This window comes from Azospirillum brasilense, from assembly GCF_003349955.1.
Lineage (GTDB): Bacteria > Pseudomonadota > Alphaproteobacteria > Azospirillales > Azospirillaceae > Azospirillum > Azospirillum brasilense_B.
This window is the reverse complement of the sequence record NZ_QLKQ01000010.1, coordinates 1-56,750: the sequence shown is the minus strand read 5'-3', so window position 1 is coordinate 56,750 and position 56,750 is coordinate 1. Positions and strand designations below refer to the sequence as shown.

Below are 56,750 nucleotides of genomic sequence, written 5' to 3'. Positions count from 1 at the left end.
GCGCAGGTCGGTCCCCTCGAACAGGATCTCGCCGCCGTCGATGCGCCCGGCCTCGCCCAGCAGGTCGAGGATGGCCATGGCGACGGTGCTCTTGCCCGAGCCGGACTCGCCGACCAGCCCCATGACCTCGCCCGGCCGGATCGCGAAGCTGACGTCGCTGGCGGCGCGCAGCGTGCCGCGCGGGCTGGCGTAGTTGATGGTGAGGTTGCGCACCTCCAGCAGGGCGGACATGGCGGCGGTCGCGGGGGTCGGATCGGGGGACGCGGCGGCGGAAAGGGGCACGAGAGCGGTCATGGAGTCAGTGTCCTCCCGTGTTGCGGGGGTCCAGCACGGCGCGCAGTCCATCGCCCAGCAGGTTGATGCCGATCACGGTGATGCCCATGGCGAGGCCGGGGCACAGCGCGATCCACGGCGCCTGCTCGACGAAGGGCCGGGCCTCGCTGATCATCAGGCCCCAGTCGGAGGAGGGCGGCTGGGCGCCCATGCCGATGAAGCTGAGGGCGGCGCCCAGCAGGATGGCGAAGACGACGCGCAGGCTGGACTCGACCGCCAGCGGCGGCCAGATGTTCGGCAGGATCTCGTGGAACAGGATGTAGGCGGTGCTCTCGCCGCGCAGCCGGGCGGCGGTGATGAACTCCTCCTGCATCAGCTCCAGGGTGATGGCGCGGGTCAGGCGGACCACCTGCGGCACGTAGACGATGCCGATGGCGACGACCGCCTTCCACAGGGCCGGCGGCGTGACCGCCAGGACGAGGATGCCCAGCAGGATGGGCGGGAAGGACATCAGCACGTCCATGCAGCGCATGATGATCTCGTCGGTCCGGCCCCGGCCGTAGCCGGCGACCAGCCCCAGCGGCACGCCGACGAGCAGGCTGATGGCGGTGGCGGCGACGCCCATGACCAGCGAGTTGGTCGTGCCGACGAGGGTGCGGCTGAACACGTCGCGGCCGTACTCGTCGGTGCCGAACCAGAAGTCCGGCCCCGGCGGCTGCAGCCGGCTCATGATGTTCATCTCGTCGTAGGGGTAGGGGGCCAGCCAGGGGCCGGCCACGGCGACCACCAGCAGCGGCGCCAGCAGGGCGATCCCGAGGACGAGCGAGGTGGGCCAGCGCTTCGGCGCGGAGCGGGAGGACGCTGCGCGGGTTGGGCTCGCGGCGGTCATGTCAGGCGTTCCCCATGCCATGGCGGATCTTCGGGTTGACGAACGCGTAGAGCAGGTCGGCCGCCAGGTTCGCCAGGCAGTAGGCCGTCGAGATGATCAGGATGGTCGCCTGGATCAGCGGCAGGTCGTGGCGCTGGATGGCGAACAGCAGCAGCCGGCCCATGCCGGGGAAGGAGAAGACCGTCTCGATCACCACGACGCCGCCGAGGATCAGGCCGAAGTCGATGGCGAGCACGGTGATGGTCGGCAGCAGCGCGTTGCGCAGGGCGTGGCGGACGATCACCACCTTCTCCGGCAGGCCCTTGGCGCGGGCGTACTTCACGTAGTTGGTCTGCAGGACGTCGATCATGCTGGAGCGGGTCAGCCGCGCGATGCGGGCGATCAGCATCAGCACCAGCGTGACGACCGGCAGGACCAGATGCGACGCCCAGGGCACGAAGCCGTCGGCGAGCGGCGCGTAGCCGCCGGTCGGCAGCCATTTCAGGTAGCTGCCGAAGATCAGAACCAGGACAATGGCCCAGAAGAAGTCGGGAACGGCGATGCCGAGATAGGACACGCCCGAGACCATTTGGTCGGCCATCCGCCCGCGGCGCACCGCGGCCAGGACGCCGGCGCCGATGCCGATCACCGTCACCACCGCCAGGGCGACCACCGCCAGGACCAGGGACCGGCTCAGCGCCTCCATCAGGATGGGTGCCACCGGCTGCTCCAGCACCAGCGAGCGGCCGAGATCGCCCTGCAGGATGCCGGCGGCCCAGCGGCCGTACTGCACGATCAGGGGCTGGTCGAGGCCGAGCTTGACCGTGATGGCGTCGATCACCTCCTTCGAGGCGAACTGTCCGGCGATCATCGACGCGACGTCGCCCGGCATCGCCTGCGTCACCAGGAAGACGAGGATCGACATGACGACCAGCACCATCGCCAGGTAGGCCAGCCGGGTGAGTGTGTAGAGGAGCATGGAGAGAGCTTCCCTTGGCCCGGGGTCGTCGGGAGCGCGGCGGGCGCTCCCGACGCCGTCGACGGCGCTACTGGCCGACCGAAACGTTGCGCAGGTCGAGGAACATCATCGGGTGGGAGGTGAAGCCCTGCACCCGCGCGCTCACGCCGTTGACGTGGTTGATGACGTAGGGGATGACGCCGGGGGCGTCCTGGACGGCCAGCGCCTGCACCTCGCCATAGAGCTTCTTGGCCTCCTCCTCGCTGGACGCCTGACGGGCGCCGTCGAGCAGCTTGTCCATCGCCGGGTTGCTGTAGTTCCACAGCGCGGCGTTCCACGACCCGCGCGAGTGGTACCAGGGGTAGACCGAGGTATCGATCGTCGGGCGGCTGAAGAAGCCGTCGATGTAGAAGCCCGCCTTGCCCTCGATGTCCTTCAGGAAGACGTCGAAGGGCACGCGCTGCACGTTGACGGTGATGCCCGCCGGCTTCAGCAGCTCGCGGACCGCCAGCCCCAGACGCTCGCGGGTGGCGCGGCCGGCCGGGGTGTAGAGGGTGACCTCGAAGCCGTTGGGATAGCCGGCCTCGGCCAGCATCTTCTTCGCGGCGGCCGGGTCGCCCTTGGCGATCGGCAGATCCTTATTGAAGTAGGGATGGCTCGGCGGGATCGGCGAATGGGTCGGCGTGCCGTAGCCGAACAGGGCGATCTGGGTGATCGCCTGCTTGTCCAGCGCGGTCGCCACGGCGCGGCGGACGCGCACGTCGTCGAACGGCTTGGTCGTGCCGTTCATGATCACGCCGTCCCAGGTTGAGGTCGGCACGGCTTCGGCCTTCAGGTTGGACGTCGCCTTGACCTTGTCCACCGCCTCCGGCGGCAGGTTCCAGGCGAGGTCCAGCTCACCCGTGGTCAGCGCCGCCACCTGGCTGGCCGTCTCGGGCAGGATGCGGATCACCACCTCGTCCAGCTTCGGCAGGCCGGCCTCGAAATAGGTCGGGTTGCGCTTCACCACCATGCGGTCGCCGGGCGCGAAGGAGACGAACTGGAAGGGGCCGGTGCCGACCGGGTTGGAGGCCAGCGTGTCGAGGGCGTCGCGCGGCACGATGCGGGCCTGACGCTCGCCGAACAGCTCCGCGAAGCCGGAGTAGGGGGACTTCAGCGTGAATTCCACCGTGTGGGAATCCACCGCCTTCATCGACTCCACGATCTCGAAGTTCACGCGGGCGGTGGAGCCGGTCGCCTTGTCCTGGATGCGGGTGATGGTGGCGAGAACGTCCTCGGCGTCCATCTCGCGGCCGCTGTGGAACTTCACGCCCTTCTTCAGGAAGAAGGTCCAGGTCTTGAGGTCGGCGCTGTGCTCCCAGCGCTCGGCGAGGTCCGGCTTCAGCGTCATGTCGGCGGCGATCGCCGTCAGGCCGTTGAAGAGGAGGTAGGCGGCCACATACTCCTGGCCGCCCTTCATCTTGGCGGGGTCGAGGGTGTTCAGGTTCGAATCCACCGCCACCTTGAGCGTGCCGGCGGCCTGCGCGGCCAGCGCCGTGCCGGAGAGGAGGAAAGCCGAGAGCACAGCCCGTGCCACCAACCGTTTCACCATGATGAAGCCTCTCTGCTTGCGGGGTCCGTTGTGGACCTTGGTTCCTGTCGCCTCGACGCTCTCACAGACGTGTCATGAACGGAACGACCGAGGACGCGCCGTCCGGTGGGTCATGGTGTGCCTAAAAAATACTCATTTTTGCGGATGCGAGCGGGATGCCCGATTTTCGACCACAGACAAAGTCCGGATTTCTTCGTCGGGATTTGGTTCGTCCCACCGATAATCATGCCTAAAAATTAGGCTCATTCATCGGCCCCTGTCCCGTACCATGAATGTTTTTTGTCGGCACCATGAACGCATTCGTATGATATCGGAGCGCGGATCAGTCCGCGCCGCCGTCCAGCAACCCATCCAGGCCGGGCAGGGCGTCGATCGCCGACAGCCGCCGGTGGAGCCGTTGCGCCGCCGTGGGGCCGATGGCGCGGCCGGCGCAGGCAAGGAACTTCGTGGTGTGGGCCTCCATCGACAGGGGGCGGGCGACGGTGCCGCGCGCCGAGGCGCAGAAGCGGCGGACGCTCTGCCCCGTGCGGGTCTCCACCGTCACGTCAGCGCCCTCCGGAGCCAGCCGCGCCCGGTCGGGATCGGCGTTCCAGCCGGGATCGGACCGCAGGCTCACACGCTCCATGGCCGCGCGCAGGCGGGGGTCGGACAGCGTCGGTCCGCTCAGATGATCCAGCGTCAGGTCGCCATGCAGCATCACGCAGGCCACCGCGAAGGGCAGGCTGAAGCGGGCTTCGCCGGGAGTGGCGGGGCGGTCGTAGGTGAGGTTGGCGGCCACCACCGGGGGCACGACGCAGCGCACCGCCACGATGTCCGACGGGTCCAGCCGGTGCTCCGCCATCAGGTCGCGCACCGCGTCGGCCGCGGCGTGCGAGGACAGGCAGACCGGATAGGCCTTGGTGTCGATGCCGGGGTCGAGCAGGTGCCACCGCCGGCCCAGGGCGTCCAGCGCCGTGATGTCGAACCGGCCCTGCGCCACCAGCCGGGCGAAGCCGCGCGGGTCCTCGACCACGCCGTGCGGCACCGCCCCGCCGCGCATCGCCAGCCGCGCCGCGCGCAGCCCGTTCGCGGCGGCCTGGGCGGCCAGCAGCGGCTTGGCGCTTGTGCCGAAGCAGGCCCGCAGGCCGCCGGCCCCGCAAAGCGCGAATGCGATGGTGTCGGCGGCCCGGTCGCCGTCCAGCCGGAGGGCTTTGGCCGCGGCCGCCGCGGCTCCGACGGTGCCGAACAGCGCGGTGGTCCACCAGCCGGCTTCGTACACGCCGTTGCCGAGCGCGATGGCCAGCGCGTATTCCGCCTCCGACCCGGCCACCACCGCGGTCAGCAGATCGGCCCCCGTCCCGCCGGCGGCCTCCACCGCGGCCAGGGCGGTCGGCACCACCACGGCGGAACCGTGGACGAAGCCGGCGTAGCAATTGTCGTCGAAATCCAGCGCGTGGGCGGCGGCGGTGTTCGCGAAGGCGGCCCCCTCGGCGCACAGCCGCCCGCCCCCCAGCAGGGTGCACGGACCGGGGGCGTAAATGTCCAGCGCCTCCTCCCGCGCCATGCGGGCGGCGTCGGCACCGGCCAGCGCCACGCCCAGCGTGTCTATGATGCAGCCCCGGCCGACCGTGGCGACCTCCTCGGGAATGCCGCCCCGGTCCAGACCGGCCAGCCAATGGCCGATGAGCCGGGCGGCGGGTGGGGAGGAAGGAGGTGCGGCGGGAGAGGCGGTCATGGCGGAACCTCGCGCGAACGGTGGCGGACGATCCGGCGAGGCTGCCAGCGACCCTCGTCCTCCGTCAGGCCAAGAAAGAACTTTCATGATCGGGATGAATTGGATTCATAATGCGGCGCCCCTCGCGCACCACCGCGCCTACCGACCGACGGAACCCACCACCCCCATGCGCCACCGCGACTTCGACCTGGATTCCCTGGAGGTGTTCGTGACGGTGGCGGAGCTGGGCAACATGACCCGCGCGGCGGGCCAGCTGGGGCTGACCCAGTCGGCCGTGTCGCACGTGGTGCGTCAACTGGAAACCGCCTTCGCCACCCAGCTGTTCGACCGGAGCATCCGGCCGATGGCGCTGACCGCCTCCGGCCACCGGCTGTGGCACTGGAGCAAACGGATCCTCGGCGACGCCCGTCAGTTGCCGGCGGTGATCGGCGGCAAGGACACGCTCTTCGTGCCGGAACTGCGGCTCGGCTGCATCGACACGCTGGCCGCCCCCTTCATGCCGCGGCTGCTCCAGCAACTGCGCGACAGCGTGCCGTCCTTCAGCATCGCGGCGGGGCTCAGCCGCCAGCTGCGGGAGCAGTTCATGGCCCGGCGCCTGGACGTCATCTTCACCAACGAATCCTTCGACGACCTGGATCAGGTGGACAGCTTCCGGCTGCTCAGCGAGCCCTTCGTGCTTCTGGTGCCCCGCAGTGCGCCGGACGTCGCCGACGAGGCCGGGCTGCGCGCGCTCTCGCAGGCTTTGCCGCTGATCCGCAACACGGTGGACAGCAGCCTGGGCCGGATGGTGGACCAGCACCTGCGCCGGCTGGGCATGGAGATCCCGCGCAGCTTCGCCTTCGACGCCGTCGACACCATGATGGCCATGGTGGCTGAAGAGATGGGGTGGAGCCTGCTGCCGCCGACCGCGCTGGTGAAAAGCCGCCAGCATCTGGGGCGCCTGAAGGTGCTGCCTTTCCCGGCGGCCAGCTTCCGCCGGTCCGTTTTCGTGGTCGCCCGCAAGGGCGAACTGGGGTCGCTGCCGGCACGCATCAACAAGGCCGGCCGCGCCATCCTCACCCAGGGCTATTTCACGGACGTGTTCGCCTCGTCGCCCTGGCTGAAGCCGATGATCAGCCGCTGACGACGGGCGTCCCCATGGTCCGAGCGACCGTGGAGCGCCACGGATCGGCGGGGTCGTCGGCAGGGCCATCTATTGCACCGAAACACCGTCCACGCGCCGCAGCTTGTCGGGGTTCCTGGTGATGTAGAGCGCGACGATCCTTCCCTGCTCGATCTGCAGGGCGGTGGTCTGCACGATCCCGCCGCCTTCGATGGAAATGAAGCCGGCGAGCCCGTCGATGACGGCGTAGCGGATGAGAAGCGATGGCGCCTGCTTGAACTCCTGCGCGAGCTGAAGGTGTCGCGCCATCACCTCGCCTATTCCGATCAGCGGACGCTGCGAGGCCGGCACCTTGCCGCCGCCGTCCGCGCTGGCGGTCACGTCATCGGCGAGAAGCCGGCGCAGCCGCTCCATGTCGCCTTCGCGCGACGCGGTGAAGAAGGCGGCGGCGATCTCCAGCCCTTGTTCCTTCGTCACCGTGAAGCGTGGGCGGGCCGCCTGAATGTGGTCACGCGCCCGGCTGGCCAGTTTGCGGCAGGCCGCCGTTTCACGGCCGATGGCGGTGGCGACATCGTCGAACCCCATGCCGAACACGTCGTGGAGCAGAAAGGCGGCCCGCTCCAACGGGGACAGACGCTCCAGCGCGATCATCAAGGGAAGCGTGATGTCGTCGATGGCGTCGGTTTCCCCGGCGTCAACGATCGGTTCCGGCAGCCATGGTCCGATGTAGGTTTCGCGCCGGCGCCGTGCCGATTTCAGTTCGTTCAGGCAGAGGCGCGTGACGATGGTGTGCAGCAAGGCCGCCGGTTGCCGGACCGTCTCACGGTCGGTCGCCAGCCAGCGGAGATAGGCGTCCTGAACGACGTCCTCGGCATCGGCCACCGACCCGAGCATCCGGTAGGCGAGGCGGATGAGGCGGGGGCGGATGTCGGCGAATGAAGGGTCGGTCGGCGTGTCGTTCATGACCCTGCGGCCTCATCATGCCATCATCATGCCATCGTCATGCTTTCCTCAGGCCGCGTGAACGGCGCTGACCGTATAAAGGCTGGGCGCGACCGATTTTGCGAGACCCGCGAACATCTTCAGTTGCTCCTGCGTCTCGGGCTTCCTCATGAAACCCTCGAAATGCTCCCTGGAGGCCCACTGGGCGTAGTTGACGACCGTCTTGCCGTCGAGGCTGCTGTGGATGCAGACCGACAGGAAGCCGGGCTGGTGGCGGATGGTGCTCTCGGTCGCCTCCGACAGCGCCTTCGCCAGGTCGGCCTGCGTCTCCGGCTCGACCCCATAAACGTTTATCAGCGTCAGGCACGGGGACCGGGAATCAATCGTCGCTGTGTGCTTGGCCATCGTCGTCTCCCTTGAAAATGCAGCCACGGGGGAAATGACAACGCCCACCCCCGGACTGTGACATGCGGGGCGAAAAAACAAAAACGCGGGGCGTTTATCGGCTCATGGCTTGAGAGCGACGGTTTCTCCGGTCGCGTCAGGGTGTTTCCAATGACGGAAGCGGGCTGGTTTCAGGTCAGCCATTGCGTCATGCCGACGTTGCTGGACACCACCGCGTCGATGCTGTCGCGCAGCTTGGCGAGACTGATCGGCTTCACCAGATAGCCGTTGACGTTGTGCTCCTTGGCGAAGCGCACGGTGCTGAGGTCGGCGTCGCCGGTCAGGAAGATCACCGGGGTCTTGTCCACGTCCTTCACCTTGATCCCGCGCACGCCCTGGAGGAACTGCTTGCCGTTCATCGGCGCCATGTGGATGTCGCAGAAGACGATGTCCGGGCGTGTGCGCACCACCTCCATCAGCCCGTCCTTGCCGTTCGAGGATTCCAGGATCGAGCGGACCCCGATCTCCTTCAGCACCTTGCGGATCAGGCCGCGGGTGAAGTTGTCGTCTTCGACGACCAGGATGCTCAGCTTCGCGTAATCTACCGCCATAATGGGCTACCCTTGTTCAAAGCGTCGGTGCGGGACTGTGCGACGCCCGCATCGCGGCGGTCGCGGTGATCAACTCGTCCAGGGTGGCGTCCAGCATGCTGGCGAGAAGCGCGGCGGTCTCCGCGTCCCCGGCGTCCAGCAAGTCCTGGGTGTCGTCGGCCAGCCGGCCCAGCCGGGCCGCGCCGATCGACAGGGCCGCCCCCTTCAGCGTGTGGACCGCGTCGCGGGCCTCGCCAGCGGCTCCGGCCTCCAGCGCGGTCACGGCGGCCTGGATCAGCCCCGGCGCCATGGCCAGGAAATCGCCGAGGAAGACCATGGCGTCCGGGTCGTCGCGGCCGAAATTCTGGCTGAGCTGTCCCAGGTCGAAGATCTGCGGGTCGATGTCGGCGTCCGCCCAGCTCGGCGCGGGGGACGCTTCGGCGACGGCCGCCGGCTCCGGCTTGGCGGGCGTCCGGCGGGCCGGCAGGCGCAGCGAGCGGGCCTGCGGCAGGAAGCGGTCCAGCGTTTCGGCCAGCAGCCGGGATTCGATGGGCTTCGTCAGATAGCCGTCCATCCCCGCCTCCAGGCAGCGCTGCTGCGTGCCCGGCAGGGCATCGGCGGTCAGGGCGACGATGGGCAGCCGGGGCACCGCACCGGCGCCCGCCCCCGTCCCGCTCAACGCCTCCGCCAGCTCCCGCTCGCGGGCCCGGATGGCGTGGGTCAGGCCGAAGCCGTCCATCTCCGGCATGTGGAAGTCGGTCAGCAGCAGGCCATGGCGCCCCGGCTGCAGCATCTCCAGGGCGCGGGCGCCGTTGTCGGCCATTTCGATGGCGTAGCCGCGCTTGTTCAGCATGCGGCGGATCACCGTCTGGTTGATCGGGTTGTCCTCCGCCACCAGGATCAGCGCCCCGGCCGCAATGGCGGTCTCGATGGGCGGCGGTTCCCAGCCGGCGGCGTCGTGCTCCCGCGGTTCCGACCGCCGTTCCAGGCTGGCCCGGCCCAGCGCCGCCGCGATGGTCAGCCAGACCCGCCGCCGCCGCAGAGGCAGATTGACGGCGCACAGCAGCCCGATGCGGTCGGCTTCCGACATGGTGGAGGCCAGCGCCCGCGGCACGGCCAGGATGACCGCGGGGACCGGGCCGTCGGCGAAGGCGGGGGACTGCACGATGGCGCGGCAGCAGGCGATGGCGGCTTCGGATTGCACGCCGCCGTTGACCAGCACCACCAGCCGCTCCGGACCGGCCTGGGTGCCGGTCACCGCCTCAAGGCCCCCGGTCAGATCGTACCAGCCCAGCGGGGCGATGCCGGCGGCGGCCAGGATGCCTTGCAGCGCTTGGCGGCCGGCGCCGTCGAAGCCGACGGCCACCACGCGGGCGTCGTCCACCGCGACCGCCGGTGCCGCCGGCGTTTGCGGCTGCGGGCAGTCGGCGGTCGGGGCGGCCACCGCGAAGGGCAGCTCGAACCAGAAGGTGGAGCCCTCGCCGAACACCGAGTCCACCCCGATGCCGCCCCCCATCATGGTGCACAGCTTGTGGCAGATCGTCAGCCCCAGCCCGGTGCCGCCGAAGCGGCGCGAGGTGGAGCTGTCGGCCTGCTGGAAGGGCTGGAACAGCTTGTCCCGCTGCTCCGCGGTCAGGCCGATCCCGCTGTCGGTCACGGCGAAGCGCAGCATCACCCCGCCGTTCCCCTCCGGGAGCGGTTCGGCGGTCACCGTCACGGCGACGCTGCCCTTCTCGGTGAACTTGACGGCGTTGCCCATCAGGTTGATGAGGATCTGCCGCACGCGCGTCGGGTCGCCGGTCAGCCGGTCGGGAACGCCCGGCCCGACGTCGACGGACAGCTGAAGCCCCTTTTCCTCGATGCGCCCGGCCACCAGCTCCGCCGACTCCTCGACCACCTCCAGGGGGGAGAAGGGCACGGATTCGATCTCCATCTTCCCCGCCTCGATCTTGGAGAAGTCGAGGATGTCGTTGATGATGATGAGAAGCGCCTGGGCCGACGACCGGATGACCCCCAGCATGCCGTGCTGTTCCTCGGTCAGGTCGGTCTGGTCGAGCATCTCGGCCATCGCCGTCACGCCGTTCATCGGCGTGCGGATCTCGTGGCTCATCACCGCCAGGAACGAGGACTTCGCCCGCGTCGCCTCCTCCGCCTGGTTCTTGGCCTCGTGCAGGGCGGTTTCCCGCTGGGCGATCTCGGTGACGAAATGCTGCACCGAGCGGGCCATGGCCCCCACCTCGTCCCGGCGTCCGGTGTCCACGATGGCGCCGGTCAGCGGATTCCCGGCGAGATGGACCATCTGCCTCTGCAGGCGGTCCAGCGGGCGGGTGATCGAGCGGGCGGCGAAGAAGGCCCCGGCGATGGCCAGCAGCAGGCCGGCGGTGGCCCCGAGCACGAGGGCGGACCGCAGGAAGGCGCCGATGGTTTCGGCGTTGCTGCGGAAGGTGTCGTTCAGCGCGCTGGCGCCCGACGCCATCTCCTTCGCGTCCGCGTCCATCTGGGCGATCATCAGGTCCTGGACGCTCAGCCCCTCGCGCACCTTGTCCAGGCTGTCCCGCCAGCCGGCCACGGCGGACATCATGCCGCCGCGCACCAGCGGGGGCAGGGCGATCCGCTCGATCTGCTCCTCCACCGCCGCTCCGTCCGCGATCAGCGTGATGGTCGCGCCGATGTCCCGGTGGCTCACCGCGTCGGCGGTGGCGTGCGCCAGCTTCAGCACGGCGATGGTCACGCCCTGCGCCTGCTGTTCGGTCTCGTTGGCCGACACGGCGTGGGCGGTGAGTTCTGTGACCTCGTTCAGGGTGGCGGCGTAGGCCGTGCCGTAGACGTTCAGAATCTGGTCGATGCGCTTTTCCAGCTCCTGCGCGCTGTCCCGGATGTCGCCGCCGTCCATCAAGGCGCTGGACACCTGCGCGACCGCCGCGACGATGCGCTTCTGCCCCCGCCCGCTGCGCCCTTCCGCGGCGGCGGCCCGCTCCAGCGCCTCCTCCAGCGCCTCCGCGCTGTTGTTCAGGCGCAGCATCAGCACGCCGGTGTCGTGGGCGCCGGAACTGCCGGGTGCCGCGCCGCCGCCTTGGGCCCGGCCGTGTTCCCGGGACAGCCGGGCCGCCTCATGCCGCCACAGTCCGGCCAGCGCGGCGTAGATGCTGCGGGCGTTGTCCAGAACGTCGCGGTGCAGGGTCAGGCGGCGGTCGGAGTCCGCCACCGTCTCGGCATAGCCGAGGTTGGCGAGGTTCTGGCGCTGGCGGGCGGCGTCGGTGATGTCGATCAGCCGGGCCGCCTGCTGGGCCATGGCGCCGATCAGCGCGTCGTTCCGCTCGGTGACCGCCTTCAGCTCCTCCATCTGCGTGGCGTAGCGGTCCAGAATCCGCCGCGTCTCATTGACGGCGCTTTCCAGCGCGTCGTCCTCGGTGGCGGCGGCCAGGGCGTCCAGATGGCGGCGCGCCTCGCCGGTGTGGGCGTCGAAACGGACGGCCTGCGCCGCCCGCCGGCTGGCCGCGGTGTTCAGATAGTCGGAGCGCGCCGCCTCCGCCCCCAGCAATTCGCGGTAGATCGTGCCGGCGGTGACCACCGAGCCATTGGCACGGTCGGACTGCTGCAGCAGGAACCACGCGACGATGGCGATGGCCGCCGCCACCAGCACCGGCATGCCGCCGACCGCGGCGATCCGCTGGGCGATGTTGGTGCGGGTCATCACCGCGCGCCACCGCTCATAGCGCCGCTCATACCGCCGCTCACTGGGCGAGGTCGACGCGGTGGAACAGGTGCAGGCCGAAGGGATTCATTTGATACCCCTTCACCTCCTCGCGCAGCACCATGAACACCATGGAATGGGCCAGCGGCAGCCAGGGCGCCTGATCCTTGAAGATCTCCTGCGCCCGGTGGTACAGGGCGGTGCGCTTGGCGACATCGGTGGTCTGCTTGGCCTCGATGATGACGTCGTCGAAGCTGCGGTCGCACCATTTGCCCATGTTGCCGCCGCCCTTGCGGGCTCCCTCGCAGCTCAGCAGCGTGTAGAGGAAATTGTCCGGGTCGCTGTTGTCGCCGGTCCAGCCGATCATGCCCAGCTGGTGGTCGCCGTTCATCAGCCGCTTCATGTAGACCGACCAGTCGTCGGTCACCAGGGTGGCCTTGACGCCGACCTGGGCCAGATCGTTGGCCATCATTTCCGCCGCCCGCTTGCCGGCGGGCATGTAGGGCCGGGCCACCGGCATGTGCCACAGCTCGATCTCGAAACCGTTGGCGTAGCCGGCCTCGGCCAGGAGCTGGCTCGCGCCCTTGGGGTCGTAGGGGATGTCGGCGATGGCGTCGTTGTAGCCCCAGCTCGTCGGCGGCAACGGATTCTTCGCCGTGCGCCCGGTGTCGCCGTAGAGCGCGTCCACCAGCGTCTCCTTGTCGATGGCCATGCTGAGCGCCCGGCGCACCCGCACGTCGTCCAGCGGCTTCCGCTCCACGTTGAAGGTGAGGAAGGCGACGTTGTAGCCCTCCTGCCGCAGCAGGGTCAGCGACGGGCTGTTGCGGATCTTCGGCAGGTCGGTCAGGTTGGGGTAGGGCATGACGTGGCATTCGCCGGCCTGCAGCCGGTTCAGCCGGACCGTGGCGTTGGGGGTGATGGCGAAGACCAGATTGTCCAGCGGCGGCCGCCCGGCCCAATGCCCCTCGAACGCCTTGTACTGAAGCAGGTTGTCCTTCTGGTAGGAGAGGAGCTGGAAGGCGCCGGTCCCCACCGGCTCCCGGTCGAACAGCTCCGGCGTGCCGCGCTTGGTCATGGTGTCGGCGTATTCCGCCGAGGTGATGGCGGCGAAGACCATCGACAGGTTGGCCAGGAAGGGGGCCTGCGGCCGGTTGAGGGTGAAGCGCACCGTCAGGTCGTCCACCGCCTCGATCGACTTCAGGATCGAGCCCATGGAGAGGTCGTTGAAGTAGTTGTAGGCCCCGTTTCCGACCGAATGGTACAGGTGGTCCTTGTGCCATTGCCGGAAGAAGCTGAACAGCACGTCGGCGGAGGTCAGCGGGCGCGTCGGCGTGTAGCCGGGCGTGTCGTGGAAGCGCACGCCGGGCCGCAGCTTGAAGGTGTAGACGGTGCCGTCCGGCGAGATGGTCCAGGACTCCGCCAGCGCGGGCACGATGCTCTTCGATTCCGCATCGAATCGCACCAGCGTGTCGTAGGCGTGCAGGATCGCGTCGAAGCTGGTGTTGGTGCGGGCCAGCGCCGGGGCCAGATTGTCCGGGTTGCCTTCCGAACAGAAGACCAGCGTCGACGCCGCCTCGGCCTTCTGCAGAGCTCCGGCGCCCGCCAGAGCCGCGACCGCGATCAGGGCCGCGGTCGGCAACACCCTGCCCAGCCGGACCAACCCACTCTTCACCATACCTGCCGTCATTGCGCCGCTCCCCTTCGACCGATCACCTGTTCGGCCCCCAATCGGTTCGCGGAGATTAAAACCAAAATACGCTTACTTGCAATTGATGATATCTTTCATAAGACAATCTTTAAGTTTCCTCGGAGAAACAATGCTTCCTCGTGGAAATGTTCCTGTAACGATCCGGGGCCGTTGCGGGAGGGTGGCGGGGCGAACCTTCGCGGCGGCGCTCATTCCACCGAGCGTTGCTGCAAGGATTCGCGCCGGGTTTCGCGAAAACGGCTTTCAGACCACTTTCGACGGTCTCCACAGCAGGCGGGCTCCGGTAGCCGGGCGCGGTGTCGATTCGCTTTTGAGAATCATTATCAATTGAGTTAGGCTGCCCGCCACTGGCTGGGGAACCGGGAAGGCAGGGTATGGGGGACAGGGAAAAGCCCGGTCTGGTTGCGGGGTTCCAGGAGCATTACGGGGATTTGCTGCGCTTCCTGATCTGGCGGACCGGCGATGCCGACCACGCCGCCGACGTGGCGCAGGACACCTATTTCCGGCTTGCGGCGATCCAGGAATCTGAAAAGCCGATCGGCAACCTCCGTGCCTATATCCTGAGGGTCGCCCGCAACCTGTCGATCGACCGGCTGCGCCGGGACAAATGGCTGGTCTCGACCGAGACGGTCGCGACCGAGGTCGCGGCGGTGGCCGACGACGCCGTTTCGCCGGACGAGGCGGTGCTGTCCAAGGAGCGGCTGCGCCTGCTCGACGAGGCCTTGCAGGCCTTGCCGGCCAAACCGCGCGAGGCCCTGCTGCTGCACCGGCTCGGCGGCCTGTCCCAGGCCGAGATCGCCGTCCGCCTCGGGGTTTCGGAAAGCATGGTCACGAAATACGTGGCCCAGGCCATGCAGCATTGCCGGACGTGGCGCCAGCGGCTGGACAGCGAAAGATCGTAGGGAAAATCGTGATGCCGCTCCTGTCGCTGTCGCCGCCGGAAAACGTCCTATGGTAGAGACGCCCCGTCCTTCCGCCACAGGCTGTCCGCCGATGTCCGATCCGAATGCCTCCATCCTCGATGAGGAAGCGCTTGATTGGCTGGTCCGCGTCGGCTTCGGCACGGCCGGTCCGGACGAGTTCGTGGCATGGCGCGCCCGCAGCCCGGCCCACGAGCAGGCCGCCCGCTCGGCCGAGGCGCTGTGGCACGACATCGGTCACACCGCGACGGCGGCTGAGTTCTCCCGGCGCGAAACCCTGCGCAGCCGGCCGCAGTTCCTGCCGGCGGGCGGGATGCTCCGCGGTCCGGACCGGCGGCCGGGACACCTGGGGCGCCGTGCCGTGATGACTGGCGCCATGGCGGCGTCGGCTGCCGCGCTGGTGGCGGCCTCCGGACTGTTCGGCCCGCTGGCCGGGCTGACCGCCGACCACGCCACCCGGCCGGGAGAGCGTCGCGAGGTCTCCCTGCCCGACGGCTCGGTGGTGGTGCTCAACACCTCGACCGCCCTCTCGGTCCGCTTCACCGCGGCGGAACGGCGCATCGTCCTGACCACCGGCGAAGCCTTCTTCGCGGTGGCGAAGGATCCTGACCGGCCCTTCGTGGTGGCGGCGCGCGGCGGCGAGACGCGAGCCATCGGCACCGCCTTCGCCGTCCGCAGCGACGGCGACGAGGTGCGTGTCACCGTCAGCGAGGGCATCGTCGAGGTGACCGCCGCCGCCGGCGGGCCGGTGCGCCTGCTTGCCGGACAGGGGGCGGGTTATGGCGGGGCCGGCGGCGAGCCGGTGCCGCAACGGGTGAACGAGGCGGTGGCGACGGCGTGGCGGCGCGGCAAGCTGATCTTCAACCAGCGTCCGCTGGTCGAGGTCGCGGCCGAGATAAGCCGTTACCGCTCCGGCCGCGTCGTCGTCGTCAACCCGGAACTGGAGCGCCTGCCGGTGACCGGGGTCTTCGAGTTGGACGACCAGGACGCCATGCTGCGCGCCATCGAGCAGGCCCTGCCGGTCAGGGTGCTGCAGCTGCCGTTGCTGACCGTTCTGCGGTAGAGGCTGCGGCAGGGGGGCAGGGGCGGCGTCGGGAACCGCCCCGAAGTTTTTTGCGAAATCGCCGAAAATCTCATCCAGGCCGCTGTCACTTGGCCATTCGCCATCCGTCCTTTGGTGGGACGCGAATGATTTGCATTCGCTGATCGGGGGCGTCCCGCTTTGTGAACGACTGCCACCAAGGGGATTGCAATGGCCGTTCGGGCTGTTCGCATTGTCGGGCGAGGATTTCGCCGGTTTCTTCTGCTGTCCACCGCTTGCGCGGCTCTCGCCGCCCTGCCGGTGTCCCATGCCGCCGCCGCTGTTGCCACCACCGTCGCCCAGGCCGGTGCGGAGCCGGCGATGCATTTCAGCGTTCCCGCCCAATCGCTCGACACCGCGCTGACCGCCTTTGCCGATCAGGCCGGGCTCCGCCTGCTCTTCTCGGCCCCGGCGGTGCAGGGGCTGTCCAGCCCGGGCCTGGACGTCACCGCCACACCGGTCGACGCGCTCAACCAGCTGCTGGCCGGCAGTGGCTTCACCTGGCGTTTCACCGGCCCCAAGACCGTCACGCTGGAGAAGGTCGCCGCCGCCGGCGCTGTCCTGCTCGATCCGGTGACGGTGCTGGGCGGCGGGGCAGGGCGCGAGAGCGCCTATGGCCCGGTGCCGGGCTATGTGGCGACCCGTTCCGCCGGCGCCACCAAGACCGACACCCCGCTGGTCGAGACGCCGCAGAGCATCAGCGTCGTCGGTGCGGAGGAGCTGGAGGCGCGCAATGTCCAGACCCTGGAGGATGCCGTCAAATACACGCCGGGCGTCGTGCTGTCCTACGGCTCGGTCGGCGATTCGCGCAGCTCCTGGTACAAGATGCGCGGCTTCCCGGTCACCACCACCTATTACCGCGACGGGCTGAAGGTCGCCGGTCAGAGCTGGCAGCGGATGGATTCCTTCCTGATGGAGCGGGTCGAGATTCTGCGCGGTCCGGCTTCCGTCATGTACGGCCAGAGCGTTCCCGGCGGCCTCATCAACATGGTCAGCAAGCGGCCGCAGGACGTCCAGTCGGCCGAGGTCGCGGTGGAATACGGCTCCAACGACTGGAAGCGCATCGAAGGCGACATCACCGGCCCGCTGAACCAGGACAAGGAGTTGCTCTACCGCATCACCACCGCTGTCCAGGACAGCAACGGCCTGAACGGAATCGAGCATGACCGGGCCGACCGCAAGATGATCGCGCCTTCGCTGACCTGGAGACCGCAGCAGGGAACCAGCGTCACGCTGTCCGCCGTCTATCAGACGGACGACAGCCGGGGCTGGACGCCGCGCCGCCGCTACACCACGGCGGCCGGCACGACCAACCCGAAGACCTACATGGGCGAGCCGGACCACGACCGCTTTCAGCAGGAACAGACCCAGCTGACCCTGCTGGCCGAGCATGCGGTCAATGACAGTCTGAAATTCTCCTTCGGCGGCCGCTATGCGAAATACGATCTGGATTACCGGCAGATCTGGCCCGGCAGTTTCCAGGCCAACGGCCGGATGATGAACCGCGCCCAGTATGTCTACGCCCAGGATGCCGAGACCTATGCGTTCGACGCCCGTGCCGAGGGGAAATTCTCCGTCCTTTCCACCGACCACACGCTGTTGGGTGGAGTGGATTATTCCTATCTGACCATGAAGGACGGTTACGGTTCGCGGTCGGCCGAGACCTCCCTCAACCTGTTCAACCCGGTCTACGGGCGTTACGGATCGGAACCGGCGGTCTCGATCGATGACGTGGACAGCCGCATGCTCGGCGTCTATGTCCAGGACCAGATCTCGGTTGGCGAGAACTGGGTCTTCCTGCTGGGCGGCCGCCGCGATTTCCCCGGCGTCTCCAGTGGCCTCGCTTACCAGAACGCCTACACCGGCCGCATGGGCGTCGCCTACAAGACCGGTTTCGGTCTGGTCCCCTACGCCAGCTACGCCGAATCCTTTGAGCCGCAATCGGGCACCGCCTGGGGCGGCTCCCGCTTCCAGCCCACCACCGGCCGTCAGTACGAGATCGGCGTGAAGTACGAGCCGCAGGGCACCAACCTGCTGGCGACCATCGCCCTGTTCGACCTGCGCAAGCAGAATGTGCTGACAACCGATCCCGACCCGACCCACCTGTGCAACGGCAGCCGGTGCAGCGTGCAGACCGGCGAGGTGAAGTCGCAGGGCGTCGAGCTGGGGCTGACCATGGGGCTGGCCCAGGGGCTGAACGCCGTCGCCGCCTACACCTACAACCCGATCGAGGTGACCAAGAGCAACATCGCCAGCGAGATCGGCCGCCAGCAGTCCGACCAGCCGATCCACACCGCGTCGCTGTGGCTGGATTACGGCGTGCAGGACGGGCCGCTGGAAGGCTTCGGGCTGGGCGGCGGCCTGCGCTTCGTCGGCAAGACCACCAACACTTCCAGCAACGTCACCACCGCCGGCTATGTGATGGACGAGATGATGGTGCGCTACACCACCGAGGCGTGGCGCCTGTCGGTCAATGTCCGCAACCTCCTGGACCGCGAAGTCGAGTATTCCTGCACCAGGAACGCGACGCAGTCGATGTGCTACCTCAACGAACCGCTGACCGTCACCGCCCGTGTCTCGCGAAAGTTCTGAAACGGCAGCGGCAGAGGCCTCAGTCATCGGGCTGCACCGGGATGCCGTGCTTGCGCAGCTTCTCACGTTGTCGCCGGCGGTGATAAGCCACCATCGGGGCAAGCCCTGGGCGCATCTGGCCGGGCGGTCGATGCAAGGCGGGTCGGGGCACGGCGGGTCGGGGCAGACGTGGCGTGCGCTGTACCGGCTCGGCCTGCTGTGCGCCAATGATAAATTGACTGAGCGCGGCCATTATCAGGCTGCGGCGCGGGTGTCGCGAAAGGGCGGGGCGATCGCCGCCCGCCGTCAATTTTTGCAATGGAACCCTGCGGCGGCGATCAAGCCGTCGCAGTTTTTGCAGCAGAACATTTCCGGGCAAGATCAATGAATGCTTTGAACGCGGCAGACGGGTGCCGCCGGCTGGGATAGTAGAGGCAAAGCTGCTCCAGTGGCGGGGTCCAGTCTTCGAGAATGCGAACGAGGCGGCCGGCGGCAAGGTCGCCTTGAACGTCGGACTCCATGAAGAAACCGATCCCCATATCCTCCAGCACCGCCATGCGGGCGAGGCTGGCCTCGTCCAGGGTGATCGGGCCGTCCACGTCGATCTGGATCGGCTGTCCCCCCTTCTCGAACTGCCACCGATAAAGCGCTCCATTGGGCAGCCTGACACGGATGCACGGATGGGACAGCAGGTCGGAGGGCGACTTTGGCCGGTCGCTTGGCCGGTCGCGGGTCCGGAAATAGCCCGGTGATGCAACCACCGCATAGCGGCGGCGCGGACCGAGCGGCACCGCGATCATGTCGCTGGGGACGAGGTCCGCGGTGCGGATGCCGAGATCGAAGCCGTCCGCGACGATGTCGACGAGCCGGCCTTCGGTGACGAGATCGACATGGACCTGCGGATGGAGCCGCAGGAACTGGAGCAGGAGGGGAAGGATCTCACGCGCGGCCGCGGCAAAGCTGTTGATCCGCAAGGTGCCCGATGGCGTATCCTGCTGCGACTGGGCGTTTTCCATCGCCTCGTGGATGTCCTGGAGCGCGGGACCGATTTTGTCCACGAACTGCCGCCCGGCGTCGGTCAGGGAGACGCTCCGGGTCGTGCGATTGAACAGTCGGACGCCGAGTTGGCGCTCCAGCTTCCCGATGACGTTGCTCAGCGCGGTGGTCGACAGGCCAAGTTCCAGCGCCGCTGCCCGGAACGATCCACGCCGCGCAATGGCGAGAACAGCGTCAAACTCGATCAGACCGTGTTTCGACATTGTCCCGCTTTTCGCGATGCCGAATGTCAATTTACCCCGATTATCGTGATGGATGTTTGGCTCTAAATCAACCTTGCAACGTCACGGAGCCGAGCGATGTCGATCGAACTGCCCAAACCCATAGCCGACTATGTCGAGGCCAATGCACAACTCGATGTGGACGGCATGCTGAAGCCATTTGCCGCCGACGCGGTCCTCTTGGACAATGGAAAACCTCACAAGGGCCACGCCGAGCTGCGAGCCTTGTTTGAAGACGAGGTGATCGCGGTCAAGGCCATCTTCACGCCGGACACTGTTCGCGACGAGAACGGCCAAGTCGTGGCCGAAGGCCCTGCCCATGGCGACTTCAAGGGCAGCCCCATCCGCTTCACCTATCGCTTCACGCTCGAACATGACGCGATCAAAGCCTTGGAGATCACGCTATGAACATCAAGGCTGACCCAACTGAGTTCGCGGGAAAACGAGTGCTCGTCAGCGGCGGCACCAAGGGCTTGGGCCGCGCTACCGTCGATCGCTTCCTGGCCGGCGGCGCCCGGGTGATCACCGCCGCCCGCGGAACTCCACAGCCGATCGATGGCGTCGAGTTCGTCCAGGCGGACCTGACGACAGCCGAGGGCGGGGCAACCCTGGCGGAGGCGGCGCTTGAGCGTATGGGCGGCATCGACATCCTCGCTCATGTGATCGGCGGCTCGGCCTCGCCTGGCGGCGGCTTTCTTGCCCTGACGGACGAACATTGGCTCGCCGAGCTGAACCTCAACCTTCTGGCCACGGTCCGCCTTGATCGCCTTCTGGCGCCGCAGATGATGGAGCGGGGTGCCGGCGTGATTGTGCATATCACGTCGATCCAATCGATCCTGCCGCTACCCGAATCGACCACGGGCTACGCCGCCGCAAAGGCCGCGCTCAGGACTTACAGCAAGTCGATCTCCAAGGAGCTGGGACCGAAGGGCGTGCGGGTCAACGCCGTCTCCCCCGGCTGGATCATGACGGAGTCGTCCGTCGACTTTCTGAAGCGTCTGCAGGCCGCCAATGGCGGAACGATCGAGGAGGCGCGGCACGCGGTTCTTGATGCTCTGGGTGGGATCCCGATCGGGCGTGCGGCCGAGCCTCATGAGGTTGCCGATCTGATTGCCTATCTGGCCTCGGATCGCGCTGCCGCGATCCACGGCGCCGAGTTCATCATCGACGGCGGCACCGTTCGGACTGTCTGAGGTCATCGCCCCGACGCTCCCGGCCAGCAGCTCTGTCCGCGCCTGCCTTGTCCTGGGCGGATCGGTTGCCCCAAACAATCGCCTGGATCGACGACAGGATCGGTTGGGGGCGCACCAACCTCGCACGGCACTCCGCTCATCCCTGTGCGTCGAGTGAGGTCCAGCCGCCGATATGCGCGTAAACGGCGTCGCGCAGTTGTGCAATCTCGCGGTTGAGCTTTCCCAAAGCGTCGGGTGACTGCCCGGAGGCGCGGAGCAATGCATCGCCCAGGCAACCGGACCTGGAGCGCAGGGCCAGTCCCTGGTCCGTCAGCGACACGATCACCTGCCTCTCGTTGGCCGGGTTGCGCGTGCGATGGATCAGCTCCGCAGCCTCGAGGCGTTTAAGCAGAGGCGTCAGCGTGCTGGATTCAAGAGCGAGCTGCTGGGCGATGCTTCCCACCGTCTGTCCGTCCTCCCGCCACAGGATGTTGAGGACGAGATATTGCGGGTAGGTGAGACCAAGGGCGTCCAGCAGCGGCTTGTAGGCCCGCTGGATGGCGATACCGGCCGAGTAGATCGCGAAGCAGAGCTGCTCCTCCAGCGGCACCGGCGGGTTGTTGTCATCCGACATAGGCAGGCTCCCTTCGCAGCGCATCGTCCCCTGACATATATCGCGATAAATTTCCCTGGACAAGAGCGCGAGCCAGAGATACACATAGTTATCGCGATAACAATTATCGCAGTTTTATGGAGGCAAGCATGAGGAACACGTTTCAGGCCCTGATCCTGGCCGCTTCGGTCGTCACCCTGCCGCTGTCGGTTTCGCAGGCGCAGCCGACCAGCCATTCCGTCGATCCGGCGGCCGTTAAGAATGTTGTCCTCGTCCACGGCGCCTTCGCCGATGGATCGGGATGGCGGAAGGTTTACGAGGACCTGACCGCCCGTGGTTACCGGGTCACGATCGTCCAGAACCCGCTCACCTCCTTCGACGACGATGTGGCGGCCACGCGGCGCGCGCTCGACAGGCAGGATGGTCCCGCCGTTCTGGTCGGCCACAGCTGGGGCGGCACCGTCATCACCGAAGCCGGCGTCCATCCCAAGGTGCGCGGGCTGGTCTATGTGTCCGCCCTGTCGCCCGACGCCGGCGAGACCACGGCGCAGCAGTATGACGGCTATACGACACCGCCCGAGTTCGTCATCGAGACGAGCGGGGACGGCTTCGGCTTCATCAAGCCCGACAATTTCGCCGCCGGCTTCGCGGCGGATGCGACGAAGGCCGACGTCGATTTCCTGAAGGCGTCGCAGGTTCCGATCAATATGGCGAGCTTCGGCGTGAAGCTCCGGCAGGCCGCCTGGCGGACCAAGCCCAGCTGGGCGGTGATCGCGACGGAGGACAAGGCGTTCGATCAGCGGATGCTCCAGGGCATGGCGAAACGCATCGGTGCGAAGGTCACGAACGTTCCAGCCAGCCACGCCGTCTACTTCACGCAATCGGCCGTCGTCGCGACGGTGATCGACGAAGCGGCCCAACAGTCGGGCGCGGCTTCGCGCTAGGCACCGGCCTCGTCGGACCATTCTCTCCGCTTACCAAAAGGCCCGTGACATGAACCAATCCGTCTCCGGCGGCTCCGAGGAGTTCAACCGACGTGCCCGTGACAATCAGACGCAAAGACGTGCCGACCTCAAGCCTGCCTATGACTTCATCGTCTGCGGTGCCGGCGCATCCGGGTCGGTGATCGCGCGCCGCCTGGCTGAAAACGCCGACTGCTCTGTGCTCCTCATCGAAGCGGGGGGCAGCGACGAGGATGAGGCGGTGCTGAATCCGGCATTGTGGCCCACGAATCTCGGCAGTCGGCGCGACTGGGGGTTCCAGGCCGAGCCGAACCCGCATCTGGACGGCCGCGCGCTTCCCATGTCCATGGGCAAGGGGCTCGGCGGTGGGTCGAGCATCAATGTCATGGTGTGGGCAAGGGGCCATCGCGCCGACTGGGATCATTTCGCGGAACAATCCGGCGATGCCGGCTGGAGCTATGAGGCGGTTCTCGGCATCTACCGCCGCATCGAGAACTGGCAGGGCGCGCCGGACCCGCATTACCGCGGCAGTTCCGGACCGGTGTGGGTGCAGCCCGCCCAAAACCCGAGCCCGATCGCCGACGCCCTGCTCAGCGCGGCCGGGTCCCTCGGCATCCCGCGCTACGACAGCCCCAATGGCAGGATGATGGAAACCGCGGGAGGCGTGGCCTATGCCGACATGCTCGTGCGGGACGGACGGCGCAACTCACTCTACCGCGCCTATGTCCACCCTGTGGCCGACCGGCCCAACCTCACGATCCTGACCGATGCGCTTGTGCGCCGCGTGCTCCTCGACGGGGCGACGGCGACCGGCGTCGAGGTCGAACGAGGCGGCGCGATTCTGTCTTTCACGGCAGGCTCGGAGGTCATCCTGTCCACCGGCGCCATCAACACGCCCAAGCTGCTTATGCTGTCGGGGATCGGCGACCGGAGCCAACTTGACCGGCTCGGCATTCCGCTCGTGCGTCACCTGCCCGGCGTCGGCCGCGGCCTGCAGGATCATGTGTCGTTCGGCTGCACCTGGGAGTATCGGCAGCCGATGGCTCCACGCGCCAGCGGGAGCGAGGCGACCCTTTACTGGAAAAGCAGTCCCGAACTGGAGGCGCCGGACCTTCTGTTCTGCCAAGTCGAGTTCCCCGTTCCCAGCGAGCGCACGGCGGCGCGCGGCGCGCCCGATCACGGGTGGACGATGTTCGCCGGGTTGGCGCAGCCTTACAGCCGTGGCGAGGTGCGGCTGCGGTCGGCGGACCCGGTCGCGGCGCCTCTGGTCGATCCCAATATGCTGTCCGATCCGCGGGACCTGGAGACGGCACACGCCTGCGTGCGGCTGTGCCGCGAGATCGGGAACGATGCGGCTTTCACGCCCCATGTCCGGCGCGAGGCCATCCCTGGGGTGGGAGCGGCGATCGACGATCAGTTCCTCCGCGACGCGGCGGTGACCTATTGGCACCAATGTGGGACGGCTCGGATGGGCATGGATGACCTGTCGGTCGTCGACGCATCGCTGGCGGTTCACGGCATCGACCGGCTGCGCGTCGCGGACGGCTCTATCCTCCCGAGGGTGACGACGGGCAACACGCAAGCGCCGTGCGCGATCGTGGGCGAGCGCGCGGCTGAAATCTTGCAGCGGCGGCATGAGCTGTAGACGCCTTTTGTCAACCCACGGGCTATGCGTTGCATGTTGGGCGTCCGACCGGCCGAGGGTTGTTGGGCATACCGTAGACCAGTTTTGGGCGTCCGCTTCAGGGCAAAAGCTGCTCAAGCTGCAGCCGGAATAGGGGTGGGCTCGCCCGCCCTGGTGCTGTCGCGAAATGGCGGGCAAGTTCACCTTGCCGGCATGCCGACGGTGATCTGGATCCAGTTCAGGCTGGCCAGCACCGGTCCGGCCGGCTCCTCGATCTCCCCCGCGGCCGTCAGCTCGTCGACATCGAGGCCCGGCGATCAGCAGCAGGATGACCAGCACCGCGCCCGCACGGGAGTCGAGCGCCAGGTGCCCGCCGGACGGACGCGCCAAGCGGGGCGAGCTGGTTCATTCAACCTCGTCCTGCTTGCCGCGCGCTTTCCACTCCGCCGCCCTGTCGATGAGTCTTTTGACTTCTTCAATCATCCGAGCTTCGACCTCCATGTCGCCATCCTTAAACCGCATCCTGTCTTCACGTCCGCGCGACTGCGGTTTTTCGAGGTGTCCCGTCGACAAGACCGGCCCGGCGTGACCGCCCCATGCCTGAAACCGCCCCGCCCGTCCCGGCCTGCAACGGCGAGACGGGATGGCGGGGCGCTCCACGGACAGAGCCGGCTGCCGCTTACGGCAGCGTGACCGCAGCTGTGGTGGCGAAGCCAACTTGGCCCAGCTGCGCGTCGAAGAAGTAGTTGTAGGCCAGCAGCGGGTTGATTCCCGTGTTGACGAAGGCGATGTCAGCGTCCGGCAAGACCGGCTCCAGCGACGCCGGGGCCGCCGCGGTGGACAGCGTGGTGTCGATGCCGAAGATGCCCTTGACCGGGGCTGCGCTGGACATGGCGAAGCTGTAGGTCATCACCGGTTCCGCGTCGGGGCTGGACCCGTTCGGCACGGCGACGGTGATCTCCGCCCCGCCGAGATTGGCCGTCCAGGCCTTCGCCTGGGGAACGCTCATCATCGCCCCGGTGACCCCGCTGTCGAGCAGCAGGGTGGCCTTGAGCGGCCGCGCGTCGTTGACCGTGCTGATGGTGATGGTCGCCGGGCCGGTCAGCCAATAGGGCTGGGTCGGCGCCGCCGGCCAGGGCGTGCCCGACGCCGGGGCGCAGTTGCAGCCGTTGGTGACGTTGGCGGTGACCGGCGGTTTGGCCGAGGTCAGCGCGACGGTCTGGCCGTTGAAGGGGCTGGCCGTGAACGCCGCGGTCGTCACGCCCAGCGTGATGTAGCCGCTCGCCCCGCTCCCCGCCGAGGACAGCAGATAGGACGGGTAGATCGGCTGGCCGTTCACCGACGCCGACAGGAACGGATTGCTCAGCGTGTAGACGACCTGATCGGACTGGCCGGCGTTCGCGGTGTAGCTCAGCGCCGGACGGCCGAAGCCGACGCCCATCATGCCCATGCCCGGATCGACCGGGTTCTGGACATCGGGCGTGGCGGTGTTGCCGGCATACTGCGCGCCGAAGACCACCAGCGGCCCGGCCTCGCAGACCGAGACGACCTGCTTCGAGTCGTTCAGCGACGCGCCGATCGCCAGGCTGGGCACGAGATAGAGGCAACCGGCCAGGGTGTTGCCCGACGGGTGATAGGTGATCTGCGCCGGCCCGAGCGATACCACCCCCGCGACCAGCCCCTTCGACGTGTCGCCGTCGACCATCAGCAGCGTTGCGGGAATGACGACGCCGGTCGAACCGGTGTCCACCTGCACCTCATGCAGAAGACCGCTCGGCGTGCCGATGGTGACGTTGAGGGAGTTGCTGTAGCCCTCCAGGCCGAAGGGCTGCCGGGCCACCGGAACATCGACCGGCGCGGCGTAGGTGACGGGGGTATCGGACATGGACCTCTCCCAAAGAAAATTGGATGAGACGGCAGATTTCCTCAGGAAAAAAGAATATTCAAACGTCTTGTTCATCCACATGCATTGGCATGTCTGTAAAGATATCCTGGAGATGACAGCGAAATTTCCGTCTTTATTTTTCACTAAACACAGCAATGCGCCGTCCCTCGACTCATTGCCCGAAGGGACGAAGCGGGTCGGGCGCCCGCAGCCCGGCCGGACCGTTCCGCCGCATGGACAACCGCGACCGCATACGGCATTATCGACAACCACCTGGGGATGCAGTTCGAAGCCCCTTCCATCGGAAAGCGGGGGAAAGCGCGCATGTCGGTCACCGACGTCACCAGCGGAACGTCCGCCACCTTCGGCATGGCCGCCAAGTCTGCCCCGGCCAAAGGCCCCGACGCCCCCGCTTCGGGAACCGCCGCCCCAACGATCGGCCGCAACGGCACGGTGGACACGGTCAGCCTGTCCCCCGACGCGGTCCGGGCCATGAAGGCCGGGGTCATCTCCTTCACGGTCCCAAAGGCCGATGAGACGTCGCCGAAGGACCCGGTGGCGGCGGGCATGGACGCCGTGCTCGCGCGTCGCGATTACGACCTCAAGCAGGCCGATTACATGCGGGAGGCGATGGGCATGCTGCGCCAGACGCTCAACCTGCCCGAGGACCAGCCGATCTTCCTGGGTGGCGCTGCGCATGGCCTGCTGGACAAGCTGGCGGCGAAGAACGGCCTCAGCAAACCCGAGATGCCGGACGCGATGCGCGCCGCCGGAGTGAAGGACCCGTTTGCGGAGGATGCCGACGCCGAGGCCGGCGTGATCGGAATCGGCATGCCCAACAGCGGCAAGGAATTGCAGGTCGCCTTCGACCGGCTCGGCCTCACCAGCCGGTCAAAGAGCACGGACGATCCGCTGCGCATGATCGCGTTGCAGGACGCGAGCGACCGCGGCAGCCCGCTGCTCGGGGCCATCAAGGGGGGAGCGCTGGGACGCCTCACCGACACCCGGCCCGGCCAGGGCGCCAGCCTGTGGGCGGTCACCGACGGTGGCGAGGGGCCGAACGCCCGCGTCCTCGCCTCCGTCCGCTCGGTCGGCATGGACGACACCGCCACCGACATGGCTGCCGGCCTGCTGAAGGGGTTGAAGGGGCTGTTCGCCGGGACCTGAGGCCCGCCGCCGTCCCTCCCCGCACACGCCCCCGCTCATGGTGGCATTCCATGCGTGGCCCTACTATATTTGGCGCATGCCGATCCGTATGCTGCCCGACACGCTCGTCAACCGAATCGCCGCCGGCGAGGTGATCGAGCGGCCCGCCGCCGCCGTCAAGGAACTGGTGGAGAACGCCATCGACGCCGGGGCCACCCGCATCGACGTGGTGGTGCGCGACGGCGGGAAATCGCTCATCACCATCACCGACGACGGCTGCGGCATGGGGCCGGACGAGTTGGCGCTCGCCGTGGAGCGCCATGCCACCTCCAAGCTGCCGTCGGACGACCTGCTGGACATCCGCTCGCTGGGCTTCCGGGGAGAGGCGCTGCCCTCCATCGGGGCGGTCAGCCGCCTGACCCTGACCAGCCGCCCGCGCGGCGCCGACAGCGCCTGGGCGCTGACCGTGGACGCCGGCCTGAAGGGCGCGCCGCAGCCCGCCGCGCTGGCCCAGGGCACCCGTGTCGAGGTGCGCGACCTGTTCGCCGCCGTGCCCGCCCGCCTGAAGTTCCTCAAGGCCGCGCGGACCGAGTTCGACCACATCGGCGACTGCATCGAACGGCTGGCCATGGCCCATCCCGGCGTGGCCTTCACGCTGGACGGCGAAGGGCGTTCGACGCTGCGTCTGTCGGCGGCGCAGGGCGACCTGCTCGACGCCCGGCTGACCCGGCTGGGCGCCCTGATGGGCCGCGACTTCCAGGACAACGCCGTGCCGGTGCAGGCGGCGCGCGAGGGGGTGACGCTCGCCGGCTGGATCGGCCTGCCCACCCTGCACCGCCCCACGGCCCGCCACCAGCATCTGTTCGTCAACGGCCGACCGGTGCGGGACAAGCTGATGGTCGGCGCGGTGCGGGCGGCCTACGCCGACTTCCTGCCGCGCGACCGCCACCCCATGCTCGCCCTGTTCCTCGACCTCGACCCGCAGGAGGTGGACGTGAACGTCCACCCCGCCAAGGCGGAGGTGCGTTTCCGCGACCAGGGGCTGGTGCGCGGGCTGATCGTCGGGGCGCTCAAGCACGCGCTGGCCGAGGCCGGGCACCGCGCGTCGACCACCGTGGGGCTGGCGACGCTGGGGGCGCTGCGCCCGGAGAGCAGCGCGGTGGACGCGGACGGAACCATGCCGTCGCCCTCTCCTCTGCCCTACGGCGGCCCGGGGCACCAGCCGGCGCAGTCGTGGGGCGGCGGCTACGGCTCCGTCGTGCCGCGCGGGCTGGCCGACCGGGCGACCGCCTTCCAGGCGCCCCATCAGCCGCCGCTGCCGCCCTTGCAGGGCCGCCTCGCCGGCTGGCAGGCCGCGCCCGCCGCCCGCCCGCCGGAATACACGGCGCAGGCCGCCGCCGCGCCGCCGCTGGACAGTCACCCGCTGGGGGCCGCCCGCGCCCAGGTCCACAACACCTACATCGTCGCCCAGACCAGCGAAGGCATCGTCATCGTCGACCAGCACGCCGCCCACGAGCGGCTGGTCTACGAACGCATGAAGACCGCCCTCCTGGAGGGCGGGGTGAAGCGGCAGGCCCTGCTGATCCCGGAATTGGTGGAATTGGACGAGCCGTCCGCAAACCGTCTGCTGGGCCGCGCCGCGGAACTGGCGGAGTTGGGGCTGGCGGTGGAAGGCTTCGGTCCCGGCTGCATCCTGGTGCGCGAAGTCCCGGCGCTGCTGGGCCAGAGCGACGTCAAAAGCCTCATCCGCGACCTTGCCGAGGAGTTGGCCGAGTTGGGCGACGCGCTGTCGCTGAAGGAGCGGCTGGAGGACGTGTGCGGGACCATGGCTTGCCACGGCTCCGTCCGCGCCGGGCGATCGCTCGGGATCGAGGAGATGAACGCCCTGCTGCGCCAGATGGAGGCGACTCCGCACAGCGGTCAGTGCAACCACGGTCGCCCGACCTATGTCGAACTGAAGCTGTCCGACATCGAACGACTGTTCGGGCGCCGTTAGCCTGTCGGACCACAGATAGACTGCCCCTGAACCACACACGAATTTACCCTGAAACCACAATAAGACTGACCCGGAGACGGCCCGCTTCGGCGTCGCGCCAGCACTCATTGGATGACCGCTGACCGGCCTCCTCTCGCCGCAGATCGCGATGAAACGGGCGGCGCGACGAAGGGAGCAAGCCATCATGAGAATGATCGGCGAGTGCCCCGCCAACGGGCCGATAGGCAAAGGGATTTATCTGCAACGGCCAGCCTGCTGGCTGGAATGACGGGGAAGCGCCAACCAAATCGAGCGGCGGCAACAGATCGTCATGCGTGATTGAGCCCTTCCCTGTGAGCAACCGCACTGCCCGGTGCAGAAGCGGGCTTCACACACGATTTCATCTGCCAATCTCGAGTTAACCCCAAAACGGAATTCTTTGCACGTCAGCGCTGTCAATGGAATGCCTCGAAACACTGTGGTGTGTTCGGCGTTCTGGTGATTCCCTTGTTCTGAAGGCGGGGGGCGGGAGCATGGCCGGTCAAGCTGGGCTGTTCGATCTTCAGGATCGCTACACGGAACTGAGCAAGAGTGGTGATCCGCTGGAACCCTGTCGTCGGTGGTGGACTTCGAGGTTTTCCGTCCGACGCTGGACGCGGCCTTGGGGCGCACGGATCGCTCCTGGGGTGGTCGGCCGCCACTGGACGCGGTGATGATGCTCAAGATCCTGGTGCTCCAGGCGCTGTACGGACTGTCGGACGAGCAGGCGGAGTATCAGGTTCGCGACCGGCTGTCGTTCATGCGGTTCCTCGGGCTGGGATTGGGCGACCGGGTTCAGGATCGGACGACGATCCGGCTGTTCCGCGAGGCGCTGGTCACGGCGGGAGCGATGGAGGGGCTGTTCGCCCGCTTCGACGCGGACTTGAAGGAGCGTGGATGCTTCGCGCTGGGCGGCCGGATCATCGACGCCCCATCGTGGAAGCGCCCCGGCAGCGGCTGACCCGGGAGGAGAAGCGCCAGATCCGTGACGGTGAAGACCCGCCCTGGCCACCGGCCAAGGCGCGCCAGAAGGGCACGCAGGCGCGCTGGACGGTGAAAGGGGCGGGGTCGCACCAGCACGCCAACCGTACCCGCTCGGCGGTGCACTCGGCCGTCGCGCATGTGTTCGCCGACCAGAAGATGCGCATGGGGCTGTTCATCCGCACCATCGGCCTGGGTCGCGCGACGGTGAAGATCGGCCTCGCCAACCTAGCCGACAATTTCCGACGCCTGATCAGGCTTGAGGGGCGAACTGCGCCCGTACAGCGCCAAAGCCGCCGCATACTTCCGCCTTCTCGCATCAAAATCGGGATCAAGTCCCAAAATTTGCCGGCATCTCACCGGGTCAACCCCGTTCCGTGGCCAAACCGCCCAGAAAGGCCGGTTTATCGAGGTGCTCGACGGGGTGGCCGTCTTCCGGCGCTTCCGGCTCGCTGGGGGTGGCCGGGCAGCTGGCGCGAGACGGGCCGGTGACGACGTCGAAATCGAAATCGGACATGATGGGACCTCCGGTTGGTAAGGGAGGCCGCCGCGACCGTCAGGGGGATTTTGCGTGCACCGCGTGCTGAAAACACAAAAGCCGCCTCGGATCGGGCGGCTTTGGGTGCATCGTGGGTGTGCGATACCTATGCCGCCGGAATGTACCAGCGGTACCAAAATCGCCCCAGGAGGGCGGGAGAGGTGAGGCGCACGGGGTTCATGGCCTGCACCCTACGCCCGATCGCCGCGCCGCACAAGGGCTTCCTGCGGGAGCGCCCCGCTGCGCTGACTCAGCCGCCGTTCCGCTGCATGATCTCGGCCCTATCCGACGCCTGTTGCTGCACCATGTCCGCCACGTTGTCCTCGGCCATGCCGCGGGCGGCGTCCGTGAGGCTGGACAAGGAAACCCCGGCCTCCTTCAGCTTGTTGCTTGCCGCTTCCTCCTCACCGTTGCGGATGAAAAAAGGATCGCCCAACTTCATGTAATAGGGCGAAAAGAGCCGGGTCTGGCGCAAATGGGCGGTCGCCCGGCTGTTGCCGTGGGGTTCCGCGCTGGGTTGATCGGCGCCCGCGCCGGGCTCCACTCCGGAAAGAGCGCGCAGGATCTCGCTGTAGTCGGCGGAGCCACCCTGGCCGTTCTTGTCCAATTCTCCCAGCCGCGCAACCAATTCCTTGCGCCGGGCCAGCGTGTCGTCCGTCGCCTTCCGCATCTCATCCGCAGTGACGGTGGCGGCGCGGGCGAAGAGGCCGCGATTCTGGGATTCGAACATCCGGCCTCCATTCATGAAGGCCGTGGACCGAGCCATTTTCAGGCTGCCCATCAGCGCGTTGTTCACATCGTCGCCAGTGATCTTGCCGCTGTCCACGAGGCCGCTGAGCAGGGTGCGCTCGTTCTGCTTCAGTTTGTTGAACAGGTCCAGCGACGGTCCCTTCAGGCTTGCCGCCAGGGGGCTCAGGGATAGCGTGTCATTGGCACCCGCGCTGGCTGTGGCGGTCGTTGCCGACCCGGCAGGACTGCCTGCGGTGCCCTGGGCCGTCGACGTGGTTTTCGTCGCGGCGACGGCCGGGGCGCCAGCCAAGGGAGATAAAACATCCATCGAATCATCTCTCACGGTGGAGAAATTCCACGATCACGATTTTATGGTTGTTTTTCCCATTTGGCAATAAAACCTTAAGGCGGTGTCCTGCCGCTCAGCGGTGCTTGCGGTACCAGCCGATCAGCCCGTTGGTCGAGCTGTCGTGCCCCAGCGCGGCGGTCGGGCCGTTCTGGAGTTCGGGCAGGATCTTGCCGGCCAGCTGCTTGCCCAACTCCACGCCCCATTGGTCGAAGCTGTTGATGGCCCACACGATGCCCTGGACGAACACCTTGTGCTCGTACAGCGCGATCAGGGCGCCCAGCGTGCGCGGGTCCAGCTTCTTGAACAGGATGCTGTTGGACGGCTTGTTGCCTTCGAACACGCGGTGGGGGACCAGCGGCTCGATGGCCTCGGCCGGCTTGCCGGACTTGGCCATCTCGGCGCGCACCTCTTCGGCGGTCTTGCCGCGCATCAGGGCCTCCGGCTGGGCGAAGAAGTTCGACAGCAGGATGCGGTGGTGGTCGCCGATGGGGTTGTGGGTCTCCGCCGGGGCCAGGAAGTCGGCGGGCACCAGCTCCGTCCCCTGGTGGATCAGCTGGTAGAAGGCGTGCTGGCCGTTGGTGCCCGGCTCGCCGAAGACCACCGGGCCGGTGGCGTAATCCACCCGCGCCCCCTGCCGGTCCACCGTCTTGCCGTTGCTCTCCATGTCCAACTGCTGGAGATAGGCGGGGAAGCGGTGCATGTACTGGTCGTAGGGCAGCACGGCGTGGGACTTGGCGCCCCAGAAATTGACGTGCCAGACGCCGAGCATCGCCATCAGCACCGGCATGTTGCGCTCCGGCGGCGCGGTGCGGAAATGCTCGTCCATGGCGTGGGCGCCGTCCAGCAACTCGTAGAAGCGGTCCATGCCGATGCCGAGCGCGATGGACAACCCGATCGCCGACCACAGGGAATAGCGCCCGCCGACCCAGTCCCAGAAGCCGAACATGTTGGCTGGGTCGATGCCGAACTTGCGCACCTCGGCCTCGTTGGTGGAGACGGCGACGAAATGCTTGGCGACATGGGCGGGGTCGCCGGCGCTCTCCAGGAACCAGCGCCGCGCGGTGTGGGCGTTGGTCAGCGTCTCCTGGGTGGTGAAGGTCTTGGACGCGATGACGAACAGCGTCGTCTCCGGGTCCAGCCATTCCAGCGTCTCGCTGATGTGGGTGCCGTCGACGTTGGAGACGAAATGCACGCCGATCTGCGGGTGCAGGTAGGGGGTCAGCGCCTCCGTCACCATCACCGGGCCGAGGTCGGACCCGCCGATGCCGATGTTGACGATGTCGGTGATCGGGTGGCCGGTGTAGCCGGTCCAGGCGCCGTCGCGGACCTGCCGGACGAAGCGCTCCATCCGGTGGAGGACGGCGTTCACCTCCGGCATCACGTCCTGGCCGTCCACCATGACCGGGCGGTTGGAGCGGTTGCGCAGCGCGGTGTGCAGGACGGCGCGGTCCTCGGTGATGTTGATCCGCTCCCCGGCGAACATGCGGTCGCGCCAACCTTCCACGTCCTGCTGGCGGGCGAGGTCGAGCAGAAGGGTCCGAGTCTCCTCGGTGATGCGATTCTTCGAATAATCGAACAGCAGGCCGCAGGCTTCCAGGGAGAAGCGGTCGAAGCGGTCGGCGTCGGCGGCGAACAGGTCGCGCATGTGGAGGGCCGAAACGTCCTGGCGGTGACGGGCCAGGGCTTCCCAGGCGGGCGAACGGGTGAGCGCTGACATTGGGATTTTGCCTCCTTCTCGCGTGCGCGGAGCCTAGCACCGTTCGGTGCGCGGCGGGTACGCGCCAAAGCGGCGCATCCAACGTGCACAAAAGTCTAGGTGATGCGGACTATGCGGGACGGTGGATGAAACCGGCAACCGCCGCCCTGTGTTCTTTCAGGGTGTTCTTTTCGGGACAGGAGGTGACGATGAGCGATCCGAACAAACCCGAGCAGAATCCGCCGGTTCCAGAAGAGGAGGAACGCCGCGAGGACGAGCGGCCCGATCAGGTGGGGATCATCCCCGGCAAGGTGCCGGGTCGCCCCATCGATCCCGGCGATCCGCGCTTTCCGGGGAGCCAGCCGGACTTGGCGTGATGGAGGGGGCGTGGTGGCCCCCACCCAACCCTCCCCCGCTCTCGCGGGGGAGGGCTTAACTCCTCCCCCTGCGAAGCGGGGGGAGGTCGGGAGGGGGCCCCGCCGCTACAACGTTCCTCAGCTCCCCCCGTCGATCGTCCGCGTCGCGGTCACGCCTTCCGGACGGCCGACCAGCACGGTCAGCAGCCGGCTGGGGTCGAGCAGCCGCTTCGCCACCCGCTGCACGTCGGCCTGGGTGACGCCGTTGATGAAGGCGTCGCGGCGGTCGAGATAGTCGATGCCCAGCTGGTCGCGCTTGACCTGGAGCAGGATGCGCGCGATGGCCTGGGTGCTGCCGAGCTGCAGCGGGAAGCTGCCGGTGAGGTAGGTCTTGGCGTCGGCCAGCTCCTCCTCCGTCACGCCCTCGTCGGCCATGCGCTTCCATTCCTGGCGCATGATGTCCAGGGCCTGACCGGCCTTGGCGTTCACCGTGTTGCCGCCGGCCATGACCAGCGCGGAATGGTCCATCGGGATCAGGTAGCTGTAGACGCCGTAGCTGAGGCCGCGCTTTTCCCGAACCTCCTCCATCAGGCGGGAGCCGAAGCCGCCGCCGCCCAGGACGTAGTTCATCACGGTCGCCGCGTACCAGTCGGGATCGGCGCGCTTGAGCCCGGTCTGGCCCATCAGCATGACGGTCTGCGCGGTCGGCCGGGTGGCGACCAGCGTTTCGCCCAGCCCCTTCGGCTCGACGTCGGGGATGGCGGCGTTGGCGGAGGTGGCGGGCAGGCCGCCGAACACATGGTCGAGCGCGCGGCCGAGATCCTCCGGGCTGATGTCGCCCGCCGCGGCGACGACCAACCGGTCGCGGCCGAAGCTGTTTTTCACGAAGCCGCGCAGATCGTCCGGGGTAATCGTCGGCAGCGACTCCAGCGTGCCGCGGATCTCGTCGCCGTAGGGATGGCCGGGGTAGGCGGTGGAATAGAACAGCCGCCGCCCGACGTAGTTGGGGTCGGCCTGGTCGCGGCGCAGGCTGGACAGCACGGCGGCGCGCATGCGCTCCACCGCCTCCGCGTCGAAGCGCGGCTCGGCCAGCGACAGGCGGGTCAGCTCGAACGCCTCGTCGCGGCGGTCGCTCAGCGTCCGCAGGCTGCCGCCGAAGCCATCGCGCCCGGCGTCATAGCCCAGCGCGATGGCGTTGTCCTGAAGCCGCGCGGCGAAGGCCTGGCTGTCATAGGGGCCGGCGCCCTCGTCCAGCGTGCGGGCGGCGAGGTTGGCGAGGCCGTCCTTGCCCTTGGGGTCGGACGCCCCGGCTCCTTCGAAGGCCCATTCCAGGGCGATGATGGGGACCTTGTGGTCCTCGACCAGCCACGCCTCGATCCCGCCGGGGCTGACCACCCGCTTGATCTCGATGGCCCATGCGGATGTGGCGGCGGGGGTGACGACGGCGAAGGCGGTCAGGAGCAGGGTGAGGATGGTGACGATGGCCCCCTCCCTAACCCTCCCCCTCTTCGAGGTGGAGGGGACCGGTTCGGCGCTCAGGCCCTCCACCGCGGAGCGGGGGAGGGAGGGACCCGCGGAGCGGGAGGGAGGGGGCACGATGCGTGCGGTCATCTCAGCTTCCCTTGTCCTGGAGCGGCAGCAGAAGGCCGGTGACGTGGTTGGTCTGGCCCAGAACAGCGCGGGCGGCGGCGTTGACCTGATCGGCGGTCACCGCGTCGATGCGCACCGGCCAGTTCTCCACGTCGTCGATGCTCTGGCCGGTGGCGATGGCCGCACCCAGCGTCTGGGCCGGGCCGGTCAGGCTGTCTCGGGCGTAGGCGGCCTCGGCCAGCATGCGCTTCCTGGCGGTGGCCACCTCCTCCTCCGTCACGCCCTTCTCGACGAGCGTCCGGATGTCGGCCTCCAGCGCCGCCTCCAGCTTCTCCATGGTCACGCCGGGGGCCGGCGAGGCGCCCGCCGCCAGCGAGGTCATGTCCCAGGACGACGGGCTGTAGCCCAGCCAGGCCGAGGTGGCGATGCGCTGCTCGACGACGAGGCTGCGGTAGAGACGGGAGGTCGGGCCGCCGCTCATGATCTCCGACAGCACCTGGAGCGGGTAGGCGTAGCCCTCCTTGTCGGTGCGGTAGGAGGGGGCGAGCCAATTGCGGCGGATCGAGGGCTGGCGCACCTCGTCGTCGCGCAGGATGACCCGGCGGGCGGCGCTGATCGGCGGCTCCTGCACGCGGACGCGCTCCGGCACCGGGCGGGCGGCGATGCTGCCGTAGTATTTCTCGGCGAGCGGCTTCAGCTCCGCCGCCGTCACGTCGCCGGACACCACCAGCACGGCGTTGTTGGGGGCGTACCAGCTCTTGTAGAAGGACTCCGCCTCCTCCCGCGTCAGGGCGGCCATCTCCTGCGGCCAGCCGATGATCGGCGTGCCGTAGGGGTGGTGGACGTAGAGGGTGGCGTTGATCTGCTCGCCGATGCGGTCGGCGGGCTCGTTCTCGATGCGCTGGCGGCGCTCCTCGATGATGACGTCCCGCTCCGGATAGACGACCTGATCGGTGAGCCGGAGGTTCGACATGCGGTCGGCCTCCATCTTCATGACCAGCTCCAGCCGGTCGCGCGCCACGTTCTGGAAATAGGCCGTGTAGTCCCAGGAGGTGAAGGCGTTGTCGCGCCCGCCGTTCTTGGCGACGATGCGGGAGAAGGCGCCGGGCGGAACCTCCTCCGTTCCCTTGAACATCAGATGTTCCAGGAAATGGGCGATGCCCGACACGCCGCGCGGCTCGTCCGCCGCGCCCACCTTGTACCAGACCATGTGGGTGACCACCGGCACGCGCTGGTTGGTCACCAGCACGACCTGCATGCCGTTGGACAGGGTGAAGGTCTCCGGGAAGAAGACGCCCTTCTCGGCGGCAAAGGCGGGGGAGGCGGTGGGGATGGCGACGGCCAGGGCGAACGCCAGGACGCCGGCGGCGGCGAGCCGGCGCCAGGGCCGTTTCCAGGGTGGGGGAGCGGTGGGGCCGTTGGGGAGCATGGGCCTCTCGTTGGCAGCGGATGGAACGGAAATGCAAAAGGGGGCGTCCCCGTCCGGGAACGCCCCCTAGATACTGGTGCGGCGAGCCGCCCGGAACAATGCCCCGAAGGCGGCTTAGAACAGCCCTTCCAGCGGCGCCTTGCGCTTGCGCTCGATGGTCGGAACGCTGCCGTCGTTCAGCGCCTTGCCGGTGGCCTGGGCCTCGCGCAGACGCTGGTTCTCCTTCTTCGGATCGACGATCTCGTAGGGCTGCTCCTGCGTCTGCCAGAACAGCAGGGAGTCGATCCAGCTCTTGTCGGCGACGACGAGCTGGGTCGTCTCCTGATCGACCTTGTTGCGGATGCCCGGCTCGATGCCGCCCTTGGCACCGGCCTGGGCGATCAGGGCCGACTCGCCCGCCGTGTGGCCGGCGGTGGCGGCCGTGCGCGAGGAGCCGCCGAAGACCGAGGCGGCGGCCACCGCCGCCGACGTGGCGTCCTGCGGCCGCGCCGCGCCGGGGCGCGGTTCCGGCAGGCGGGCGAGGCTCGGCGGCATGGTCAGCGGGGCGCGGGACACGACCGTGAACTCGTCCGGGCTCTGGCGGTCGAGGCCGATGGAACGGCGTACGTCGGAGCATCCGGTGAGCGCCAGCGCGACGAGCGCCAAGCCCAGCAGCGGACCCCGCCCCAGGGCCCGCCCGAGGGAGCGAGTGGAGCGCCGGGCGATGGAGGAGGCGAAGGAAAGCATGGTCACGTTCGAGTCCCGTCGTCTTGTCGTCAGGCCGCTTGTCGTCGGGCCGCGTCCCTTATAGCGGCTCCGTCGCGTGAACTATTACGACTTTTCGCGGCCGGCGAACAGCCCATCCAGCACGAGAAGCGCCACGCCGACGCTGATTCCGCTGTCCGCCACGTTGAAGGCCCAGAAATGCCACCCCCCGATGTGGAAATCGAGGAAATCGGCGACGGCCCCGTAGAGGAAGCGGTCGATCACGTTTCCGATGGCCCCGCCGATAACCATCCCCAGGGCGAGGGCGAGGTAGCGCCGGTCGGCCTGCCGCAGCCAGAGCAGCAGCGCCACCACGATGGCGAAGGCCACCGCGGCCAGCACGTAGGGCATCCAGGCGTGGGAGCTGCCGAAGGTGCCGAAGCTGACCCCGGTGTTCCAGGCCAGAACGAGGTTGAAGAAGGGCGTGACCTCGATGACCCGTGGGTAGGGCTGCATGACCACGTCGAGGATCCACCATTTGGTGAGCTGGTCGAGGACCACCACCAGCGCGGCGACGGACAGGCCGAAGACCGTGTAACCGCGGCTTCCGGACGTGGAGAGGCTGCTCATGAAGTGCTCCTGCTCCCTCTCCCCACAAAAAAATATATAGAGCGGAGAGGGTTGGGGTGAGGGGGGTGCGCGTTTGCCGGACGCGTCGAGGAGGCGGAACCCCCTCACCCTAACCCTCTCCCCAGAGGGGAGAGGGGATAAGGCGCAGGCTCCGGCAACGCGTATTAGAACGCCGGTTCCGCGTCCACGGCTTCGGCGCAACGGAGGCACAGCGTCGGGTGTGCGGCGTTCGTGCCGACCTCCGGAAGGATCTTCCAGCAGCGCTCGCACTTGCCCCCTTCGGCGAGGCCGGGCACCACCGCGATGCCGGCCACGTCGGGCAGGACGAATGCGCCCTCGGGGGCCGTGCCCTCCACCACGGTGATCTGCGAGGTGATGCAGATCTCGGCGAAGTCCACGCCGTCGAGCAGCGCCTTGGTCGCCGCGTCCACGAAGACGGTCGGGTTCGCCTGCAGGGACGAGCCGATCCTCTTGTTGGCCCGCTCCAGCTCCAGCGCGCCGGTGACGGTGCGGCGGACGGTGCGGATGGACTCCCACCTGGCGGCGAGATCGTCGTTGCGCCACTCCGCCGGGATGGCCGGGAAGACGCGCAGATGGACGCTCTCCTCGCTCCAGCCCTCGACGCCTGTCAGCCCCTCGGGACGGGCCAGCCACGCCTCCTCCGCGGTGAAGCAGAGGATCGGGGCCAGCCACGCGGTCAGGGTGGAGAGCAGATGCTCCATCACCGTGCGCACCGAACGGCGGCGGACCGAGCCCGGCGCGTCGCAGTAGAGGCTGTCCTTGCGGACGTCGAAGTAGAAGGCCGACAGTTCCACGGCGCAGAAATTGTGGATCGCCACCGACAGGTCGTGGAAGTCGTAGGCCTCGATCTTCGCGCGGATCAGCGCGTCCAACTCCGACAGGCGGTGCAGGACCCAGCGCTCCAGCTCCGGCATCTCGGCGACGGCGATGCGCTCCGCCGGGGTGTAGTCGGCCAGCGCGCCGAGGATGTAGCGCAGCGTGTTGCGCAGGCGGCGGTAATGGTCGGCCTGGTACTTGATGATCTCAGGCCCGATGCGCTGGTCCTCGGTGTAGTCGGTGCTGACCACCCAGAGGCGCAGGATGTCGGCGCCGTACTTGTCGCAAACCTCCTGCGGGGCGACCACGTTGCCCAGCGACTTGGACATCTTGCGGCCCTGCTCGTCGAGCGTGAAGCCGTGCGTCAGCACCGCGTCGTAGGGCGCCCGGCCGCGCGTGCCGCAGCTCTCCAGCAGCGAGGAGTGGAACCAGCCGCGGTGCTGGTCGGAGCCTTCGAGGTACAGCGAGGCCGGCCACTTCAGCTCCGGCCGCTGCTCCAGGACGAAGGCGTGGGTCGAGCCGGACTCGAACCACACGTCGACGATGTCCCTGACCTGCTCGTAATCGTCGGCGCGGTAGGCGTTGCCGAGGAAGTCCTGCGCCGGGCGGGCGAACCACGCGTCGGAGCCTTCCTTCTCGAAGATGTCGGCGATGCGGTTGAACACCTCGGCGTCGCGCAGGATGGCGCCGTTGTCCTTGCGGACGAACAGGGCGATCGGCACGCCCCAGGCGCGCTGGCGGCTGATGCACCAGTCCGGGCGCTGCTCGATCATCGCGCGGATGCGGTTCTCGCCCTGGGCCGGGAACCACGTCGTGTCGGAGATCGCCTGCAGCGCCGTCTTGCGCAGGTCGTTCGTCTCCATGGAGATGAACCACTGCGGCGTGGTGCGGAAGATCAGCGGAGCCTTGGACCGCCAGGAATGCGGGTAGCTGTGCTTGATCCGGCCCTTGGCGAGCAGCGCCCCGACCTCCTGGAAGGCCTTCAGCACGGCGCCGTTGGCCTCGCCCGGCTTGCCTTCGGCGGTGTAGACGCGCAGGCCGGCGAACAGCGGGACGTGGTCGTAGTAGCGCCCGTCCTCGCCGACCGTCTGCGGCACCTCGATGCCGTTGGCCTGACCGAGATGGAAGTCGTCCTCGCCGTGGCCGGGGGCGATGTGGACGAAGCCGGTGCCGGCGTCGGTGGTGACGAAGTCGCCGGCCAGCAGCGGCACCTTGAAGTCGTAGCCGCTGCGGGTCAGCGGGTGGTGACAGTAGCCGCCGGCCAGACGCGAGCCGGGGAAGCGGTGCAGCAGCCGCGCGTCGGTGATCTTGGTTTCCTTGAAGACGCTCTCGGCCAGCGCGGTGGCGACGACCAGCCGCTCACCGACCTCGGCGAGGCTGCCCTCCTCGACCGCCAGCACCTTGTAGGTCGCGTATTCGATCTCGTCGCCGAAGGCGATGGCGCGGTTGCCCGGCAGGGTCCAGGGGGTGGTCGTCCAGATGACGATGTTGGCGTCGTCGACCTCCGGCGCCGGCGAGCCCCAGATGGCGAAGCGCGCGAAGACGGTGGTCGAGGTGTGGTCGTGGTACTCGATCTCCGCCTCGGCCAGCGCGGTCTTCTCCACCACCGACCACATGACCGGCTTGGCGCCCTTGTAGAGGCCGCCGTTCATGGCGAACTTGTGGATCTCGCGGACGATCTGCGCCTCGGCGGGCAGCGTCATGGTCAGGTACGGGTCGGCCCAGTTGCCTTCCACACCCAGGCGGCGGAACTCGCCGGCCTGCACGTCCACCCACTTCTGGGCGAACTGGCGGCATTCGGCGCGGAACTGGTTGAGCGGGACCTCGTCCTTGTCCTTGCCCTCGGCGCGGTACTTCTCCTCGATCTTCCACTCGATGGGCAGGCCGTGGCAGTCCCAGCCGGGCACGTAGTTGGAGTCGAAGCCCTGCATCTGGCGCGAGCGGACGATGACGTCCTTCAGCACCTTGTTGACGGCGTGGCCGATGTGGATGTTGCCGTTGGCGTAGGGCGGGCCGTCGTGCAGGACGAACTTCTCGCGGCCCTTCGCCGTCTCGCGCAGCCGCTGGAAGAGGCCCATGTCCTCCCAGCGCTTCAGCAGCTCCGGCTCCTTGGTGGGCAGGCCGCCGCGCATGGGGAAGTCGGTGCGGGGCAGGAAGACGGTGGACTTGTAGTCGCGGGTCATGTCGGGGATATCCTGAACCTGAAGCAGAACCGTCGGGCGGCAGCGGTCAGGCCCCCGACGCACGCACAAACGAGGCGGTCCCGGCCCCCCTCAGGAGGCCGGGTTGGTAATTCGCGCCATACGCGCCATGACCCACGCCGGATGCAGCATCGCGCGGGATATTAGCGGTGTGGGCGGTGCGGTCAAGGCGCGGCGCCTCCGGGTGCGTCAGTCGAAGCTGGCCTTGCCGCCGTGGGCGGCGGACCAGGTGACCGGGTCGTTCAGGAACTTCTCGACCTCCGACAGGGTGTTCTCGTCGAAGTACTGGTTCTCGCGGGCGACCTTCAGCACGTCCCACCAAGTGCACAGCTCGTGCAGGCGGACGCCGATGCGGTCCATGTTGGTCTTCGACTGCGGGAAGATGCCGTAATGGAAGATCACGAAGCTGTCGGTCACCGTGGCGCCGCCGTTGCGCAGCGCGGTGACGAAGTTCTCCTTGCTCTTGCCGTCGGTGGCGAGGTCCTCGACCAGGATGACCCGCTGCCCCTCGGTCAGCACGCCCTCGATCTGGGCGTTGCGCCCGAAGCCCTTCGGCTTCTTGCGGACATATTGCATGGGCAGTTCCAGCCGCTCGGCGATCCAGGCGGCGAAGGGGATGCCCGCCGTCTCGCCGCCGGCCACCGCGTCGATGCTCTCGTAGCCGATCTCGCGCTCGATGGTCTGGACGGCGAAGTCCATCAGAGCCTTGCGGGCGCGCGGGAAGGACACGATGCGCCGGCAATCGGTGTAGACCGGGCTCGCCCAGCCGGAGGTGAAGATGAAGGGCGTCTCGGCGTTGAAATGCAGCGCCTTGATTTCCAGCAGGATCTTCGCGGCGGTGGCGGCAATCGTGGCCCGGTCACCATTGGTCGGGGCGGGCAGGGCGGCGGCGGTGGTCATGGCCTAACGGCTCCCAGGGAGGCTCAAACTGCCCCGTGTGTAGCCCCCCGGCGTGCGAATCGCAATGGCCGGACCTTGCCGGTCAGCCCAGCCCGTGCCGGTTGGGTGGGATGAAGTCGTCGTCCAGAATCTGGGCGAGGCTGTAGGGGCAATCGGTGGGAAGGGCGTCGGGCGCCACGCCGTCGAACAGCTCCAGAGCCTTGACCGCCAGCCGGTGTCCTTGCTTCCACGCCTTCGGGAGAAGATCGGGCGCCTTGCGCGCCAGGGTGCCGCTGTCCTCCAGCGCGTAGACCGCCCGGCCGCGCTGCTCCACGACGCTGAGCATCCATTTGTTGCGGGGCGCCGGGGCGGGCGAGTGCTCCAGCTTCAACAGATGTTCGATGACGTGGGTGAGGGCGCTGACCAGCGCGCTTTCCTGGCTGCGGCCCAAGCTCTCGACCTCCTCCGCCAGATTCTCCAGATCCAACTCGGAGTTGACGTGCGTCTCCGCCATGCGACGAAGCGCGGCGGCCTGCTCCAAGGTCCAGGCGTACCAGTCGGTGTCGTAGAGGCGGCCGTCGGGCATGGGACCCTCCCGGTGGAATCCGTCTGTCAGGTTACCCGGAACGCCGTGGGCGGTCCATGGGGCTCACTTCCCCGGCAACGCCAACGCGATGCAGCGGGTCAGCACCGGGTTGCCGGTCATCTCGCGGTAGGCCTGGACGATGGCGGGCTCGGCGGCCTTGCACTGCTCCATCGTCTGGAACTCGATGGTGGTCGGGCCGCCTTGGTTCAGAATGAAGAGAAGAAGGATCACGCGGTCCATCGCTCAACCCTCCGACCGCGGTTCCTTGGCCAGCACGGCGCGGGCGGCGGCGGCGTCCTGGACGATCTGGTCCTTCAGCTCGGTGAAGCTGCCGAACTTGCGCTCCGGCCGCAGGAACTCGATGAGCTGCACGCGCAGATGCTGGCCGTAGAGGTCGCCGTCGAAGTCGAGGATGTGGGTTTCCAGCCGCTCCACCGTTCCGCCCACGGTCGGGCGGCGGCCCAGGTTGGCGACGCCGTCGCGCCACACCGTGCCCGCCCCCTGGTCCACGCCGGTGCGCACCGCGTAGACGCCGAAGGCGGGGCGCAGATAGTCGGCCAGCTCGACGTTGGCGGTGGGGAAGCCGATGGTGCGGCCCTTGTGGTCGCCATGCTCCACGCGCCCCTCGATCTCCCAGGGGGAACCGAGCAGCCGGGCCGCCTCGCGCGGGTTGCCGGCGACCAGCGCGTCGCGCACGCGGGTGGAGGAGTAGACGCTCTCCGCATCGTCCGACACCGGCCCGACCTCGGTCACGCCGAAGCCGTGCGCCGCGCCGGCCTGCCGCAGCAGGGCAGGGTCGCCGCCGCGGCCGTGCCCGAACAGGAAGTCGTAGCCGCAGACGACGTGCCGCGCGCCCAGCCCGGCCACCAGATCCTCCTGGATGAAGGCGTCGGCGGTCTTGTGCAGGAAGCTCTCGTCGAAATGGCAGACGAACAGCAGGTCGACGCCCAGCGCCTCGATGTGGCGGGCCTTGACGCGGAAGGGCGACAGGCGGAAGGGGGCGTCGTCGGGGCGGAAGACCGAGCGGGGGTGCGGCTCGAAGGTCATCACCGCCGAGGGCGCGCCGAGATCGCGGGCGATCCGCTGGGCGGTGGCGATCACCGCCTGATGGCCGCGGTGCACCCCGTCGAAGTTGCCCAGGGCGACGACGGCCCCACGGGCGTCCTCCGGCAGGTCGGCGGTGTGTCGGAACAATCGCATGCGTCACGCCCTGATGGTCTGCGGGCCGCGCACGGCCCCCGGAAACGATGGCGGCCCGCCGGGGCGGGCCATGCCATGGGCGTCTTATATAGACCGGTGCCGGCGCGTGGTCTACGCACCGGCGACCGGCAGGTCATTTCGATCGTTGAGGGCTCGCCTGCGGGATCAGCCGCGCGAGGGGACCATCAGCAGGGCCTCACCCTCGATCACCACTGTTTCGCCGACGGTGCAGACCGTGCGGACAACGGCGCGGCGCTTCTCCGGGATGATCTCGGTGACGGTGGCGCGGGCGGTCACCGTGTCGCCGGCGCGCACCGGCGCCTTGAAGCGCACGGTCTGGCTCATGTAGATGGCGCCCGGCCCCGGCAGCTTGGTGCCGAGAACGGCCGAGATGAAGCTGACGCTCAGCATGCCGTGGGCGATGCGGCCCTGGAACATGGTGCCGCTGGCGTATTCCTGGTTCAGATGGACCGGGTTGGTGTCGCCGGAGATGCCGGCGAACAGCACGATGTCCGCCTCGGTAACCGTCTTCGCGAAGGACGCCGTCATGCCGACGGTCAAATCCTCGATGCAGTGGCCCTCGTTGTCCTTCAGGACTTGGCGAACATCATCCATACCGCGGTTCCTTTTCATCAAGCACCGGCCGGAAGCACCGGCCGTGCGGTGCGACAACACGTATGGTGCAATGCGATATATGCACTGCAACCACGTGATGGCAACACGACTCGCCTGAAAAAGTGAAAAAACCGCTAACCTCTTTCGAAAGAGGAGGCAGTCGACGCGCTCTGCCTATTTCCCACCTATTTCCTGGGTCTCGGCGATTTCAGTTCCGTGACAGTAAAAGTGCGGAGGGGCGTCAGTTGATATGTGTACTGACAATTCGTCCTGCTGCACCGCGGAATGTGCGGCGACTCGGGGGCGGATGGCTTGACTTCGCGCCGCTGCGGCCAACCGTCACCTTTCATCTCCCGAACCGCGATGGAATCCGACCCATGCCCCACCGCTTCGCGCTGGTCACCGGCGGCACCTCCGGCATTGGCGCCGGCTTCGCCCACGCCCTGTCCCCCGACACCGGCCTTCTGCTGGCCGCCCGCAACGCCGAGGCCCTCAACACCGCCAAGACGGAGCTGGAGTCCGCTGGTCGCCGGGTGGAGGTGCTGGCCTCCGACCTGACCACCGACGCGGGGCGGAACGCCCTGATCCAGAAGGCGCAGACGCTGGAGATCGACCTGCTCATCAACAACGCCGGGTCCGGCGCCTTCGGGCCGGTGCTCGACAACAGCCCGGAGGCGGAGCGGGCAACGGTGGAACTGAACGTGGTGGCGACGACGGTGCTGACCCGTGCGCTGCTGCCCGGCATGATCGAACGCGCGGCCCGCGACGGCCGGCGGGCCGGGCTGATCCTGCTGTCGAGCACCGCGGCCTTCCAGCCGATCCCGTTCCTCGGGACCTATTGCGCCAGCAAGAGCTTCGTCCTGGCCTATGGCGAGGCGCTGGCGACGGAGCTGAAGCGCAAGCCGGTGGATGTGCTGGTGCTGTGCCCCGGCGCCACCCGCACCGCCTTCGGCAAGCGGGCCGGATTCGCCTTGAACGCCCTGCCGGGGGCGGCCGATCCGCTGGACGTGGCGCGGGAAGGGTTGCAGGCTTTGGGGCGCCGTACGGTGCATGTGCATGGCTTCGGCACCCGCAACATGCTGCGTCCCTTCCTATGGTCGCGCCACGCGGCGTCGGACGGGCTGGGCGCGCTGCTGGCCGCCTTCGACCGGGGGCAGCGCGCCGGCCGGTCCGTCCGCCCACCGCGAGAGGGGGCTTAGCGGTCGGACCCCGAACCGCTCTGCCGGTCGGCGGCGGACGAACCCGACAGGGCGGCGCCGCCCTTTTTCTGGGAGCCGGGCTGCTCCGCCACCTGGGTCTGGTCGGCCTTCTCGGCCTTGGCCTCGATCTTCTCCTTCACGGCCTCGGTCGGCTGTTCGGACGGCTTGGCCTCGACGCGCACCGGGGCCACGCCGTCCTCGATCATGTCGAGCTTCTTGGCGGCCTTCTTCGACAGGTCGATGACCCGGCCGTCCACATAGGGGCCGCGGTCGTTGACGATGACCTCGACGCTCTTGCCGTTGTCCTGGTTGGTCACGGTGACCTTGCTGCCCAGCGGCAGCTCGCGCGAGGCGGCGGTCGGCTTGTTCTGGTCGAAACGCTCGCCGCTCGCCGTCTTCTTCCCATGGAACGAGCCGCCGTAAAAGGACGCCTCGCCCTCATGGACGATGACCGGCTCGCCCTCGTCCGTGCGCTCCACGGCGATCGGCGGCACCGACGCGTCCTTGGGGCTTTGCGCTTTTGAGGAAGGCTGGGCCTGGGCGGCGGCCATGGGGGACAGGGTCAGGGACAGGGCGCAAAGCGCCAGGGACAGTGTACGCGCCATGTGCATTCGAATGTACCTCCCAATGGACCTCGACAACACCTGGGAGAGGACGGGGGTTCCACTGGATGGCCGGCGGACGGCCGCCGGACGCTGGACCCGCGCCGTGCGTTGATGCTTCAATCGTCCCGTCAATGAAGGAGCGCGCAGGAATGGCCGTGAGCGTGGCGGATCTGGGTGTGGGGCCACGGTTCGGCTGGGTGACGATGGAGGATGGGACCCGGCTGCGCACCGCCCATTGGACGGCCACGACCATCCCGCCGCGTGGCACCGCGCTGCTGCTGACCGGCCGGGCGGAGTTCATTGAGAAATACGCCGAGACGGCGGGTGAGATGCTTGCCCGCGGCTTCGAGGTCTTCGCCTTCGACTGGCGCAACCAGGGCCTGTCCGACCGTCCCCTGCCCAACCCCCAGATCCATCACCTGGACAGCTTCGACACCCTGGCCGGCGACCTGCGGGAGGTGGTGGAGCGGGTGGTGAGGCCGCGGCAGCGCGGGCCGCTGCTGCTGGTCGCCCACAGCATGGGCGGGCTGGTCGCCCTGATGGCCCTGCTGCGCGACCCGGCGCCGCCCGACCCGGCCCTCTGCGACGCGGCGGTGCTGACGGCGCCGATGTTCGACATCTTCACCGGCCCGGTGCCGCGCCGCATGGCGGTCTGGCTGGCCGAACGCCTCTGCGCCCGCGGGCGGGCCGCCGAATACGCCTTCGGCCAGCACGATTACGACCCGGTGGAGGGGCTGTTCACCCCGGTCAACCCGATCACCTCCGACCCCCGCCGCTACGCCACCTATCACGACGCCTTCCGCGACCGGCCCGAACTGCGGGTGGGCGGGGTCAGCTTCGGTTGGGTGCGGGCGGCCCTGCGCGCCTCCGACCACATCCGCTTCACGGCGCCGCTGGAGCGGGTGACGACCCCCATCCTGCTGCTGAGCGCCCCCGCCGACGCCGTCGTCCGCTCGGAGTCGCACCGGTTGGCCGCCGCCCGGCTGGGCAACGCCGTGCTCAAGGAGCATCCCGACTCCAAGCACGAGCTGCTGATGGAGCGCGACGACGTCCGCGACCGGGTGTGGGCGGATATCGACGCCTTCCTGGCCGCCCATCATCTGTAAGTCGGGCCTCCGTAAGCCGGGCTGTGCTAGGTCCTTGGTATGGGCGCCCGCGCGCCCACATGAGGGACGCTTTGCGACCGCTTTTCTGTTCAAGGGTCTGCCTTCCATGTCCGATTTCTGGAAAGAGTCCGGTTTCCATCTGCTGACGCGCGACGCCGACGGCTGGCTGGCGGTCACGCCGGACTTCCTGCGCGCCTATCTGATGCGGCCGGAGATGCGCCCGCCCGAGGACGCCTGCGAGACCGAACACACGCTGTTCGCCGGTCTGCTCGACGATCCCACCCGCCCCGTCCCGCCGGGCATGGTGGAGGCGCTGGCCGACGCGGACGCGCGGGAGAACTGGGCGGTCTGGCTGGGCTTCCGCGACCGGCTGCTCGCCGCCGGCACGGTCGAGGGCTGCTATCTCCGCCTGTTCCGCGAGGGCGCGCGGGGCGTGCCGGGGCTGTTCATCGACCAACTGGCCCATGTCATGCTGCGCAACATCCTGGACGGCACGCCGTCGGGCCTGCGGGCGCGGGCGGGGGAGCTGTTCTTCCGGCCCCAGACCGTGTCGGTGGACGACGGGCGGGTCCGGCTGGCCGACAGCGAGACGGTGGAAATGCTGGCCGCGACCGGCGGCTTCGGCAGCCTGGGCCGGCTGGTGGTCGAGGCCGGCACCGCCCCGCGCTCCGTCGATCTCGACATCCTCGACGAGACCAACCATTCCCGCTATTGGGAACGCGATTCGCGGCACGACACCGTGCTGGACGTGACCTTCGCCGCCGCCGGTCTCGACGCGCTGTGCCGCGTCCTGGAAGGCTGGGTGCGGCATTTCCTGGGGGTGGCGGTGTCGATCCATCCCGTGCAGCGGATCAGCGACGAGCGATGGGTCTGGCATGTCGGGCTGGACGGCGAGGCCACGGCGATCCTCAACGACCTCTACAACGGGGCCGAAGTAGGGGAGGACCGGCTGGCCCGCATCCTGTCGCTGTTCCGGCTGGAGTTCGCCGATCCGGCGGCGATGCGTGCCGACATCGCCGGGCGGCCTGTCTATCTGGCCCTGGCGATGACCGCCGACCGCAAGCTGCGCCTCAAGCCGCAGAACCTGCTGGTCAACCTGCCCTTGGCGCCGATGAACTGACGGGCGGCCCATAACCATAAAGAAAGTGTGACTATCTGCCGCTCCCGGCGGCGGGCGGGCGGCGGCTTATAAGGATGTTTCCTGAAGGGGGAAACGTCATGCAATTAAACAACATCCAACCGAAGACGATGAAGCCGAACCTTGCCGACCCGCGCTGGCAGACGATGGCGTGGCAGGACGGTTTCGGAGTCGGCAACGCCGTGATCGACGCCGACCACAAACGCCTGTTCGAACTGTTCAACGAGTTCGTCACCGCGGTGAACGAGTTCCGCGCCGACAGCGAGATCCAGGACGTGCTGAGGGACCTGCTCGACTACACCGACACGCATTTCGACCGGGAAGAGACGCTGATGCGCGAGCACGGCTATCCCGACTACACCGCCCACAAGGCGCTGCACGACGGCTTCGTCCGCCAGCTTCACGACGTGAACAGCGCGCTGGACGCGGGCGGGGAGAAGGGGGCCTTCGTTCTCGGCTTCCTCGCCAAATGGCTGTCCGGCCACATCCTGGGCGTGGACACGAAGCTGGGCGCCTACCTGCGCGAGCGCGGGGTGGAGGCGTAGAGCCTAATAGCCCTCTCCCCTCTGGGGAGAGGGTGGCCCGAAGGGCCGGTGAGGGGGACGTGCATTTGCCGGACGTACCGCCACGCGCAACCCCCTCACCCTAACCCTCTCCCCAGAGGGGAGAGGGGAAATATTGATGTTCAGCGCGTCACTGCTTGTTCGACTCGCCGCTGTGCTTCGGGCCGCGGTTCAGCGACGTCATGCTGTCGCTGTACTGGAACTCGGGCATGTCGCGCACGCTCGCCTGGGTGACGTCGCGCAGCGTGATCGGGCCGTTGCCCGGCAGCACGTCGGCCAGCGCGATGTCCGCCGCGATCTCCTTGCCGCCGATGCCGAGGAAGCCGCCGCTCTGGATCACCAGGAGCTGCGCGTTGCCGTCCGGTCCGAGGATCACGTCGGACACCTTGCCGACCTTTTCGCCGTCGGCGCCGATCACCGTGCGACTCATCAGATGCTCGACGCTGGCGCCGCTGGTGGCGCCGCTGGTGGCGCCGCTGGTGGCGCCGCTGTTCGCGGAGCCGGCCGGCCGGGCGCTTTGCCCCTGGTCCATGATGACCGAGTTGGGGGCCTGGGAACCCGGGGCCTGGGTGGAGCCGCCGGTGCCGGTCTGGGCCGCGGCGGCGCCGGTCATCAGCGCCAGGGCGGACAGGGTCGCGATCACCGTCTTGTGCATGGAAGCTCTCCTCGTTGCACGAAACCGACCCTTCCAACCGGAGGGAGCGGGAAAGGTCACGGGAGGGGCCTTGTGACATCGCGGGGGCGACTCGGGGCGCCGTCCGGGAGCCGAGCCGTGGGGCCGGTCCAGCGGGCAAAAGCGTGGTCGCGGGATGGGGGAGCGGAGAAGGGCGTACCGCCGATTCGCCCCCTGTGACTCCTGGGGTCGGAGGGGCCCGGCAACCCCGTGAAAGTGACGGATTCCTTACGGAAACCGGGCGCCGGGGGCGCTCCGCCGGGGACTAGATATGGGGGTGGGTGGATTTTTTCCGGGAACCCCCGGCGGCTTGGCCCGTTGACTTGGCGCGCCATATCTAGGAGGTAGCCCCGCGTCAAGCACACAATATCTTGGGCCGGGCCTTGCTTGGTCCAAAGCTTGAGGCTAGGATGCGCACCAACATACAGGGTGTTGCGTTCGTCAGCCAGCGCGAGCTGCGCCGCACGGAGCGCGACACCTTTGTTCGCCAGCCAGAGGGAGCACGAGTCACATGCGGGTCCAGCGTCGTTTCACCAAAGAGGGTCAGGATGCTTACGCCGCTCTCGGCTTCCGCCGCACGACGAGCGAGATCCGCAACCCTGACGGCTCCGTGGTCTTCCAGCAGACGGACATCGAGGTTCCCGAGAATTACAGCCAGGTCGCCAGCGACATCCTGGCCCAGAAGTATTTCCGCAAGGCCGGCGTTCCGGTCGCGCTGAAGGCGGTCGAGGAGAACACCGTTCCGTCCTGGCTGTGGCGCAAGACCGCCGACGAGGCGGCTCTGGCCGCCCTGCCGAAGGAGAAGCGCTATTCCGGCGAGAAGTCGGCCAAGCAGGTCTTCGACCGTCTGGCCGGCACCTGGACCTACTGGGGCTGGAAGGGCGGCTATTTCGACACCGAGGCCGACGCCCGCGCCTTCTTCGACGAGATGCGCTTCATGCTGGCCGCCCAGATGGCGGCCCCGAACAGCCCGCAGTGGTTCAACACCGGCCTGCACTGGGCCTACGGCATCGACGGCCCGAGCCAGGGCCACTTCTACGTCGATTTCAAGACCGGCCTGCTGACCTCGTCCGCCTCGGCCTACGAGCACCCGCAGCCGCACGCATGCTTCATCCAGTCCGTCGCCGACGATCTGGTGAACGAGGGCGGCATCATGGACCTGTGGGTCCGCGAGGCGCGCCTGTTCAAGTACGGCTCCGGCACCGGCTCCAACTTCTCCCGCCTGCGCGGCGAGGGTGAGAAGCTGGCCGGCGGCGGCAAGTCGTCGGGCCTGATGAGCTTCCTGAAGATCGGCGACCGCGCGGCGGGCGCCATCAAGTCGGGCGGCACCACCCGCCGTGCGGCCAAGATGGTCACGGTGGACATGGACCACCCGGACATCGAGGCCTACATCGACTGGAAGGTGACCGAGGAGCAGAAGGTCGCCGCCCTCGTCACCGGTTCGAAAATCTGCCAGCAGCACCTGACCGCGATCATGGCCGCCGCCCAGGACGGCCAGGACCCGAAGGTCAACAAGGAGCTGAAGAAGGCCGTCGTCGCCGCCCGCAAGGCGCAGGTGCCGGAGAACTACGTCCAGCGCGTGATCCAGTTCGCCGGCCAGGGCTTCACCAGCCTCGAGTTCAAGACCTACAACACCGATTGGGACTCGGACGCCTACCTGACGGTGGCCGGCCAGAACTCGAACAACTCGGTGCGCATCTCCGACGACTTCATCCAGGCCGTCCTGAACGACGACGAGTGGAAGCTGATCCGCCGCACCGACGGCACGGTCCACCGGACGCTGCGCGCCCGAGACCTGTGGGACAAGGTCGGCTACGCCGCCTGGGCCTGCGCCGATCCGGGCGTGCAGTTCGACACCACGATCAACGACTGGCACACCTGCCCGGCCTCGGGGCGCATCAACGCCTCGAACCCGTGTTCGGAGTACATGTTCCTCGACGACACGGCCTGCAACCTCGCCTCGCTGAACCTGATGTCGTTCCGTCTGAAGGACGGCTCCTTCGACGTCGAGGCGTTCGAGCACGCCTGCCGCCTGTGGACCATGGTGCTGGAAATTTCCGTGCTGATGGCGCAGTTCCCGTCCAAGGAAATCGCCCAGCTGTCCTACGAGTTCCGCACGCTGGGCCTGGGCTTCGCCAACCTCGGCGGCCTGCTGATGTCCTCCGGCCTGCCCTACGACTCGGCGGAAGGCCGCGCCTACTGCGCCGCCATCTCGGCGGTGATGACCGGCGTCGCCTACGCCACCTCCGCCGAGATGGCGCAGGAGCTGGGCGCCTTCCCGGCCTATGAGCAGAACCGCGACCACATGCTGCGGGTCATCCGCAACCACCGCCGCGCCGCCTGTGGCGAGATGGAGGGTTACGAGGGCCTGTCGGTCAAGCCGGTGCCCTTCGTCGCCGACGAGTGCCCGGAGCCGGAACTGGCGATGGCCGCCGTTCGCGCCTGGGACATGGCGCTGGAGCTGGGTGAGCAGCACGGCTTCCGCAACGCCCAGGCCACGGTGGTCGCCCCGACCGGCACCATCGGTCTGGTCATGGATTGCGACACCACGGGCATCGAGCCGGACTTCGCGCTGGTGAAGTTCAAGAAGCTGGCCGGCGGCGGCTACTTCAAGATCGTGAACCGTCTGGTGCCGGAGGCCCTGCGCACGCTGGGCTACACCGTCGACCAGATCGCCGCGATCGAGCGCTACGCGGTCGGCCACGGCACGCTGAAGGGCGCGCCGGGCGTCAACCACGAGACCCTGACCGCCAAGGGCTTCCCGGCCGAGGTGCTGGAGAAGCTGGAGGGCAACCTCGCCACCGCCTTCGACATCAAGTTCGCCTTCAACCGCTGGACGGTCGGCGCCGACGTCATCGTCGACACGCTGGGCATCCCCGCCGAGCAGATGGACGCGCCGGGCTTCGACCTGCTGACCGCTCTCGGCTTCACCAAGGCCGAGCTTGAGGCGGCGAACACCTTCTGCTGCGGCGCCATGACGCTGGAGGGCGCGCCCTTCCTGAAGGACGAACATCTGCCGGTGTTCGACTGCGCCAACCCCTGCGGCCGCATCGGCAAGCGCTTCCTGTCCTGGGAATCGCACATCACCATGATGGCCGCCTCGCAGCCCTTCATCTCCGGCGCCATCTCCAAGACCATCAACATGCCGAACACGGCGACGGTCGAGGAGTGCAAGGACGCCTATCTGCTGTCCTGGCGCCTGGGCATCAAGGCCAACGCGCTGTACCGCGACGGCTCCAAGCTGAGCCAGCCGCTCTCCGCCGCCCTGCTGGACGACGAGGAGGACGCGGTCGAGGAGATCGTCGAGGCGGCGAACGCCACCCGCACCCAGATGGTCTCCGAGCGCATCGTCGAGAAGGTCGTGGAGCGCATCATCGAGCGCAAGCGCACGGAGCGCGAGCGCCTGCCGCACCGCCGCAAGGGCTACACCCAGAAGGCGACCGTCGGCGGCCACAAGATCTACCTGCGCACCGGCGAGTATGAGGACGGCCGCATCGGCGAGATCTTCATCGACATGCACAAGGAGGGCGCCGCCTTCCGCTCGCTGATGAACAACTTCGCCATCGCGGTGTCGATCGGCCTGCAGTACGGCGTGCCGCTGGAAGAGTTCGTGGAGGCCTTCACCTTCACCCGCTTCGAGCCGTCGGGCATGGTGACCGGCAACGACACCATCAAGATGGCGACCTCGGTCATCGACTACATCTTCCGCGAGATCGCCATCTCCTACCTGGGCCGCACCGATCTGGCGCACGCCACGCCGGAGGATCTGGTGCCCTTCACGGTGGGCAGCGGCGACAAGCAGGGCGACCTGCCGGAGACCGGCGCGGTCCAGCCGTCGGACATCGTCCGTAAGGTCGCGTCGACCGGCTACGTCCGCAACAACCTGCGCGTCCTGAACGGCGGGCAGACCCAGCGGGCGTCCGCGGCGGCGGCCCTGGCCGCCACCGGCGCCGCGGTCCAAGCCACGGCGTCCGCCGCCCACGCGGCGGTGGCCTCCAGCCCGGCGGTCGGCGCCGCGGTGGTCCATGCCGGCGGCACCGCCCCGGTCGGCGGCACCACCGGCACGGCCTACGGCGGCAGCAACAGCGACCAGCGCTACGACCGCATCCGCGAGGCCCGCGCCCGCGGCTACGAGGGGGATCAGTGCGGGGAGTGCGGCAACATGACGCTTGTCCGCAACGGCACCTGCCTGAAGTGCGACACCTGCGGCTCCACCACGGGCTGCAGCTGAGGCCAGCCGGTTCCATCCCCGGCATGGCGTGGAAAAGGGGAGGTCCTCGGACCTCCCCTTTTTTCATCCGGCCCCTTTTTTCATCCGGCCCCTTTTTTCATCCGGCCATTTTGTGTGGGATGCGGCGAGCGCGCTCCGGTTTAATCAAACCGGGATGTTGGGGAAGACGCGGCCGGACAGCTGGGCGTCGGCCAGTTCCGCCGGGATGGCGTCGCGCTCCTTCAGCCAGCGGGCGAACTGGCGGTCCGCGGAGTTGATGTGCAGCATCAGCCATTGCGGCAGAAAGGTCGCCAGATACTCGGCGATGTTCTCCTCCGGCACGTTGCCGGTGGTGAAGGCGTGCAACTGCTCCCACGCCAGGGAATGCTGGACCAGATGGTCGGCCAGGAAAGGATAGCCGGCCTCCTCCATCACCTTCTGCTCGCTGGAAAAATGAATCTCCGTATAGACCACCGCATCAGCCAGCGTGCGATAGACCTCCTCGCGGGAACGGCCTTCGGCGACGGCGGTATGGAAGGCCTGGACCAGCCCGATCCACTGCTTGTGCTGCTCGTCGATGTCCTCGATGCCCAGCGCAAGATCCTCGCTCCAGACGAGATCCTGAAAATTCTCGGTGGACATGTCCATGATTGCGATGACTCGGCTTAAGGTGGTGGAAGACTGGGCATCATAAACACGGTCGTATGTGCATCAACGGTTTGAATTGAGATAAATTGTCGCGGTATCGGGGGTGATCCATGACGCGCGCCGAAGGGCTGTGTCCTTGCCGGAGACCTGTTGCGGGTCAATATGCGGGCCAGTGACGACACAGCCGACGGGATGCGCCATGCGCCGTGCCATGAACCGCCACCTCCGCCTTTTGCCGCTGCTTGCCCTGCTGGCGCTGCCGCCGCTTCACGCGGTGAACGCCCAGGAGGCGAACCCCCAGGGCGCGGAGCCTCAGGAGGCGCCGGCCCAGACCGAGCGGAACCAGGGCGTCCCGAAGCCGGCGGACCGGGTCGGCGGTGGGTTTGACGGCCAGCGCAGCGAGACCAGGCACCAGCTTCCGTTGCCCTCCGGGCCGCTCGCCTACATGGCGGTGGCGGAGTTCCTGCCCCTGCGCGACGGTCCGCGCGACGAGGCGGCGGCCCGCGTCTTCACCGTCACCTATACGCTGGACGGGGGCACGCCGGACGGGACGCCGCGCGGCCGGCGGCCGGTCGCCTTCGTGTTCAACGGCGGGCCGGGGGCCTCCTCGGCCTATCTGCATCTGGGCGCGCTGGGGCCGAAGGTGGTCGGCTTCAACGAGGATGGGTCGCTGACCCGTCCGCCGGCGCCGCTGCTCGATAACCCGGACAGCTGGCTGGCCTTCACCGATCTGGTCTTCGTCGATCCGGTCGGCACGGGCTACAGCCGGGGCATCCAACGCGATGGCGGGCGCGACGGGGGAAAGGATGGCGGTGGGCGGCGGGACGAGGACCCCGGCAAGCGCTTCTGGTCGGTCGACGCCGACAGCCGGGCCATGGCCGAGATCGTCCGGCTCTGGCTGACCCGCAACGGCCGCTGGGAGTCGCCGAAATTCCTGGTGGGGGAGAGCTATGGCGGATTCCGCATCGCCAAGATGGCCAACCGGTTGATCGACGACACCGGCATCGCGGTCAACGGGCTGATCATGGTGTCGCCGGTGGTCGATTTCGCCACCATCCGCGGCGGCGGCGGGCTTCTGGTGCCGGCGTTGCGGCTGCCCGCCTACGCCGCCTCGGCCGCCGCCAACGGTCTGGTTGCCGGCACGCCGGAGCAGGCGGCGGAGGCGGCCGAGCGCTACGCCTTCACCGGCTATCTCACCGGGTTGGCCGGGCTGGACTACCGCCGGCCCGGCGCGGCGCGGGACTTCTTCGCCGAGGTGGCGCGGACCACCGGCTTGCCGGAGGAGCTGGTGACCCGCTTCCGGGGAGAGATCCCCACCGACGTCTTCGCCCGTGAGCTGCTGCGCGGGCGCGGGCGGGTCGCCAGCGTCTATGACGGCACCTTCACCGTCGCGGACCCCGATCCGTCGGCCGCGCGCCTGTCTTTCGATCCCTTCCTGAAGGGCACGGTGCCGACCTACACCACCGCCTTCGCGGCCTACGCCCACGAGTGGCTGGGCGTGCGGACCGAAGTGCCGTTCGACCTGCTCAGCGACCGGGTCAACCGGGGCTGGGAATGGCCGCGCTCCGGCCAGCCCAGCGCGGTGGACGACCTCCAGGCCGCCCTGACCCTGCAGCCGGCGCTGCGGGTGCTGGTCGCCCATGGGCGCACCGACCTCATCACCCCCTACATGGCGTCGCGCTGGGTGGCGTCGCGCCTGGAGCTGCCGGACGGGCAGGCGGACCGGGTGGCCGTGACGGTCTATGAGGGCGGCCACATGATGTACACCCGCGCGTCCGAGCGCGCGAAGCTGGCCGCCGATGCACGCGCCCTGATCGGGGCCGCATTGCAGTGAGGCCGGCGGGCGGCCAAAAGAAAGCAGGCGCCCCGGTGGGGACGCCTGCTGCGCAATGCCTTGCCTCGGCCTGTGGTCGCCGGCTGGACCTTGCCGGTTAGAACAGACGCAGGATCGACTGCTGCGACTGGTTGGCCAGCGAGAGGGCGATGGTGCCGAGCTGCTGACGGGTCTGCAGCATCAGCAGGCTCGCGCCTTCCTCGTTCTGGTCGGCCAGCGTCAGCTTGTTGGCGCCTTCGACGAGCACGTCGCTGAACTCCTTGGTGAAGGTCTCGCGGGTCGTGATGATGTTCAGGTTGGTCGACAGCGTCTGCGAGGCCGAGCGCAGGGTCTGCTTCGCGTAGTCGATGCTGGCGACCGCCTTGTCGATGTCGGAGCGGTCGGT

At 68.2% G+C, this 56,750-nt stretch carries 48 protein-coding genes and 1 pseudogene (1 of these 49 running past the window's edge); 19 read left to right on the top strand and 30 right to left on the bottom strand.

The annotated features are described in order from the left end of the window. The 5 genes from DXK32_RS06735 to DXK32_RS06715 form a co-directional block, all read right to left on the bottom strand. Window positions 1–294: the beginning of a dipeptide ABC transporter ATP-binding protein gene (locus tag DXK32_RS06735; protein WP_247877012.1), read on the bottom strand. Its footprint begins 1,827 nt before the window's first position; only the first 294 of its 2,121 coding nucleotides appear in the window; it begins with the start codon at window positions 292–294; its stop codon lies off the left edge, out of view. 4 nt (window positions 295–298) lie between these two features. Further along, window positions 299–1,162, bottom strand: coding sequence for an ABC transporter permease (locus DXK32_RS06730; protein ID WP_247877011.1), 864 nt, complete (start codon window positions 1,160–1,162; stop codon window positions 299–301). Window position 1,163: 1 nt separating this feature from the next. Further along, the gene (locus DXK32_RS06725) at window positions 1,164–2,120 is read right to left on the bottom strand and encodes an ABC transporter permease (RefSeq protein ID WP_014199768.1); all 957 of its coding nucleotides are present in this window, start codon (window positions 2,118–2,120) and stop codon (window positions 1,164–1,166) included. 67 nt (window positions 2,121–2,187) lie between these two features. Continuing rightward, window positions 2,188–3,690: an ABC transporter substrate-binding protein gene (locus tag DXK32_RS06720; protein ID WP_114857804.1), complete on the bottom strand. Its 1,503-nt coding sequence runs from the start codon at window positions 3,688–3,690 to the stop codon at window positions 2,188–2,190. A 322-nt stretch (window positions 3,691–4,012) separates the two neighbouring features. After that, window positions 4,013–5,404: an MmgE/PrpD family protein gene (locus DXK32_RS06715; RefSeq protein ID WP_114857803.1), complete on the bottom strand. Its 1,392-nt coding sequence runs from the start codon at window positions 5,402–5,404 to the stop codon at window positions 4,013–4,015. 166 nt (window positions 5,405–5,570) lie between these two features. Between DXK32_RS06715 and DXK32_RS06710 the strand changes: the two genes are divergently transcribed. Next, the gene (locus DXK32_RS06710) at window positions 5,571–6,527 is read left to right on the top strand and encodes a LysR family transcriptional regulator (protein ID WP_247877010.1); all 957 of its coding nucleotides are present in this window, start codon (window positions 5,571–5,573) and stop codon (window positions 6,525–6,527) included. Between the two features lie 69 nt (window positions 6,528–6,596). Here the strand turns inward: DXK32_RS06710 and DXK32_RS06705 are convergent, their stop codons facing one another. The 5 genes from DXK32_RS06705 to DXK32_RS06685 form a co-directional block, all read right to left on the bottom strand. Beyond that, complete coding sequence (locus DXK32_RS06705; RefSeq protein WP_114857802.1) at window positions 6,597–7,469, bottom strand: sigma-70 family RNA polymerase sigma factor; 873 nt, start codon at window positions 7,467–7,469, stop codon at window positions 6,597–6,599. Window positions 7,470–7,517: 48 nt separating this feature from the next. After that, on the bottom strand, window positions 7,518–7,853 hold the full coding sequence (locus DXK32_RS06700; RefSeq protein WP_114857801.1) for an antibiotic biosynthesis monooxygenase family protein: 336 nt from the start codon (window positions 7,851–7,853) through the stop codon (window positions 7,518–7,520). Window positions 7,854–8,023: 170 nt separating this feature from the next. Then, window positions 8,024–8,443: a response regulator gene (locus tag DXK32_RS06695; protein ID WP_114857800.1), complete on the bottom strand. Its 420-nt coding sequence runs from the start codon at window positions 8,441–8,443 to the stop codon at window positions 8,024–8,026. A gap of 16 nt (window positions 8,444–8,459) precedes the next feature. After that, the gene (locus DXK32_RS06690; RefSeq protein WP_114857799.1) at window positions 8,460–12,116 is read right to left on the bottom strand and encodes a hybrid sensor histidine kinase/response regulator; all 3,657 of its coding nucleotides are present in this window, start codon (window positions 12,114–12,116) and stop codon (window positions 8,460–8,462) included. 40 nt (window positions 12,117–12,156) lie between these two features. After that, entirely contained in the window at window positions 12,157–13,803 is a 1,647-nt protein-coding gene (locus DXK32_RS06685; protein WP_162801102.1) for an ABC transporter substrate-binding protein, read from the bottom strand. A 395-nt stretch (window positions 13,804–14,198) separates the two neighbouring features. Between DXK32_RS06685 and DXK32_RS06680 the strand changes: the two genes are divergently transcribed. The 4 genes from DXK32_RS06680 to DXK32_RS06665 all read left to right on the top strand — a co-directional run bounded on the left by DXK32_RS06680 (window position 14,199) and on the right by DXK32_RS06665 (window position 18,784). Next, entirely contained in the window at window positions 14,199–14,726 is a 528-nt protein-coding gene (locus tag DXK32_RS06680) for an RNA polymerase sigma factor (RefSeq protein WP_114857797.1), read from the top strand. 91 nt (window positions 14,727–14,817) lie between these two features. After that, on the top strand, window positions 14,818–15,807 hold the full coding sequence (locus DXK32_RS06675) for a FecR family protein (RefSeq protein ID WP_114857796.1): 990 nt from the start codon (window positions 14,818–14,820) through the stop codon (window positions 15,805–15,807). Window positions 15,808–15,996: 189 nt separating this feature from the next. After that, on the top strand, window positions 15,997–18,417 hold the full coding sequence (locus DXK32_RS06670) for a TonB-dependent siderophore receptor (RefSeq protein ID WP_114857795.1): 2,421 nt from the start codon (window positions 15,997–15,999) through the stop codon (window positions 18,415–18,417). 46 nt (window positions 18,418–18,463) lie between these two features. Continuing rightward, window positions 18,464–18,784: a hypothetical protein gene (locus DXK32_RS06665; RefSeq protein WP_114857794.1), complete on the top strand. Its 321-nt coding sequence runs from the start codon at window positions 18,464–18,466 to the stop codon at window positions 18,782–18,784. On the opposite strand, the gene DXK32_RS06660 is transcribed toward DXK32_RS06665, so the two are convergent. Further along, complete coding sequence (locus tag DXK32_RS06660) at window positions 18,735–19,685, bottom strand: LysR family transcriptional regulator (protein ID WP_247877009.1); 951 nt, start codon at window positions 19,683–19,685, stop codon at window positions 18,735–18,737. The two genes, DXK32_RS06665 and DXK32_RS06660, sit on opposite strands and share 50 nt — an antisense overlap. 66 nt (window positions 19,686–19,751) lie before the next feature. Between DXK32_RS06660 and DXK32_RS06655 the strand changes: the two genes are divergently transcribed. Beyond that, complete coding sequence (locus DXK32_RS06655; protein WP_114857792.1) at window positions 19,752–20,081, top strand: nuclear transport factor 2 family protein; 330 nt, start codon at window positions 19,752–19,754, stop codon at window positions 20,079–20,081. Further along, window positions 20,078–20,866 carry an SDR family oxidoreductase gene (locus tag DXK32_RS06650; RefSeq protein ID WP_114857791.1) on the top strand — a complete coding sequence of 263 codons (789 nt, stop codon included), beginning with the start codon at window positions 20,078–20,080 and terminating at the stop codon, window positions 20,864–20,866. The genes DXK32_RS06655 and DXK32_RS06650 overlap by 4 nt, the downstream gene beginning before the upstream one ends. A gap of 136 nt (window positions 20,867–21,002) precedes the next feature. Here the strand turns inward: DXK32_RS06650 and DXK32_RS06645 are convergent, their stop codons facing one another. Further along, window positions 21,003–21,479, bottom strand: coding sequence for a MarR family winged helix-turn-helix transcriptional regulator (locus DXK32_RS06645; RefSeq protein ID WP_114857790.1), 477 nt, complete (start codon window positions 21,477–21,479; stop codon window positions 21,003–21,005). Window positions 21,480–21,607: 128 nt separating this feature from the next. Between DXK32_RS06645 and DXK32_RS06640 the strand changes: the two genes are divergently transcribed. Both DXK32_RS06640 and DXK32_RS06635 read left to right on the top strand, forming a co-directional pair. Then, a complete protein-coding gene (locus DXK32_RS06640) occupies window positions 21,608–22,402 on the top strand; it encodes an alpha/beta fold hydrolase (protein WP_114857789.1) in 795 nt (264 codons plus the stop codon). 49 nt (window positions 22,403–22,451) lie between these two features. Beyond that, entirely contained in the window at window positions 22,452–24,065 is a 1,614-nt protein-coding gene (locus DXK32_RS06635; protein WP_114857788.1) for a GMC family oxidoreductase, read from the top strand. 658 nt (window positions 24,066–24,723) lie between these two features. On the opposite strand, the gene DXK32_RS06630 is transcribed toward DXK32_RS06635, so the two are convergent. Continuing rightward, entirely contained in the window at window positions 24,724–25,929 is a 1,206-nt protein-coding gene (locus DXK32_RS06630; protein WP_114857787.1) for a hypothetical protein, read from the bottom strand. A gap of 324 nt (window positions 25,930–26,253) precedes the next feature. Between DXK32_RS06630 and DXK32_RS06625 the strand changes: the two genes are divergently transcribed. From DXK32_RS06625 to DXK32_RS06615, 3 genes and pseudogenes are all read left to right on the top strand, one after another. Then, complete coding sequence (locus DXK32_RS06625) at window positions 26,254–27,096, top strand: hypothetical protein (RefSeq protein WP_114857786.1); 843 nt, start codon at window positions 26,254–26,256, stop codon at window positions 27,094–27,096. A gap of 76 nt (window positions 27,097–27,172) precedes the next feature. Continuing rightward, window positions 27,173–29,071, top strand: a complete 1,899-nt coding sequence (gene mutL, locus DXK32_RS06620) for a DNA mismatch repair endonuclease MutL (protein WP_114857785.1) — start codon at window positions 27,173–27,175, stop codon at window positions 29,069–29,071. A 512-nt stretch (window positions 29,072–29,583) separates the two neighbouring features. After that, window positions 29,584–30,346, top strand: a pseudogene (locus DXK32_RS06615) (transposase); the annotation flags it as partial. A gap of 88 nt (window positions 30,347–30,434) precedes the next feature. Here the strand turns inward: DXK32_RS06615 and DXK32_RS32035 are convergent. The 3 genes from DXK32_RS32035 to pgi all read right to left on the bottom strand — a co-directional run bounded on the left by DXK32_RS32035 (window position 30,435) and on the right by pgi (window position 33,403). Beyond that, window positions 30,435–30,587, bottom strand: coding sequence for a hypothetical protein (locus DXK32_RS32035; RefSeq protein WP_162801098.1), 153 nt, complete (start codon window positions 30,585–30,587; stop codon window positions 30,435–30,437). 271 nt (window positions 30,588–30,858) lie between these two features. Beyond that, window positions 30,859–31,665 (bottom strand): hypothetical protein, encoded by an 807-nt coding sequence (locus DXK32_RS06610; RefSeq protein WP_162801101.1) that lies wholly within the window; start codon window positions 31,663–31,665, stop codon window positions 30,859–30,861. A 94-nt stretch (window positions 31,666–31,759) separates the two neighbouring features. After that, entirely contained in the window at window positions 31,760–33,403 is a 1,644-nt protein-coding gene (pgi, locus tag DXK32_RS06605) for a glucose-6-phosphate isomerase (RefSeq protein WP_114857783.1), read from the bottom strand. Window positions 33,404–33,591: 188 nt separating this feature from the next. Here pgi and DXK32_RS32570 point away from each other — a divergent pair, with 188 nt between their 5' ends. Then, window positions 33,592–33,759, top strand: coding sequence for a hypothetical protein (locus DXK32_RS32570; RefSeq protein WP_205215655.1), 168 nt, complete (start codon window positions 33,592–33,594; stop codon window positions 33,757–33,759). A gap of 117 nt (window positions 33,760–33,876) precedes the next feature. Here the strand turns inward: DXK32_RS32570 and DXK32_RS06600 are convergent, their stop codons facing one another. From DXK32_RS06600 to DXK32_RS06560, 10 genes are all read right to left on the bottom strand, one after another. Beyond that, the gene (locus tag DXK32_RS06600) at window positions 33,877–35,349 is read right to left on the bottom strand and encodes a M16 family metallopeptidase (RefSeq protein ID WP_247877008.1); all 1,473 of its coding nucleotides are present in this window, start codon (window positions 35,347–35,349) and stop codon (window positions 33,877–33,879) included. Between the two features lies 1 nt (window position 35,350). Further along, window positions 35,351–36,757: a M16 family metallopeptidase gene (locus DXK32_RS06595; RefSeq protein ID WP_114857782.1), complete on the bottom strand. Its 1,407-nt coding sequence runs from the start codon at window positions 36,755–36,757 to the stop codon at window positions 35,351–35,353. A 114-nt stretch (window positions 36,758–36,871) separates the two neighbouring features. After that, complete coding sequence (locus DXK32_RS06590) at window positions 36,872–37,483, bottom strand: DUF3035 domain-containing protein (protein ID WP_247877015.1); 612 nt, start codon at window positions 37,481–37,483, stop codon at window positions 36,872–36,874. An 84-nt stretch (window positions 37,484–37,567) separates the two neighbouring features. Further along, window positions 37,568–38,071: a signal peptidase II gene (gene lspA, locus DXK32_RS06585; RefSeq protein ID WP_014239673.1), complete on the bottom strand. Its 504-nt coding sequence runs from the start codon at window positions 38,069–38,071 to the stop codon at window positions 37,568–37,570. A 164-nt stretch (window positions 38,072–38,235) separates the two neighbouring features. Further along, complete coding sequence (ileS, locus tag DXK32_RS06580) at window positions 38,236–41,091, bottom strand: isoleucine--tRNA ligase (protein ID WP_114857780.1); 2,856 nt, start codon at window positions 41,089–41,091, stop codon at window positions 38,236–38,238. A 207-nt stretch (window positions 41,092–41,298) separates the two neighbouring features. Then, on the bottom strand, window positions 41,299–42,009 hold the full coding sequence (locus tag DXK32_RS06575; RefSeq protein ID WP_114857779.1) for an orotate phosphoribosyltransferase: 711 nt from the start codon (window positions 42,007–42,009) through the stop codon (window positions 41,299–41,301). A gap of 82 nt (window positions 42,010–42,091) precedes the next feature. Next, the gene (locus tag DXK32_RS06570; RefSeq protein ID WP_114857778.1) at window positions 42,092–42,574 is read right to left on the bottom strand and encodes a DUF29 domain-containing protein; all 483 of its coding nucleotides are present in this window, start codon (window positions 42,572–42,574) and stop codon (window positions 42,092–42,094) included. Between the two features lie 63 nt (window positions 42,575–42,637). Continuing rightward, a complete protein-coding gene (locus DXK32_RS32565) occupies window positions 42,638–42,814 on the bottom strand; it encodes a hypothetical protein (protein WP_014239676.1) in 177 nt (58 codons plus the stop codon). 3 nt (window positions 42,815–42,817) lie between these two features. Next, the gene (locus DXK32_RS06565) at window positions 42,818–43,774 is read right to left on the bottom strand and encodes a bifunctional riboflavin kinase/FAD synthetase (RefSeq protein WP_114857777.1); all 957 of its coding nucleotides are present in this window, start codon (window positions 43,772–43,774) and stop codon (window positions 42,818–42,820) included. Window positions 43,775–43,939: 165 nt separating this feature from the next. Next, on the bottom strand, window positions 43,940–44,389 hold the full coding sequence (locus DXK32_RS06560; RefSeq protein ID WP_014239679.1) for a MaoC family dehydratase: 450 nt from the start codon (window positions 44,387–44,389) through the stop codon (window positions 43,940–43,942). A gap of 377 nt (window positions 44,390–44,766) precedes the next feature. On the opposite strand from DXK32_RS06560, the gene DXK32_RS06555 reads away from it, so the two are divergent. Then, a complete protein-coding gene (locus DXK32_RS06555) occupies window positions 44,767–45,588 on the top strand; it encodes an SDR family NAD(P)-dependent oxidoreductase (RefSeq protein WP_114857776.1) in 822 nt (273 codons plus the stop codon). Here the strand turns inward: DXK32_RS06555 and DXK32_RS06550 are convergent. Further along, complete coding sequence (locus DXK32_RS06550; RefSeq protein WP_114857775.1) at window positions 45,585–46,199, bottom strand: septal ring lytic transglycosylase RlpA family protein; 615 nt, start codon at window positions 46,197–46,199, stop codon at window positions 45,585–45,587. The genes DXK32_RS06555 and DXK32_RS06550 overlap by 4 nt on opposite strands. 143 nt (window positions 46,200–46,342) lie before the next feature. Here DXK32_RS06550 and DXK32_RS06545 point away from each other — a divergent pair, with 143 nt between their 5' ends. From DXK32_RS06545 to DXK32_RS06535, 3 genes are all read left to right on the top strand, one after another. Then, on the top strand, window positions 46,343–47,299 hold the full coding sequence (locus DXK32_RS06545; protein WP_114857774.1) for an alpha/beta fold hydrolase: 957 nt from the start codon (window positions 46,343–46,345) through the stop codon (window positions 47,297–47,299). A 106-nt stretch (window positions 47,300–47,405) separates the two neighbouring features. Continuing rightward, on the top strand, window positions 47,406–48,419 hold the full coding sequence (locus tag DXK32_RS06540) for a DUF6352 family protein (protein ID WP_114857773.1): 1,014 nt from the start codon (window positions 47,406–47,408) through the stop codon (window positions 48,417–48,419). Window positions 48,420–48,517: 98 nt separating this feature from the next. Then, window positions 48,518–48,982 (top strand): bacteriohemerythrin, encoded by a 465-nt coding sequence (locus DXK32_RS06535; RefSeq protein ID WP_162801100.1) that lies wholly within the window; start codon window positions 48,518–48,520, stop codon window positions 48,980–48,982. Between the two features lie 148 nt (window positions 48,983–49,130). Here the strand turns inward: DXK32_RS06535 and DXK32_RS06525 are convergent, their stop codons facing one another. Then, window positions 49,131–49,655 carry a PRC-barrel domain-containing protein gene (locus DXK32_RS06525; protein WP_247877007.1) on the bottom strand — a complete coding sequence of 175 codons (525 nt, stop codon included), beginning with the start codon at window positions 49,653–49,655 and terminating at the stop codon, window positions 49,131–49,133. Between the two features lie 529 nt (window positions 49,656–50,184). Between DXK32_RS06525 and DXK32_RS06520 the strand changes: the two genes are divergently transcribed. Next, a complete protein-coding gene (locus DXK32_RS06520) occupies window positions 50,185–53,904 on the top strand; it encodes a vitamin B12-dependent ribonucleotide reductase (RefSeq protein ID WP_114857770.1) in 3,720 nt (1,239 codons plus the stop codon). A gap of 144 nt (window positions 53,905–54,048) precedes the next feature. Here the strand turns inward: DXK32_RS06520 and DXK32_RS06515 are convergent, their stop codons facing one another. After that, a complete protein-coding gene (locus DXK32_RS06515; protein ID WP_114857769.1) occupies window positions 54,049–54,531 on the bottom strand; it encodes a bacteriohemerythrin in 483 nt (160 codons plus the stop codon). A gap of 199 nt (window positions 54,532–54,730) precedes the next feature. Here DXK32_RS06515 and DXK32_RS06510 point away from each other — a divergent pair, with 199 nt between their 5' ends. Next, window positions 54,731–56,365 carry a S10 family peptidase gene (locus tag DXK32_RS06510; RefSeq protein WP_114857768.1) on the top strand — a complete coding sequence of 545 codons (1,635 nt, stop codon included), beginning with the start codon at window positions 54,731–54,733 and terminating at the stop codon, window positions 56,363–56,365. Window positions 56,366–56,462: 97 nt separating this feature from the next. On the opposite strand, the gene DXK32_RS06505 is transcribed toward DXK32_RS06510, so the two are convergent. Continuing rightward, window positions 56,463–56,750, bottom strand: a 288-nt coding sequence (locus tag DXK32_RS06505) for a flagellin (RefSeq protein WP_282184571.1), incomplete at its 5' end; no start/stop codon positions are given.

Coding starts and splice junctions, on each gene's coding strand:
- DXK32_RS06720 (WP_114857804.1), bottom strand. CDS start 3,690: ATGGTGAAACGGTTGGTGGCACGGGCTGTGCTCTCGGCTTTCCTCCTC.
- DXK32_RS06675 (WP_114857796.1), top strand. CDS start 14,818: ATGTCCGATCCGAATGCCTCCATCCTCGATGAGGAAGCGCTTGATTGG.
- DXK32_RS06565 (WP_114857777.1), bottom strand. CDS start 43,774: ATGCGATTGTTCCGACACACCGCCGACCTGCCGGAGGACGCCCGTGGG.
- DXK32_RS06630 (WP_114857787.1), bottom strand. CDS start 25,929: ATGTCCGATACCCCCGTCACCTACGCCGCGCCGGTCGATGTTCCGGTG.
- DXK32_RS32570 (WP_205215655.1), top strand. CDS start 33,592: ATGAGCGATCCGAACAAACCCGAGCAGAATCCGCCGGTTCCAGAAGAG.
- DXK32_RS06655 (WP_114857792.1), top strand. CDS start 19,752: ATGTCGATCGAACTGCCCAAACCCATAGCCGACTATGTCGAGGCCAAT.
- DXK32_RS06725 (WP_014199768.1), bottom strand. CDS start 2,120: ATGCTCCTCTACACACTCACCCGGCTGGCCTACCTGGCGATGGTGCTG.
- DXK32_RS06710 (WP_247877010.1), top strand. CDS start 5,571: ATGCGCCACCGCGACTTCGACCTGGATTCCCTGGAGGTGTTCGTGACG.
- mutL (WP_114857785.1), top strand. CDS start 27,173: ATGCCGATCCGTATGCTGCCCGACACGCTCGTCAACCGAATCGCCGCC.
- DXK32_RS32565 (WP_014239676.1), bottom strand. CDS start 42,814: ATGGACCGCGTGATCCTTCTTCTCTTCATTCTGAACCAAGGCGGCCCG.
- DXK32_RS06645 (WP_114857790.1), bottom strand. CDS start 21,479: ATGTCGGATGACAACAACCCGCCGGTGCCGCTGGAGGAGCAGCTCTGC.
- DXK32_RS06690 (WP_114857799.1), bottom strand. CDS start 12,116: ATGACCCGCACCAACATCGCCCAGCGGATCGCCGCGGTCGGCGGCATG.
- DXK32_RS06555 (WP_114857776.1), top strand. CDS start 44,767: ATGCCCCACCGCTTCGCGCTGGTCACCGGCGGCACCTCCGGCATTGGC.
- DXK32_RS06590 (WP_247877015.1), bottom strand. CDS start 37,483: ATGCTTTCCTTCGCCTCCTCCATCGCCCGGCGCTCCACTCGCTCCCTC.
- DXK32_RS06535 (WP_162801100.1), top strand. CDS start 48,518: ATGCAATTAAACAACATCCAACCGAAGACGATGAAGCCGAACCTTGCC.
- pgi (WP_114857783.1), bottom strand. CDS start 33,403: ATGTCAGCGCTCACCCGTTCGCCCGCCTGGGAAGCCCTGGCCCGTCAC.
- DXK32_RS06545 (WP_114857774.1), top strand. CDS start 46,343: ATGGCCGTGAGCGTGGCGGATCTGGGTGTGGGGCCACGGTTCGGCTGG.
- DXK32_RS06635 (WP_114857788.1), top strand. CDS start 22,452: ATGAACCAATCCGTCTCCGGCGGCTCCGAGGAGTTCAACCGACGTGCC.
- DXK32_RS06730 (WP_247877011.1), bottom strand. CDS start 1,162: ATGACCGCCGCGAGCCCAACCCGCGCAGCGTCCTCCCGCTCCGCGCCG.
- DXK32_RS06520 (WP_114857770.1), top strand. CDS start 50,185: ATGCGGGTCCAGCGTCGTTTCACCAAAGAGGGTCAGGATGCTTACGCC.
- DXK32_RS06610 (WP_162801101.1), bottom strand. CDS start 31,665: ATGGATGTTTTATCTCCCTTGGCTGGCGCCCCGGCCGTCGCCGCGACG.
- DXK32_RS06515 (WP_114857769.1), bottom strand. CDS start 54,531: ATGGACATGTCCACCGAGAATTTTCAGGATCTCGTCTGGAGCGAGGAT.
- DXK32_RS06715 (WP_114857803.1), bottom strand. CDS start 5,404: ATGACCGCCTCTCCCGCCGCACCTCCTTCCTCCCCACCCGCCGCCCGG.
- DXK32_RS06680 (WP_114857797.1), top strand. CDS start 14,199: ATGGGGGACAGGGAAAAGCCCGGTCTGGTTGCGGGGTTCCAGGAGCAT.
- DXK32_RS06600 (WP_247877008.1), bottom strand. CDS start 35,349: ATGACCGCACGCATCGTGCCCCCTCCCTCCCGCTCCGCGGGTCCCTCC.
- DXK32_RS06575 (WP_114857779.1), bottom strand. CDS start 42,009: ATGACCACCGCCGCCGCCCTGCCCGCCCCGACCAATGGTGACCGGGCC.
- DXK32_RS06550 (WP_114857775.1), bottom strand. CDS start 46,199: ATGCACATGGCGCGTACACTGTCCCTGGCGCTTTGCGCCCTGTCCCTG.
- DXK32_RS06670 (WP_114857795.1), top strand. CDS start 15,997: ATGGCCGTTCGGGCTGTTCGCATTGTCGGGCGAGGATTTCGCCGGTTT.
- lspA (WP_014239673.1), bottom strand. CDS start 38,071: ATGAGCAGCCTCTCCACGTCCGGAAGCCGCGGTTACACGGTCTTCGGC.
- DXK32_RS06695 (WP_114857800.1), bottom strand. CDS start 8,443: ATGGCGGTAGATTACGCGAAGCTGAGCATCCTGGTCGTCGAAGACGAC.
- DXK32_RS06640 (WP_114857789.1), top strand. CDS start 21,608: ATGAGGAACACGTTTCAGGCCCTGATCCTGGCCGCTTCGGTCGTCACC.
- ileS (WP_114857780.1), bottom strand. CDS start 41,091: ATGACCCGCGACTACAAGTCCACCGTCTTCCTGCCCCGCACCGACTTC.
- DXK32_RS06525 (WP_247877007.1), bottom strand. CDS start 49,655: ATGCACAAGACGGTGATCGCGACCCTGTCCGCCCTGGCGCTGATGACC.
- DXK32_RS06570 (WP_114857778.1), bottom strand. CDS start 42,574: ATGCCCGACGGCCGCCTCTACGACACCGACTGGTACGCCTGGACCTTG.
- DXK32_RS06625 (WP_114857786.1), top strand. CDS start 26,254: ATGTCGGTCACCGACGTCACCAGCGGAACGTCCGCCACCTTCGGCATG.
- DXK32_RS32035 (WP_162801098.1), bottom strand. CDS start 30,587: ATGTCCGATTTCGATTTCGACGTCGTCACCGGCCCGTCTCGCGCCAGC.
- DXK32_RS06650 (WP_114857791.1), top strand. CDS start 20,078: ATGAACATCAAGGCTGACCCAACTGAGTTCGCGGGAAAACGAGTGCTC.
- DXK32_RS06540 (WP_114857773.1), top strand. CDS start 47,406: ATGTCCGATTTCTGGAAAGAGTCCGGTTTCCATCTGCTGACGCGCGAC.
- DXK32_RS06705 (WP_114857802.1), bottom strand. CDS start 7,469: ATGAACGACACGCCGACCGACCCTTCATTCGCCGACATCCGCCCCCGC.
- DXK32_RS06685 (WP_162801102.1), bottom strand. CDS start 13,803: ATGACGGCAGGTATGGTGAAGAGTGGGTTGGTCCGGCTGGGCAGGGTG.
- DXK32_RS06560 (WP_014239679.1), bottom strand. CDS start 44,389: ATGGATGATGTTCGCCAAGTCCTGAAGGACAACGAGGGCCACTGCATC.
- DXK32_RS06510 (WP_114857768.1), top strand. CDS start 54,731: ATGCGCCGTGCCATGAACCGCCACCTCCGCCTTTTGCCGCTGCTTGCC.
- DXK32_RS06595 (WP_114857782.1), bottom strand. CDS start 36,757: ATGCTCCCCAACGGCCCCACCGCTCCCCCACCCTGGAAACGGCCCTGG.
- DXK32_RS06700 (WP_114857801.1), bottom strand. CDS start 7,853: ATGGCCAAGCACACAGCGACGATTGATTCCCGGTCCCCGTGCCTGACG.